Here is a 56,068-nt window from a genome sequence, read left to right on the forward strand (position 1 = left end):
CTGCGGCAGGTCGAGTCCGATCTCCACGGCGCCGTGCAGCTCGCGTCGCACGGCGGTCAGGTGCGCGCGCAGCGCCTCCGCCTCGCCCCCGAAGCCGCCATCGAACCCCGAACCGGCATCCGCACCCGCACCCGCACCCATCAGAACCGCATCCTCTCGCCGAGCACGGGCACCGCGTCGAGCAGGTCCCGCGTGTAAGGGTCGGCCGGGTTCTCGAGAAGTGCCTCGGTGGGGCCGGCCTCCACCAGACTGCCATGGCGCATGACGCACACCTCGTCGCTGATGTACCGCACGACGGCGAGGTTGTGCGAGATGAAGAGCATCGAGAGGCCGAGCTCCTGCTGCACCTCGCGCAGCAGATTGAGGATCGCGCCCTGCACCGACACGTCGAGCGCGCTCGTGACCTCGTCGGCGATGAGCACCGACGGCTCGCCGGCGAGCGCTCGCGCGATGGTGATGCGCTGACGCTGCCCACCCGAGAAGGCGCCGGGGCGATCGCCGGCGCGATCGGGATCGAGGTGCACCTGGGCGAGCAGCTGCCGCACCCGCGCGACGCGTTCGGCGCGGGTCCAGCGGCGACCGGTGGCGCGCAGCGCCTCGGCGATGGAGTCGCCGATGGGCATGAGCGGATCGAGGGCCGAGAACGGATCCTGGAACACGAGTTGCATGCGCCGACGTGCTCGTCGGGCCGCTGCTCCCCCGCCGGTCGCCTCCACCCCGTCGACGCGGATCGACCCCGCTTCGGGCCGCACGAGTCCGACGGCGGCCGCCGCGATCGTGCTCTTGCCCGACCCCGACTCGCCGACGAGTCCGACGGTGCGTCCCTTCGGCACCGACAGGCTCACCCGGTCGACGACGCGGGTGCGGCCGTAGCGGACGGCGAGGTCCGTGATCTCGAGCGCGTTCACACCGGCACCTCTTTCTCGAGTGCGCCCTCGCGGGCATCCTGCGGATCGGCCTGCGGCGTCGCCTCGTCGAGCGCTTCGGGCACGAGCTCGGGCGGGATGACCGGCAGGGGTCGCGTGCGGTCGCTGGTCATGTCGGGCAGGCAGGCGATCAGCGCCTTCGTGTACGGGTGCTGCGCGTCATCGCGGATGCGGTCGGCGGCGAGGCTCTCGACCATGCGGCCGTCCTTCATGACGATGACCCGGTCGCAGAACGCCGAGACGAGCGCGATGTCGTGCGAGATGAACACGATCGCCGCTCCGGTCTCCTCCTGCGCGCGGTGCAGCACTCCCATCACCTGGCGCTGCACGGTCACGTCGAGCGCCGTGGTGGGCTCGTCGGCGACGATGAGCTTCGGTCGCCCGGTCAGCGCCATGCCGATCATGGCCCGCTGACGCATGCCGCCCGAGAACTCGTGCGGGTACTGCTTCAGCCGCGCCGCAGCATCCGCGATCCCGACGGCGCTGAGCGCGTCGGCGGCACGGGCGCGGGCCTGGGCCGGCTTCATGCCCATGTGCACCTCTGGAACCTCGGTCAGTTGGCGCCCGATGGTGAGCGCGGGGTTGAGCGAGGTCAGCGGGTCTTGGAAGATCATGCCGAGCTCGACCCCCAGCCGGGAGCGATCTGCTGCGGTGAGCGGACGCGTCATGTCGATGTCGTCGAAGCGGTGCGCCGAGGTGCTGATGTGGGCGTCATCGCCCAGCAGGCCGGCGAGCGCCATCGCGGTGAGCGACTTGCCCGATCCCGACTCGCCCACGATGCCGACGATCTCGCCCGTGCGCACGCGCAGGTCGACGCCGCGCACCCGTTCGATCGTGCCGCCGTCTGCGGTGGGGAACGCGATGCGGAGGTCGGTGATCTCGGCCACGACGTCTCCGTCGCCCCCGGTCGCCGTCGGCACGGTCTCGCGCCGACGCGACGCGATCGTGACGCCGCCGACCGCGCGGGCCGCGACGGCGCGGAACCCGGCACCGCGGCCTCCGGCCGCCGCTTCGCTGAGCAGGGTGAAGACGAGCCCGGCGAGCACGATGGCGATGCCGGGGCCGACTGCGGCGAGCGGGTTGACGTAGATGCGCAGGATGCCCTCCTGCAGCATGCGCCCCCAGTCGTACGCGGGCGCCTGCACCCCGAGCCCGAGGAACGACAGGCCGGCGAACGACAGCAGCGTGACGCTGGCCGTCGCGGCCGCATTGACGAAGAAGGGGTTGGCGATGTTCGGCAGCACGTGCCGCAGCAGGACACCGACCGGACCCACGCCGACGACGCGGGCGGCGCGCACGTAGTCGCGCCCCGAGATCGACGAGGCCAGGTTGTAGACCAGACGCGCGAACGAGGGGATGCCGGCGAACCCGATCGCGAGCATCGCACCGGTCGCCGTGGCGCCCCAGATGACGGTGAAGAACAGCACCATCAGCAGCCAGGGGAAGGCGAGCAGGATGTCGAGCAGTCCCGTGAACCACCGCCGCGGGTACTTCGGCAGGATGCTGGCGACGAGCCCGAACACGATGCCGCCGACGAGAGCGATCGCCGTGGCACCGAGGGTGAGCAGCAGCGTGAGCCGCGTCGCGACGAGTACCCGCGCGAAGATGTCGCGGCCCAGCTCGTCCGTACCGAACGGATGCGCGGCGCTCGCGCCGAGCAGACGTGACGAGACGTCGGTGGTGTCGGCCGCCGGACCCCACACGATCGGCCCGGCGATGGCCAGGAAGATCAGCAGCGCACTGCCGACGAGGGCCGTGATCGCCGTGGGGGCGAGGAGTTTCCTGCGCACGGACATGGGTCAGCCCTCCGTGATCGACGAGCGGGGATCGATGGTGGCCAGGATGACGTCGACCACGAGGTTCACGCCCAGCACGATGAGCGCGTAGACGATGACGACGCCCTGCACCATCGGGTAGTCCTTGGCGCCGACCGACGAGACCATGATGGTGCCGAGGCCGGGGATGGCGAACACCGTCTCGATGAGCACGGTCGCCGCGGTGAGACCGGCGAGGATGAGTCCGCCGACCGTGAGCGATGCCGTGACGATGTTCGGCAGCGCGTGGCGCAGGTACATCAGGCGTCGCGGCAGCCGCTTCGCCCGTGCCGTGGTCATGTAGGTCGTGTCGAGCACCGCGAGCATCTCGACCTGCACGATGCGCACCAGGTAGGCCATCGGCCCGATCGCGAGCGCGATCACCGGCAGCACCGCATCGGCCGGTTTGCCCCAGCCGGCGGCGGGGAGCCAGCCGAGCTGCACGGCGAACAGCGAGATGAGACCGACCGCCACGAGAAAGCTGGGGACGGCGATCAGGATGCCGAGCACCGCCGAGAGCGTCATCGACAGGCCGCGGCGGCGACCCGAGCGGGCGAGCACCGCCGCGCCGATCCCCGCGGGGAGCGCTCCGACCACGGCGATCACGAAGGCGAGCACCGCGAGCAGCAGCGTCGTCGGGAAGCGTTGCGCGAGAACATCCGCGACCGGCCGCTGCAACCGCACCGAGGTGCCGAGGTCGCCGGTGAAGAGCCCTCCGATGAAGCGCAGGAACTGCTCCCCCATCGGGCGGTCGAGTCCGAGCTGAGCGCGGGTCGCCTCGACGAGTTGCGGGGTGGCGCTCTGGCCGAGCGCCGCGCGCACCGGGTCCCCGGGCACGAGGTACATGAGCAGGAACGAGGCGACGATCACCACGGCCAGCGAGATCACCAGCCGGCCGAGGCGGCGCAGCAGGAAGGCGGTGCGCGGCGAGAGTCCGCGCCGCAGACGGCGCTCCTCCACCCGCGCCGCCAAGGCGGCCGTGGTCGTGTCGACCACCTCGGCGGTCGCGGGAGGAGGAGTCGTCGTCATGTCAGCCGAGCATCCGGATCGAGGTGGGCTGGATGTAGTTCGGCTGCTCGAAGACGGCACCCGACTGGTAGGTCGGCAGGATGTTGTCGGTCACCGGGAACACGTCGAAGCGGTTGATCAGTTCAGCCTCGGCGTCCTGCCAGATGCCGCAGGTCTCCTCGGGGGTCGCGCTCGACGCCTCGGCCGCGAGAGCCGAGTACTCGGGGTTGTCGACCCACATGAAGTTCAGACCACCCTGGTCGGGCGTCGCACCGTCGAAGAACGTCGACAGCACCACGGGACCGCCCGGGGCGACCTGCACCCAGCCGGTGTCCCAGTCGAACGTCGACCACAGCTGCTCCGACCACGCCGCCGCATCGTTCGCGAACAGCTCGGTGGTGACGCCGAGACCGTCCCACGTCTCCTTGACGAGCTCCGCCGCGGCGGCGTGCGTCGAGGTGGGGGCGTTGTAGACGAACTTGATGGTGAGCGGCTGCCCGTCCTTCGTGCGCGTGCCGTCGGAGCCCTCGACCCAGCCGGCCTCGTCGAGCAGTTCGGCCGCACGGTCGAGGTCGGTGTCGGGCAGCTCCCACTTCGGGCCGTCGGCCACGCAGAGCAGGGGGTTCTTGGTGACGAGCGACTCGGAGGGCAGCGCCTCGCCGTCGGCGATCACCGTGCCGACCTCGTCGCGGTCGATCGCGATCGACAGCGCCTCACGAACGAGCGGGTCGGAGAACGGACGCCCCTCCTTCTCGTTGAAGAGGATCATGCCGACCGGGTTGCGCACACCCGTGTGGGTGAGGCCGGCACCGTCGAGGCGCGCGCGGTCGGCGCCCGAGATGGTCGCGGCGTTGATCTCGCCCGAGACCAGCAGGTTCGCCGCGGTGCTCTCGTCGGTGACGACGCGCGCCTGGATCGTGTCGGGGAGACCCGCCGTCTCGCTCGTCACGTCGTCGGGGCCCCACGTGTAGTCGTCGCGCTTGGTGAACGTGTACGTGTCGCCCGGCTTGATGTCGCTCAGCCCGAACAGGCCGGTGCCGTCGGTGGAGTCCGACAGGATGCTCGTGTCGGCGAGGCCTTTGTCGCACACCAGCATGATCGTGCCGACGTTGACCGCGAGGAACGGGTTGTTGGCCGTGCTGGTCACGGTGACGGTGTTGCCGTCGGCCGTCGCCGAGATGGTCTCGTCGATGACGGAGCCGTACGAGAACGTGGCGTTGTCGGGGTTGGCGTTGTAGTTGAGGTTGTCGGCGACGGTCTGCGCCGTGAACTCGGAGCCGTCGGTGCAGGTGATGCCGTCCTTCAGCGTGAAGACGACCTCGGTGCCCGTCTCCTCCCAGCTCTCGGCGAGCCACGGTACGAGGTCGCCCTCGGCGGTCACCGCGATCAACGACTCGTAGGCGAGGCTCACGACGGCGAACGTGTCGGGCGAGACCGCCTTGAGCGGGTTCAGGTCGCCCGGGTCGTCGCCCACGGCGGTCACGAAGGTGCCGCCGGAGACGTAATCTCCCTCGGAGGGGGTGGACGAGTCGGACGAGCCCGCACACGACGTCAGCGTCAGAGCGAGGACGGAGAGAGCGGCGGCCACGGGTACTGCGGTACTGCGTTTCATAGCGATCTCCTGGATTCGGGTGAGGGTGGTGCTGTGTGTCGGGTTCAGCGGACGGGGACTTCGGCGGAGAGCCGGGCGAGAGGACCGGCGGCCTTGACGGTCACGTTGACCGTGGGCTGGGTGGTGTACGGCACGTGCGTCTCGAGCACTTCGACGACCGACACCTGCAGCGGGTCGGCGCCGGCCTGGATTGCCTTCGCGATCGCGGCCTCCGACGCTTCGGCGATCGCACGGTCGCGGTCGCCCATCGGAGCCATCTGATCGGCCCGGCCGCCCGCGAGCGAGATCGCCGCACCGACCGCGTTGGCGACGCCGCCGTGGTCGGGGCGCAGGATGCGACCGGCGCTCGCCAGCGTGTCCGGCACGAGGAACCCCCCACCGCCGACGACGACGAGCGGGATGTCCATGCGGCCGAGCGACAGCCGCTCGACGGCCTCCTCGAGCCGGTCGGCGACGACCGCGAGCGCCCGTTCGAGCGCCTCGGTGGTCGCCGCGGGAAGCGCGGGGAGGGTGCGGCCCGCCACCGGCCGACCGCTCAGCGCCGCGGCATCCGTCAGCGTCGGCGTGGAGCCGCCGAACAGCAGCCCCTCCGGGTCGATGCGGTAGCCGACCGAGTCGGGGCCCACGCGGCCCGATGCGACATCGACGATCGTGCCGCCGCCGATGCCGACGCTGAGGATGTCGGGCATCCGGAAGTTCGTGCGCACCCCGCCGATCTCGCGCGGCAGCGTCGACTCCCGCGGGAAGCCGCCCACCACGACGCCGAGGTCGGAGGTCGTGCCGCCCACGTCGATCACGATCGCGTCGTCGTGACCCGACAGGTAGGCGGCGCCGCGGATCGAGTTCGCCGGGCCGGAGCCGATGGTCAGCACCGGGTACTGCGCGGCGTAGTCGAGCGACATCAGGGTGCCGTCGTTCTGGGCGAAGAAGGTGGTCGCGTCGAGGCCCTCCTCGGCGACGACGGTCACGAGCGCCTCGGTCACCGAGCGGGCCACGCTGTAGAGCGCGGCGTTCAGCACCGTGGCGTTCTCGCGTTCGAGCAGGCCGGTGGGCCCGATGTCCTGGCTGAGGAACACGCGGGCGTCCTGGCCGAGGTGACCGCGCAGCAGGTCGGCGACCTCGAGTTCCTGGTCGGGCGAGGAGGGGCTGAAGATGCCGGCGACGGCGATCGCGTCGAAGCTCTCCAGTTCGTCGACGAAGCGCAGGATGCCGTCGCGGTCGAGCGGCGAGATGGGAGTGCCGTCGACCATGTGGCCGCCGCCGAGCATGGCCGATCCGGCGAGCACCATGCGCACCAGGTCGTCGGGCCACCCGGTGAGCGGCGGGTACTCGGTCGCGGCCGGCGCGCCCAGGCGGATCATCGCGACCCGGTCGAGCTGCCGCCGCTGCACGATGGCGTTCGTGGCGTGGGTCGTGCCGAGCATCACGCGCGAGACGCGGGAACGGTCGTCGCCGATGGTGGCGAGCACGTCGCGGATGCTGGCACGGATGCCGCTCGTGATGTCGCCGGTCGTGGCCCGCTTGGTCCAGGCGAGCACCTGTCCGTCGCCGTCGAGCACGACCGCGTCGGTGTTGGTGCCGCCGACGTCGACGCCGATGGAGAGGTCGCGCGCGGTCATCGTGTCGCTCCTTCGAAGGGGACGTAGGGAAGGTCGTAGCCGAAGGCGGCCGGGCCGGCGAGCTCGAGCCCGCGCGCGGTGCGCCAGATCGGGTCGCACGCCCAGGCGAGCACCGACACCCGCTGACCGAAGCGCAGCATCTCGGTGGTGATCGCATGCCCCGTCTCGGCGTCGATGATCGTGATGAGGTCGGGCACGCTCACCAGCACCTCGCCGTCTTCGAGCACGAGCAGGTTCTCGTTCTGCAGTTCGAGACGCTGCAGGCGGCCCCGGTCGGCGCCGGTGCCGGTGATGGTGACAGACCCGCGCACGAAGCCGCCGACCGTGCGGCGGTCGAGGTCGGAGATCTTGCCCGTCATGAGCACGCGGGCGTCGAGCTCGGCGGCGACCGCGCCCACCGGGTCGGACGACGACAGCAGGGCGTGCCCCACGCGGATGGCGGCGCTCACCGTGCCCTCGATGACCGCGCCCTTCACGGTGTCGGCGGTCATCGGGTAGTGCGCGCCGATGCAGATCGAGCCGCTCGCGACGGTCAGTGCGCGCGCGTGCCGTTCGAGCCAGTGCAGGTCGACGGTCTTCATCACCGAGATGTTGCCGACGACGTCGCTCTGCACCGCCCACGCGCAGGGCACCCCCGCGACGTTCATGGCGACCATCGCCGCGTCGGGGAAAGCACGGCCCATGCCGTCGGCGTCGAGCACCTGGAGTCCGAGGCGGGCCGCCCAGCCGATGGGCTGCACACCGTTGCCGCCGCCGATCTCGGCCGCCATCAACGTCGTGACCTTGCGCCCGAGCAGGCGCTCGGCCTCGGCGAGCAGCGCGTGGATCTGCCCCGTGGCCGAGAGCATCTCGATGCCGACGGTCGGGGCGCCGATGCCCGACATGAGGATGACGACGTCGTCGGGGTCGAGGTCGTCGACCTGGACGAGACGCACCGGACCGTGCTCGCGCAGGGCGTTCTCGACCATGAGCTGCGAGGTGTAGACGGCGCCGCCGCCGCCCGTGCCGAAGATCGCGGTGCCGACGCCGAGGGCGGCGATGTCGTCTGCCGTGATCTCGGTGATCGTCGACGCGGAGCGTGCGACGGAGGAAGTCTGGGCCATGCGTTCACGTTACGGAGGGCGCCGGATGACGACAATGTTCCGTCCTGCCAGTGTTTCCCGCGATACTGTGCTCATGGCACAGTACGCACTACGTGACCTCGTGGCCGACGCCGACCGGCTCGGCCTCCGGCGCCACGCCGGCCCCGTCGACGACCGGATCGTCGACCGCGTCGACCTCGCCGCCGTCGACCGGCTCGACGGGCTCGCGGCCGGCACCCTCGCGATCATCACGGCAGACGAGCAGCCCCCGCCCTTCCGCATCGACGTCGCCATCCGCCAGGCGAGCGCCCGCGGCCTCGCCGGGCTCGTCTTCACGTCGCCGCTCACCCTCGCCGAGACCGCTCGGGTGCTCGCGGAACGCGGCGCCGTGCCCGTGTTCTCGGCGGTCGACATCGGCGCAGCGGAGCTCGCGAAGACCATCGACCGGGCCATCTCGGGCGGAGCATCCGAGGCGATGATGCGGGGCGCGCAGGCCATCGCGCTCGCCACCGAGGCCGCGGCATCCGCCGAGAGCACCACCGAGAGCATCCTGACCGTGGCGAGCGGGGCGCTCGGCATCCCCCTCACCGTCGAACCCGACCCCGCCGTGACGTGGAGCGACACCGACGCCGTCTTCATCGGCGAGGTGCTCATCGGACGCCTCGTCGCCGCGCGCACCGACGGGGCCACCGAGGTCTCGCTGCCCGTCATCGCCTCCTTGCTCTCGCGCGTCGCGCAACGCCAGAGCCGCGACCGCTACGCCCCCACGCAATCGCGCGCCGATCTGCTCGTCGAGCTCGTGCTCGCCGACGCCACCCGGGCCGAGGGGTTCGTCGCGCAGGCCGCGCGCCTCGGCCTGCCCCTGCCGCAATCGCACGTCGTGGCGTGGCTCTCGCCGACGCAGCCGAGCGACCCCGACGCCCGCGCCCCGCGCAGCGTGCAGCCCGCACTCGAGCTGTTCTCGCTGCAGCTCGTCGAGGCGCGAGACGAACTGTGGCACGCCGCCTTCCTGCAGGACGACCTCATGCTGGTGTGCACCGAGGAGCACGGAGCCGGCGACCACCAGCGGCGCGTGCGCGAAGTCGCCGAGCGCATCCAGCAGCGTGCCCGCGAGCTGGCCGGCGGCGACTGGGCCTACACGCTCGGACTCGGCACGCCGCAGGTCGGCGCCCTCGGACTGCGGCAGTCGGCAGCCGAAGCGCGCATCGCCGCCGAGTCGGCCATCGCCGCCGGACGCCTCGGCGGGGTCGAGCTCACCGACGTCACCGGACTGCGGCGCGTGCTGCTCGACGTGTACGCGTCGCCGATCAGCCGGGAGTTGCTGCACGACATCCTGCGACCGCTCGACGAACTCGGCGCGGAGCGGGCGCTGCAATCGGTGCGCACGCTGCTCGTGTACCTCGCGCACGAGGGGTCGCTCGTGCACGCGGGGCGCGAGCTGAACCTGCATCCGAACGGGGTGGGGTACCGCATGCGCCGCATCCGCGAACTGCTCGGCATCGACCTGGCCGACCCCGACGCGCGGTTCGCCGTCGAGCTCGCCTGCCGCGTGCGCCTCCTCGGCGCCGCCTAGCCCGGGGCGCCCGCCCACCATCGCCCACAACTCAGGACCGGAGCCACTCGGCCACGCGCCCGTCCCCGCACAACGTCGGAGTCCTCCCCGCCCGCCCCGACACAAGTTCGGAGTTCTGTCGGGACACGCTGGCCCCGGGCATCCACCTCCGGCGTGTCTGGCCGCCACTCCGAAGTTGTGCGTCAGTGCGGGGGCAGGGGTGGGGTGGGGCGTCGGGACGAGTGTCCTGAGTTAGGGGCGGGGTAGGCGGCGCAGCTCGGCGCGCAGCGCGGGGCCGTCGGCGTCGAGCGCGGGGGCGCGGGCGAGGCGCGTGGTGCCGTTCGTGCCGAGAGCGGAGCGCGCCACCGACACCCCGTCGTCATGCTCGATCAGGCCCAGCGCCTCGGCCTGCGGACCACGCGCCGCCTGCTCGGGGGTGCGCACCCGGGCCACGAGCACGCGCGCCGCCCGCAGGCGTTCGACGACCGCGTCGAGCGGCAGCGACGCGACCCGCGCCGCCAGGATGCTCTCGAGCTCGTCGCGCCCCTCGACGCGGGAACGGTTGCCCGCCCACTGCCCGCCGCCCAGCGTCTCGCCGAGATCGAGCGCCGTCACCAGCCGCGCGAACATCGCATCGTTCGTCGCCCCCAGCACGGCGTGCCCATCGGAGGCGGCGAACGCGCGGTACGGCACGATCGACGGATGCGCGCTCCCCCACGGCCGCGACGGAGGCCCGCCCGCCGAGGTCGCCGCGATGACCGTGCCGAGCGAGCTCAGCGCGGTGGCGAACAACGAGAACTCGAGCCGTCGACCGATGCCCGTGCGCTCCCGTTCGAGCAGCGCCGCGAGCACCCCGTTGATCATCGACATGCCGGTCGCGATGTCGACCATGGCCACGCCCGACCGCACCGGGTCGGCACCCTCGTAGCCGGTGACGTGCATGAGCCCGGACTCCGCCTCGACGGTGACCGCGGTGCCGGGCTCGGCCGCGAGCGGGCCGTGCGGCGAGAAGCCGCTGATCGAGGCGTGAACCAGCCGCGGGAACTGCGCGCGCAGAGCATCCGCCCCGATGCCCAGCCGGTCGGCGACGCCGGGACGGAAGCTCTCGACGACGACATCCGCGGTACTGATCAGCGCCCGCGCGGTCTCGCGTTCGGCGTCGTTCGTCAGGTCGAGCGCGATGCTGCGCTTGCCCCGGTTGATCGCATGGAAGTACGCGCTCGCCCCGTGTACGAACGGCGGACCCCAGTGGCGCGTCTCGTCGCCGATGCCCGGTTGCTCGACCTTGATCACGTCGGCGCCGAGCTCGGCGAGCGTCATGGTCGCGTACGGCCCCGCGAGCAGCCGCGTGAAGTCGACGACCCGCACCCCCTCCAGCGGCCGGAACTCCCCGTCACCCATCGTCGCCCCTTCCGGTCGCAGTTTCTGTCGGAATGACGTGCTTTGACCGACAGAAAGTGCGACGGGAGCGAGATTATCGGCGGGCGGATGCCGTCGACGATGGGTGCTGCGCACACCGAACGGGGCGCGGGGTGGGCCCTTCGACAGACTCAGGCGCGCTTCTTGCGCTTCTGAATCGGGGGGATGATCAGTTGCGGAACGGCACGCAGCATGAACTTGTCGAACTCCGGGACGGTGAACGCCGCGTATCCGTGTTCCGGGGTGTAGAGCAACCCCATGTCGATCAGCTCAGCCCGTGTCGGACCGACCTGAGATGACTCCCTGCCCAGGACCCGGGCAACCGCGTCCGCCTTCTGCGGCTCGGGCCCGAGCTCGGCCATCGCCCTCATGTAGGCGGACTGCAACGGCGTCGCGCGATCCAACCGGACTCGGAAGAAGGAACTGTCGAGTTTCGCCTCGTATGCCTCGCGGGCCTGCTCGACGTCGTCCCTGCTGATCGGGTTCTGCTCGGCGATCTCCCAGACCTGATACCCGAGTTCCTGAATGAAGTACGGATACCCGCGCGTGATCTCGACGGCCAGATCGATCGCGTCGTCGTCGTAGTCGACCGACTCGGCAGCGGCGGGGTCGGTGAGCGCGGTGCGAGCATCCTCCGGGCTGAGCGAGTCAACCGTCGGGAACTGGAACAGTCGTTCGGCATAGGACTTGGCATCACCGGCCAGCTCTGCGATCTGAGGCAGCCCAGCTCCGACGAAGGTGATCGGCAGCTTGCGCTGCACCGTCTTATGGATCGCTTGAATGAGAGCTTCCAACTGTCGAGCACTGAGGAATTGCACCTCATCGATCAGAATCGCGACCCCGCGCTTCCGTTCCTGCGCAGCCTCCCCGAGCGCGACGAGCGCGTCGCTGAGATCCATTCCGAGTTCGCCGTGGTCACCCAGCCCCTCAGACGGCTCCACGTCCCATCCCAGCGACCACGTCCCCTGCTGATCCATCGATACCGAGAAGGCCGTGATGACGGACGCGGCGCGATGACCTCTGTCAGTCCAGCGCGCTCGCGGCGAGAGTCTGAGCAGAGCTCCCCGAAGAAGCGTGGCCATCGTCTGGCGAAAGCGAGAATCGTCGTGCTTACTCGCCTCGTGCTCGATGACCTCCCAGTTCTCTTGGTAGGCGATGTCGCGGAACTCGTTGAGCAACACCGTCTTACCGACCCCGCGCAGACCCACCATGACCATGGACTGGTGCGTCCGTCCGGCACTGAGCCGACCGAGCAGGGTTCGGAATGCTCTCGTCTGCTCGTCACGCCCGACGACGATCTCGGGCGATGCACCAGCGTTGGGCGTGTAGGGATTGCGCGCGCTGTCCATGGAACTCTTTTCTGGCTTTAGATCACTTTAGGAAGATCCAATAAAGCAACCTAAACCATGAAACGCTCAGCGGGCGAAGACGCGCTCGCCGCGGATCCAGGTCTTGGCGACCCGCACCGCGGAGATCTCGTCGGCGGGCACGGTGAACACGTCGCGCTCCAGCACCGCGAAGCTGCCGTCGTACCCGGGCGCCAGGCGTCCGACTCCCGAGAGCGGCGACAGCGCGGCGGCGCGCGAGGTGTACAGCAGCAGCGCCTGGGGCACCGTGATCGCGGCCTCGGCCCCGAACTCGATGCCGTTGTAGGTGCGGCGGCGCACGGCGGCCTCGACCGACAGCATCACGTCGTCGGCGCCGCTCCACGCGGTGGCTGGGCGGTCGGAGGAGAGGGCGAGGGGTTCGAGTCCCGCGTAGAGACGGGCGATGGGATACGCGTCCGGCACCTGCTCCACCCGCAGCGCCTTCTCGTACCCGTCGTACTCGGCGAAGAAGAACACCGTGTGCGTCGCGATACCGAACGACATGCGGGCGGCGCGCAGCCGCGCCAGGTACGCGTCGCTCACGATCGTCGCGTGCTCGATGCGCACCGAGGGGATGCCGTCGAGCCAAGGCTCGTCGTTCTCGAACAGTTCGACGACCCGGTCGAGCGCGCGGTCGCCCATGGCGTGCACGGCGAGCTGCACGCCGTTGCGCCGCGCCCAGTCTCCGGCGGCGCGCACGTCGGCGTCGTCGACCAGGCGCAGACCGTGGTCGCACGACCCGGGGTACGCCTCGTGCACCCACGCGGTGCGGTTCGAGTAGGCGCCGTCGAGCACCACTTTCACACCCCCGACACGGATCGGCCCTGTGCGGTCGTCGTCGCTCAGGTCGGCCAGCGGCGCGGCAGGGTCCCACCCCGGGTACAGTGCGACGCGCGTGCGCAGACCGCGCTCGGCCGCCGCCCGGAACGTGTCGACCGGACGCTCGATGCGCGACGAGAGCAGGTCGCACACCGCCACGATCCCGCGCGAGGCGAGCTCGTCCGCGATCGTGACGAGCGCGTCGATCTGCTCGTCGCGGCTCGGCGGCGGGATGAACGCGGCCACCGCGTCGACGGCGGCGATCTCGGTGAGCACCCCGGTCGGATGCCCGTCGGCATCGCGTTCGAACCGCGCACCGTCGGGGTCCGGCGTGGCCGCGGTGATGCCGGCGAGGTCGAGCGCCCGGGTGTTGCACACCGCCGAGTGCGCGTCGCAGCGCCAGACCAGCACGGGCCGGTCGGTGTCGATGCGGTCGAGGTCGGCGGCCGTCGGCATCCGCCCCTCCGCGAATTTCGTGTCGTCGAAGCCGCGCCCGAGCACCCACGCGTCGGGTCCCGTGACGGTCGAGGCGTGGGCGCCGAGCACGCGCACGAGGTCGTCGACGCCGAGCACCGCCGGCGGGAAGCACTCGACCGCCGCGGCTGTGCCCGCCAGCAGCGCGGGATGCGTGTGACTGTCGATCAGACCGGGCAGAACCGTGCGCCCGTCGAGGTCGACGGCATCCGCATCTGTCACGTCCGCGGCATCGCCGACCCAGTCGACGACCCCGTCGACGATGCGGAACGCCGAGGCGAACGCGGTCTCGCCCTCGCCGGTGAACACCCGTGCGTTCGTGAAGGTGAGCGTGGCCATCACAGCCCCCGGTGGGTGAAGCGGCCGCCGAGCAGGGTGGCCGCGACGGGCATCGTCCGCAGCTCGTCGCGGTCGCTGGCGTACGGGTCTCGGTCGGTGAGCACGAGGTCGGCCGGCTGCCCGACGGCGAGGGCGGTGCGCACGGATGCCGCGAGCGCGACGTCGAGCGGCAGGCGCTGCTCGGGGTGCCAGGCGTCGCGGTCTCCGCGGCTGCGCGTGGTCGCGGCGCTGAGCGAGATCCACGGGTCGAGCGGGGCGACCGGCGCGTCGGAGCCCAGGCGCAGGGCGGCGCCCGAGCGGTGCAGCGAGCCGAAGGCGAAGGCGCGCCCGGTGCGGCCCGCCCAGTGGTGGTCGGCGACATCGCGGTCGTCCATGGCGTGCTCCGGTTGCACGCTGGCGATGAGTCCGAGCTGCGCGAAGCGGGCGAAGTCGTCGTCGCGCACGAGCTGCGCGTGCTCGATGACGCCCTTCATGTCGAGTGCGGCGAACGTGTCGAGCACCGCGGTGTTGGCGCGGTCGCCGATCGCGTGCACTGCGGCTTCGATGCCCGCGCCGCGGGCGCGTTCGAGCAGCCGGCGCAGTTCGGGGATGGGCACGCTCTCCATGCCGCAGGCGTGCGGATGCCCGGGGTTGAGGTCGGGGTAGGGGTCCCAGCACCAGGCGGTGCGGGTGTTGAGCGAGCCGTCGACGACGACCTTGAGACGGCCGAACGTGACGAGCCCGGCGTCGTCGACGACGTCGCCGGTGCGGATGCCCGCGGCGATGACCTGCTCGAGCAGGTCGGGCCACACGGCGATGTCGGTGCGCAGAGTGGTGAGCCCGGCGGCGGTGCGCTCCGACCACTCCGCGACGTTGTCGGTCTTCTCGTACTCGACGATGCCGACGACACCCCGCGCGGCAGCGGCGGCCGCAGCATCGGCGTAGGCGTCCATCGGCAGCTGCGACGCCTCGTCGAGCGAGTGCAGCAGGCCGATCCACGGCCCCTCGCGCAGCAGACCGGTCTCATCGATCTCGACGCCGAGCTTCGCGGCGGCCGCCCGGTTCATCCAGCCGCAGTGCAGGTCGCCGCTGACGAGCACCACGGGGATGTCCGACGCGGTCGCTTCGAGTGCGGCCAGCGAGGCGGGCACCGGCCAGAGCCCGTCGCGGAACCCGTAGCCCATCAGCATCCCGCCGCTGAGCGGAGCACCCTCGGCGCGCGCCCGGCGCACGATGTCGAGCACGTCGGCGGCGCTGTGCGTCTCGGTGAGGTCGAGACGGCGACGGCGGATGACGTGCTGGGTGAAGTGCACATGCGCGTCCCACAGCCCTGGTCCGATGTACCGGCCGTCGGCATCCACGACCTCCCCCACTGGCGAGGCCGTGCCGGTCGGAGCGATCGCCGCGATCCGGCCGTCGCGCACGACCACGTCGACCGGGGCGCCGGCATCGTAGGGGCGCACGCCCCGCAGGGTGAGGGTGTCGGTCATGATGCTCCTCTCGGGCGCCGGTCACGGAGGGGGTGGCGGCGCGGATGCGGGTCGGCGGCGGTCGTCGGGGAGGGTGCGGCTGTGCGGGTGCGGGTCAGGCGACCGGCACGGGCGAGGTGGCGAACCCGAAGAGGTCCTTCGGGTCGTCGGGGGCGGCGACGAGGTCGATCTCGGTGCCGAGGCCGGCGGCGGCGAGGTCGGCGCGCAGGTGGCGGAGCGCCGAGTAGTCCTCGATGGCGAAGCCGACCGAGTCGAAGATCGTCACCTGCTCCGGCGACGTGCGGCCGAAGGCCGAGCCGGTCAGCACCCGCCAGAACTCGGTCACGGGGAAGTCAGGGGCGACGTTCTGAATCTCACCCTCGACGCGCGTCTGCGGCGTGTACTCGACGAACACCGGGCCGCGATCGAGGATGCGCGGGTCGAGCTCGGTCTTGCCCGGGCAGTCGCCGCCGATCGTGTTGATGTGCATGCCGGGCGCGACGTCGGCGTCGGTCAGCACCTGCGCGACGGCCTTGTCGGCCGTGCAGGTCGTCACGATGTCGGCACCGCGCGCGGCGTCGGCGGCCGAGTCGCACACCGTGATGTCGAAGCCCCGCGCGGCGAGATTGCGCACGAACTTGGCGGATGCCGCGGCGTCGACGTCGTAGATGCGCAGGCGTGAGATGCCGAGCACGCCGCGGAAGGCGAGCGCCTGGAACTCGGCCTGACTGCCGGCGCCGATCATCGCCATCGTGGTGGAGTCGGGCCGCGCGAGGCGCCGAGCAACCATCGCCGAGGTGGCGGCGGTGCGGAGCGCCGTGAGCATCGTCATCTCGGCGAGGAACACGGGGTAGCCGTTGTGCACGTCGGCGAGCACGCCGAATGCGGTCACGGTCTGGTAGCCGCGGCCCGGGTTGAAGGGGTGGCCGTTGACGTACTTGAAGGCGTAGGTGTCGGGGTCGCTGATCGGCATGAGCTCGATCACGCCGAAGGGCGTGTGGTTGGCGACGCGCTCGCTCTTGTCGAACGACTCCCACCGGCGGAAGTCGGCCTCGATCGTGTCGGCCATCTCGGTCATGATCGTCTCGGCCCCGCGGCGCGCGATCCAGCGCACCATGTCGGCCACACCCACGAAGGCGGTCATGCGCGGGTGCTCCCCTCGGCGAGTGCGGCGGCGTTCACGGTGGCGATGCGATCGGCGAGCGCCGGATTCTCGTACGGACCGGGGCGCCGCAGCGCCTCGATGACCTTCGCGATCACCTCGGCCGGCTTGTCCTGGCTCATCTTCTCCTTCGCCTCGATGCGCTCCACCCGCAGGCGGAAGCCGACGGTGCCGTGCACGATGCGCTCCGCGTACGCGGTGTTCTCGAGGGTGCGGCGCATGAGGAACGGGTCGGGCAGCGGACTCTCGAACCACGCCACGAGACGGTCGAGCACCGCGAGGTTCTCGTCGTCGGTGAGGACCTCGGGGGTGCCGTACAGGTGCGCGACCGCGAAGTCCCACGTGGGCACGGCGGGCGACACGTCGTACCACCCCGGCGACACGTAGCCCTGGGGGCCGTAGACGATCACCATCGCCTCGTGCTGACCCAGCTCATGCAGGCGTTCATCGGGACGGCCGACGTGGCTGACCAGCACGATGTCGTCGGCGTCGTCCTCGAGCAGCACCGGGTAGTGCGAGGCGACGAGGCCGCGCCCCGGCACATGGCTGACGAGGGTGGCCCACGGGTTCTCGCGCACGAGGTCGCGCACGGTGTCGACGTCGTCGAGGGCGTAGTCGGGGGTGTGCCGCATGGCGTCTTCTCTCGGGTCTGGCGGGTCGGGTCTGGCGGGTCGGGTCTGGCGGTTCGGGTCGGGAAGAGGGCGGATGTTCCGGGGAGCCGGGCCTCAGGCCCAGACGATGTCTGCGGTGGCGAGCACGGCGTCGTCGGGGTCGACGGCGGTCACCCGCACGCCGTCGTCGGTCGCCGATCCGGCGAGCCGGAGCGGGCGGTCGACGAGCACGGGGGCGATGGCGCGCACGTCGAGTCGCGCGGCCACGCGCTCCGGCGCGTGACGGCGGGCGGCGTCCATGAGCAGAATGCGCGTGAGCGGTCCGTGCACGAGCAGGTCGGGCAGCCCTTCGACGTCGCGCGCCCAGGCACGGTCGTAGTGGATGAGGTGCGTGTTGAAGGTGAGCGCCGAGAAACGGAACAGCTGCCGGGCGTCCGGCGTCAGCTCCTCGACCCAGTCGGCATCGGCCACGATCGAAGGCACGGGCCGCGGCGGGCGCACCGGAGCATCCGGATCGGCCGCCTCGAGGAACACGTCGTGCCACACGCTGCGCACCGCGACCTCGCCGTCCACCGCGTACTCGCGTGCGATGTCGACGAACATCAGGCGGCCTCGCGACCCGTTCTTCTCGACGACCGCGCCGAGCGAGGTGGTCTGCTCGACCGCGTCGCCGAGGCGGATCGGCCGCAGGAACTCGGTGGTCTCGCCCGCGTACATGCGCCGCGGCAGGTCGACCTCCGGCACCACGCCGTCGCGCGCCGGCGTGCCGTCGGGGCGCAGGTCGGCGAGTGGCACCGCGAAGGGGAAGAAGACCCCCTCCCACGCCGCCGGCAGCGCGTCGCCCGCGGCGAGCGCCGGGTCGGCGGCCGCGAACGTTCCGCGGTACGCCTCGACTGTGCCGGACGTGATCGGTTCGGTGCGCACGACGCGAGCCGGGGCCGTCGCGTCCACGGCCGCCGTGGCGTCGTCGATGCTCACGGCAGTGCTCCGGCGGCGCGCAGCTCGGCGATGCGGGCGGCGTCGTACCCGGCGAAGCGGGCGAGCACCTCGTCGGCGTGCTCCGCGAAGCGGTTGGCCGTGCGCGCCGGGGTCGCCGGCGTCTCGGAGAGCTTGATCGGCTGGCCGAACATGCGCAGCACGCCCAGGTCGCCGTAGTCGGCCTCGACGATCATGTCGCGCTCGGCGGTGCCGGGGTCTTCGACCACCTCGCCGATGGTCTTCACCGCGGTGAGGGGCACGACGTCGCCGGCGAGGTCTTCGAGCTCCTGCTTGGTGCGGGTGGCGAGCCATCCGGCGACAATCGGCTTCACGCGGCGCTCGTACACGTCGGTCTCGAACCGCTTGCGCATGGTGTCGATCTCGGGGTCGTCCTTGTGCTCCGGCGTGCCGAACAGGTCGCAGCTCGCGTTCCAGAGCTTGTCGGTGTACGCGCCGAAGAACACCTGCCCGTCGGCGCAGTCGAACAGCTCGTACGGCCGCACCCAGGCGTGGGCGTTGCCCTGCGGCGAGGCGACCTTCCCGGTCACCGTGTAGTCGACGACGGCCGTTTCGGTGAGAGCCACGATGCTGTCGACCTGGGCGACGTCGACGACCTGGCCGACACCGGTCGCCTCGGCGTGGCGCAGGGCGGCGAGGGTCCCGATCACCGCGAACAGCGTCGCCGAGAGGTCGCCGATCGTGACGCCGACGCGCACGGGCGGATGCTCGGCATAGCCGTTCATCGACCAGATGCCGCCGGCGGCCTGCGCCGTGTTGTCGAAGGCGGGGCGCTTGCTGCGCGAACCGGTGCGGCCGTACCCCGAGATGGCGGTGTAGACGAGGCGCGGATTGATCTCGCGCAGCACCTCGTAGCCGACGCCGAGCTTCTCCATCGTGCCGGGGCGGAAGTTCTCGACGAGGATGTCGGCGCCGCGCACGAGGTCTTTCAGCACCTCCTTGCCCTCATCGGTGGCGAGGTCGATGCCCACGCCGAGCTTGCCGCGGTTGTACTGGGCGTAGTACGCGCTGAACTCCTCGTCGCCGTCGGTGAGGTACGGCGGGAACCCGCGCGACACGTCGGGGTCGCGCGGGTTCTCGACCTTGATGACCGTCGCGCCGAGGTCGGCGAGCGTCTGCGAGGCGTAGGGCCCGGCGAGCACCCGGGAGAGGTCGACGACGGTGACGCCGGCGAGCGCACCGGGGGCGGGGAGCGTGCTGTCGATCATGCGGGGGTGACCTCCTGGACGGCGTCGGGGGTGTCGATTCCTGCGGCGGCGAACGCCCGGGCCACGTTCGAGGCGGGGCGCACGTTGCGGATGCGCGAGAGCCAGAGCGTGGTGGCGGCGAGGGCTTCGAGATCGAGGCCGGTCTCGATACCGAGGCCGTGGAGCATCCACACCAGGTCCTCTGTCGCGAGATTACCGGTCGCGCCCTTCGCGTACGGGCACCGCCCCAGCCCGCCGACCGACGCGTCGAACTCGGCGACGCCCAGTCGCAGGGCGGCGTGCACGTTGGCGAGCGACTGGCCGTACGTGTCGTGCAGGTGCAGGGCGATCGCGTCGGTCGGGATGCCGACGGCGCGGGTCTCGTCGATGATCGCGGTCGTGTGCCCCGGGGTGGCGACGCCGATCGTGTCGCTGATCGCGACGGTGCGCGCCCCCGCCTCGTGGAGGGCGCGGGCGGCACTCGTGACCGCGTCGGTCTCGACGCGACCCTCCCACGGATCGCCGAACGCCATCGAGACGTAGCCGCGTACGGGGATGCCCTGGGCGGTGGCCGCCTGGATGACCTCGACGGCGCGATCGATGGCTCCGGCGCGGGTGGTGTTGAGGTTCGCCTGGGCGAACGACTCGGTCGCGCTGACCACGACGGACACCTCGCGGATGCCGGCGTCGAGCGCGCGCTGCAGACCGCGCAGGTTCGGCACCAGTCCGACGGCACGGGCCCCCGCCGGCACGTCGAGCGAGGCGACGACCTGCTCGGCGTCGGCGAGCTGCGGGATCCACGTCGGCGGCACGAAGCTCGTCACCTCGACGTCGCGACTGCCCGCGGCGTAGAGGCGCCGCACGAGTTGCGCCTTGACCGCCGCGGGGATGATGTCGGTCTCGGCCTGCAGCCCGTCGCGCGGGCCGACCTCGAACACGGTGACGCGCGACGGCAGCCCCTCCTCGCGGAAGACGCGGGGCGCCGGGGCGGTCATGCGCCCGCTCCCCCGGCGCGGATCTCGGCCAGCACCTCGCGGGCGTACTCCACCCGGATGCGACGGTCGGCGACGATGCGCTGGGCGACCGCCCCGATCTCGTCGACCTCGGCACCGGCCGATGCCGCGATGGTGCGGGCGTGCAGCGTCATGTGCCCGCGCTGGATGCCCTCGGCGGCGAGCGCACGGCAGGCGGCGAGGTTCTGCGCCAGACCGACCGCGGCGATGACGCTCGCGAGCTCGCGGGCCGTCTCGACGCCGAGCAGCGTCACCGAGGCCTGCGCCGTCGGGTGCGCGCGCGTTGCGCCGCCGACGAGCCCGACGGCGAGCGGCACCTCCAGCGTGCCCACGAGGTTGCCGTCGGCATCCTTTTCGAACTGCGACAGGGCCGTGTAGCCGCCGGCGCGGGCCGCATGCGAGTGGCAGCCCGACTCGACGGCCCGGGTGTCGTTGCCCGTGGCGAGCACCACCGCGGTGATGCCGTTCATGATGCCCTTGTTGTGGGTGGCCGCCCGGTAGGGGTCGGCCTCGGCGAAGGCGCTGGCCGCCACGATGTCGTCGACGACCTGCGGGCCGCCCAGCAGCTCGGCGTCGAACACCGCGCGCGCCCGGGTCAGGCGCAGCTCGGCCTTGTTGGTGAGGATGCGCAGCAGCGTGCGCGCTCCGGCGACCTCGGCGATGCGGGGGGCGATCGCTTCGGCCATCGTGTTGACGGCGTTGGCGCCCATCGCGTCTCGTACGTCGACGTGGAGATGCGCGATCACCTGGGTGCCGGCACGGGTGGGCAGCACGCGCACCGAGAGGTCGAACGCGCCGCCGCCGAGCGAGACGAGCATCGGGTCCTGCTCGTTCGCGAGGGCCAGCAGCTCGTCCTTCGCCTCGAGGATCGCGAATCGCGTGCCGTGCGGGTCGCCCGCGTCGAGCACCTGGATCTGCGCGATCATCACGTCGCCCGTGTACGAGGTGGTGAAGCCGCCGTGGCCGCGCGCCATGCGGGCGGCGTTCGACGCCGCGGCGACGACGCTCGGCTCCTCGGTCGCCATCGGCACGAGGCGGTCGGTGCCGTCGATCGTGAAGTTCGTGGCGACACCGACCGGCACGCCGATCACGCCCACGACGTTCTCGACCATGTGGTCGGCCTGGGCGAGCGAGAGTCCGCCGTCCGGGCGCAGTGCCGCGAGGGCATCCGCGTCGAGTCCCGCGCCCTCGACGACGAGCGCCAGGCGCTCCTCGGGGGTGTGATCGCGCAGTCCGGAGATTCGGCTGTTGGTCGGCATCGGCCACCTTCCTTCGGTACAGCGGCCGGGTCCTCGGCGCTGTGGTCACCGACGACACTAGGAGCGCTGCGCGGGGCCGACGATGGATGAAACACTCATCACCTGCGCCCCGCTGTATGCGGTCGACACATCACTTCGGCACGATGGCGCTCCTAGACTCGCAGCACCGCCCGGAGATCGACCCCGAACCGATGTGCGAGGAGACACGATGCCCTTCACCGATTCCGCCGACGTGCGCCTGTACTACGAGGTCTTCGGCGACGAGCAGGCGCCCGTGCTCGTGCTCGTCTCGGGCGGTGGAGCGCAGCTGCTCAGCTGGGACGAGGAGTTCATCCGTCTGCTCACCGACGGCGGGCTGCGGGTCGTGCGCTTCGACAACCGCGACACCGGGCTCTCGCAGCTCTTCGGCGGCGACGACGACGTCGACGGCGGCTACGACCTCGCCCACATGGCCGACGACGTGCTGCGGGTGCTCGACGACCTCGGCGTCGAGCAGGCGCATATCGCCGGACACTCGATGGGCGGCATGATGGCGCAGATGCTCGCGATCCTGCACCCGGAGCGCGTGCTCAGCCTCGGCCTGCTGTCGACGATCCCCGGCCAGTCGCAGCGCTACGTGCTGCACGGCGAGCGCGCCGATCTCTTGCAGCCGCCCGTGCGCATCACCCGCGACGAGGCGGTGGCCTTCGCGGCCGCGGCCGTCGCCGCCGCTCCTGCGGGCCGGTTCGACCCGCAGGTGGAATGGCACCGCCGCGCGGCCGGCGAGGCGTACGACCGCGGCTATCACCCCGCCGGCTTCTCGCGGCAGTGGGCGGCGCTGATGCGCGCACCGGAACGGCTCGACGCCCTGCGCCGCGTGACCGCGCCGACCCTCGTCTTCCACGGCCGCGACGACGACGTGCTGCACTGGGCCGCCGCGGTCGACATCGCCGAGGCCATCCCCGGCGCCGAGCTGCAGGTGCACCCCGACATGGGCCACCTCATCCCGCACGAGCTGTGGACCGACCTCGCCACCGCCCTCCTGCGCACCGCCGCCCGGGCGGACGCGCGGCTCTGAGCATCCGCCCCGGTGAATTTGAGAGCCGGGTCTCGCATGTCCGACACTGAAGTCGTGCGCCGGTCGGCGCCGTCCTCCCCCGAAGGGACGAAGATGCCCGAGTACGACGACGCCATCGCCGCACTGCTCGACGCCGCCTACGACGCCGAGACGGTCGGTCCGACCGGCGTGAGCGAGGCGCTGCGCCGTCTGCAGGCCGGAGAGGCGGATGCTGCGGCCCTGGCCGACCGGGTCGCCCGCATCCAGCGCGAACTGTCGCGCCTGCGGCGTCGGGAGCACGAGCTGACCGCCCTGTTCTCGAGCGCCCGCGAACTCGCCGAACTGCGCGACAGCGACGCCGTGCTCGCCCGCCTCGTGCAGCGCGCCCGCGAGATGATGGGCGTCGATCTCGCGTATCTGTCGGAATTCGATCCCGACACCTCGGAGTTGCGTGTGCGGGAGACCAGCGGGTCGGTCAGTGCCTCGTTCCAGCAGCTGCGCGTGCCGCCGGGTCGCGGTCTCGCGAGCGTCGTGGTCGAGTCGCGCACCGCGCAGTGGGTCGCCGACTACGCCGCCTACGCCGAAGACCGCCACGACACCGGCATCGACGACGCCGTGTCGGCCGAGGGCCTGGTGTCGATGCTCGGCGTGCCGATGCTCAGCAGCGACGACGTGCTCGGCGTGCTCTTCGTCGGCAACCGCGAACCGAAGAGCTTCACCCCCGACGAGGTGGCTCTGCTCTCGGCCCTCGCCGACCACGCCTCGGTGATCCTGCAGACCACGCAGACCCTCCGCGACCTGCGCGAGTCGGAGGATGCGAGCCGCCGCACGCTCGAGAGCCTGACGGCGCACCTCACCGAGCGCGACCGCGCGAACACCGTGCATCAGGAGCTCGTGCAGGCGGTGCTCGCGGGCGGCGGCTTCGGGCCCGTCGCCGAGACGCTCGCCTCGGCGCTCGGCCGCGCGGTCGCGATCATCGACGCGCAGGAGAACGTGATCGCCGCGGCGGGCCTACCGTTGGCCCCCGGCATGCTGGCGCTCGACGAGACCGTGCGGGCCGCCCTCGCCGAGAGCCGCCGGAGCGGGCACTGCGTGTCGGTGCCCGGGTCGGGGGTGCACGCGGTCGCCGCGCTCACCGCGGGCAGCCGCCACTTCGGCGCGATCCTGCTCGGCGACGGCGGGTTCGACCTCGGCTCGGTCGACCTGCGCACCGTCGAGCGCGCCGCCCAGGTCGGCGCGCTCCTCGAGCTGCAGCAGGAGGCGGCATCCGGGGCCGACCACCGTGTTCGCAGCGAGCTCGTCGCCGACCTGCTCGACGACGTGCCCGAGCGGCGGTCCGACGTCGAGCGACGCGCACGGCGCCTCGGCGTCGACCTCGACGCGCTCGACGCACTGCTGCTGCTCGCGGTGCCCGGCGAACTGCAGACGCCCGCGGCCCGCGCCCTGGTGCGGCTGCTCGACGAGCGCTCGCTCGTGGGCGAGTACCGCGGCGTGGTCGTGGCGGCGATCGCCGGGTCGCGCGGCGACCTCGACGTCGAGCGTCTGCGCACGCAGGTCGCCGCGGCGGTGCAGGATGCGGTGACCGTCGTCGTGCCCCCGCCGGGACGTCTTCCCGAGGCGTTCCTCGCCGCTCGCCGCACCGCGCGTCTGCTCGCCGCCCTCGAGGTCGACGACCTCACCGCCAGGGTCGAGGACTTCCTCCCCTACTCCGCGGTGCTCGACACCGACGCGCAGGGGCTGTCGGCGTTCCTGCGCGACACGATCGGCGCGGTGCGCCAGTACGACGCCGACCGCAACGCCGACCTGCTCGGCACGCTGCGGGCCTTCGTGCGCCACAACGCCAGCCCCACCCGCACGGCCCGCGCCCTCAACTTCCACACGAACACGATCCTGCAGCGCCTCGACCGCCTCGACCACGTGCTCGGTGCCGGCTGGCGCGACGACGAGCGCATGTTCCGCATCGGCATCGCCGTGCGCCTCGACGAGCTGCGCGAGCGTCTCCAGCGCCCCGTCGCCTAGCGCCTCCACGCAGCTCCTGGGGCGCGAATAACTTCGGAGTTGCGCGTCGACACCCCGGCGGATGGCGCTTCGTCCCGGCGCGCCGCGTCGAATCTCCGAAGTTGTGCGGGACCGGGGGGGGAACGCACCGACCTACCGCTCCGCCTCCGCGTCGAACTGCTCGACCCCGGTCTGCGGGAAGGGATGGGGGCCGCGCGGCCCGAAGATCAGCACGAGTTCGGCGACGGCATCCGACTCGTTCCGCACCCCGTGCCGCAGGCCCTCCGGGGCGTAGAACGCATCGCCGACCCCGAGCGTGCGGCGGTCGTCGCCCGCCGTGATCACGACCTCGCCGCGCGTGACCACGTACAGCTCGTCGGAGCTGTTCGGCGAGCAGCTCGTGGGATCGCCGTCGAGGTGGTGGTGCTGCCCCTCCTCCGCCCCGGGCTCGAGCCGGTAGAGCATGACCGACGTCGGCAGCGCGGTCGTCTGCCGGAAGTACCACTCGATGCCGATGCGGCCCTCGCCGTGGTACAGCTCCCAGTCGTGGCTGTCGTCGCCCCGCCTCTGCACGCGCACGTTTATCCCCCCTGATCGCCCTCGACGAGAGCTCAACTCCGGTACAGCACCGGCATCGATTCGAGCAGCTTCTGCGTGTACGCGTGCTGCGGTGCGTTCATGACCTGCTCGCCCGTGCCCTCCTCCACCACGCGCCCCTGGTGCATCACGGCCACCCGGTGGGCGATGTGGTGCACGACCGAGAGGTTGTGGGTGATGAAGAGGTACGTCACGCCCGTGTCTTTCTGCAGCTGCACGAGCAGGTTGAGCACCTGCGCCTGCACCGACACGTCGAGCGCCGACGTGGGTTCGTCGAGCACCACGAACTCGGGTTCCGCGGCCATGGCGCGGGCGATCGCGATGCGCTGGCGCTGACCGCCCGAGAACTCGTGGGGGTAGCGGCCGGCGGCGTCCATCGGCAGCCCCACGCGGTCGAGCGAGTCGGCGATGCGGCGCCGTCGCTCTTTCTGAGCGATGCCCGCGGCGACGAGCGGTTCCGCGATCGAGCGGGCGACCGTGAAGCGGGGGTCGAGCGAGTCGTTCGGGTCTTGGAACACCATCTGCACCCGGCGGCGGTGCCGGCGCAGGGCGCTGCCGCGCAGACCGGTCACATCGACGCCGTCGAACTCGATCGAACCGGCGGTCGGCGCGCGCATGAGCAGGATGGCGCGGGCGAGCGTGCTCTTGCCCGACCCCGATTCGCCGACGAGGCCGAGCGTCTCGCCCCGGGGAACGGTCAGGCTCACGTCGTCGAGGGCCGTCATGGCGTTGTCGCCGTGTCCGAACCGCTGGGTGACGTTCTTCACGCGCAGGACATCGTCCGGCAGGGCGGCGGGAGCGATGGTGGTCATGAGGCCTCCTCGAGCTCGGCGGGCACCTCGGCGAAGTCGTTGATCGCGGGGATGACGGCCAGCGGCGAGCGCACCGGCACCGACGGACGCGGGATGCTCTCGAGCAACGCGCGGGTGTACGGATGCCGCGGGTCGTCGAGCACGCGTCTGGCCGACCCCGACTCGACCACGCGTCCGCGGTACATCACGGCGACGCGTTCGCAGAGCTGACCGATCACGCCGAGGTCATGGCTGATGAAGAGCACGCCCATGCCGGTCTCGTCGCGGAGGCTGCGGATGAGGTCGAGGATCTGCGCCTGCACCGTGACGTCGAGGGCCGTGGTGGGTTCGTCGGCGACGAGCAGGTCGGGGCCGGCGGCGACGGCGATCGCGATCACGACGCGCTGCCGCTGACCGCCCGAGAGCTGGTGGGGGTAGTAGTCGAGGCGCTTCTCGGCGTCGGGCATCTGCACGAGCCGCAGGATCTCGAGCGCCCGCGCTCGCGCCCGCTTCTTGTCGGCCGCGCCGTGGATCTGCAGCACCTCGGCGATCTGGGCGCCGATGCGCATGCACGGGTTGAGGGCCGACATCGGCTCCTGGAAGACCATCGAGGCCTTCACGCCGCGCACCCGGGCCCAGTCGCGCTCGGTGGCGTCGTTCATGTCGGCTCCGGCGATCTCGATACGATTCGCGGTCACGCGGGCCGAGTCGGGCAGCAGCCCCATCATGGCGAGCGCGATGCTCGACTTGCCGCTGCCGGATTCGCCGATCACGCCGACGATCTCGCCTTTGCGCACGCGCAGCGAGACGCCGGAGACCGAGGGTGGGGCGGTGCCGTAGGCGATGCTGAGGTCGTCGACGCGCAGGGCGTCGGTGGCGTCGGTCATGCGCTTCTCGCTTCTGTTCGGTGAGGAAGGAGGGAGGGGTGGCCCCGGCGCCTCCGGGTGGAGGCGCCGGGGAGGGGCGTCACTGCGTCAGCCAGGCGTGGTCGAGCGCCGAGCGTGCGTAGAACGCGTCGTTCTCGTAGTCGTGCAGCTTGTTGCTGTCCCAGACCTCGAAGTACACGGGCACCGCGGCCGGCACGAACTCGAGCGCCTTGTCGGCGGCCTCCTCCGCGAGCTGGGCGACCAGGTCGGTGTACTCCTCGGGCGAGGTGGCCGACTTCGCCTGCTTCAGCAGTTCGCGCGCCTTCTCGGCGTCGGGGTTGCCGTCCCAGTGGTTGTAGACGCCGCCCTCGAGCAGCACGGGCTCGAGGTAGAACGCCGCCGACGCGCGCGGGCTGCCGGGGATGGCGACGAGGTCGGTCCACGACTCGCCCGTGGTGAAGATCGGCGAGATCTCGGCGAGGGGCGTGGCCTGGAGGTTGAGCGTGATGCCCGCCTCGGCCAGCTGCTGCTGCATCATCTCGTAGACCGGGTGGTGCGCCGCCGCAACGTCGCCCATGTAGCTGAGGGTGATCTCGGGGTTCGGCTGACCGGCCTCCTTCAGCAGGCGCTTCGCCTCGTCGACGTCGCGCTCGTGGTACGGCAGCTTCGTCGCGTCGGTCGCGCCGGGGTCGCCCGCCGGCGGCACGAACGAGATGCCGGCGTTGCCGAGCATGGCCGTGTCGACGAGCGCCTGGCGGTCGAGGGCGAGGGAGAACGCACGACGCACGTCGACGTCGGCGAGCGGACCCGACTCGGGGTTGATGTACACGGCGAGGTTCTGGCGGAACGCCGCCTCACCGAGCGTGAAGCCCGACGACGCCGCCTGCTGCGCGAGGCTGCCGTCGATGAATGACGCGGCCTGCACGCTGCCCTGCTGCACGGCGGCGAGGAGGGTGTTCTCGTCGGGGTACAGCTCGAAGACGATCGTGTCGATGTAGGGCTCGTCGCCCCAGTAGTTCGGGTTCTTCTCCATCGTCACCGAGACGCCCTGGTTCCACTCGGTCACCTGGTAGGCGCCGGTGCCGACGCTCGTGGTCTGACGCTCCTCCTCGGTGGCGTTGCCGTAGGCCTCCTCGCTGACGATGAGGAAGGTCTGCCGAGCAGAGACGGCGTCGAGGAACGTGCCGTCCGGCGCGCTGAAGTGGAAGGTCACCTCGTGGTCGCCCGTCGCCTCGACGCTCTCCATGAGGCTCAGGTAGGTGGCGTTGGTGCCGCCGTCTTTGCGCGTCTGGAACGAGTACACGACGTCGCCGGCGTCGAAGGGCGTGCCGTCGGCGAAGGTCACGTCGTCGCGCAGCTGGAACACCCAGGTGGTGTCGTCGGTCTGCTCCCACTCGGTGGCGAGGGCGGGCTCGATGGTGCCGTCGTCGTCGCGGGTGAGGAGGGTGTCGTAGGCCATCGAGTAGATGACCTCGGCGGCGATGGCCGAGGCCACCATCGGGTCGACGCCGCCGGCGGAGGGCTCGGCGGGAACGCCCCACGTGAGGGTGCCGCCGGCGACCGGGTCTCCTGCGTCCTCTCCGCCGGTGCCGGTACCGCCGCCGGACGTGCATCCGGCGATGGCGAGCGTCGCGGCGGCGAGTGCCGCGACCCCTGCCCAGTGTCGTCTGTTCATGGCCTACTCCGTTCGGGTGTGCTGCGTGGATGTGATGGTGCGGTCGGGGGATGCCGGTGCGGCGGTCGCGGCGCGCCGGGGGCGTCGGCCGAGCGAGAAAGCGGGCTCGCGGCGCGGGGCGAGGTAGTCCTGCATGCCGTCGGCGAGGAGGTTCCAGGCCGCCGACAGCAGGATGATGACGAGCGACGGGAGGATGATCAGCAGCGGCTGCAGCTGCATGAAGCGGGTGAACTCGCTGATCATGCGGCCCGCGGACGGTTCGGGCGCCTGCACGCCTTGGCCGAGGTAGCTGAGGGCCGCCTCGATGAGCACCACCTGCGAGGCCACCGAGGCGAACTGCACGAACAGCGGGGTGAGCACGTTGGGCAGCAGGTGCTCGACGATCACGCGCGCCGGTCGCACGCCGCTCAGTGTGGCGGCGAGCACGAAGTCCCGCTCGCGGAGGGCGATCACGGGGGCCCGCATCACCCGGGCGAAGCCGGGGGCGAACACGAGGCCGAGGGCGAGGATGAGCGGCCACGGTCCGTTGCCGATGACGACGCCCACGACCAGCGCGACGAGGATCGCCGGCAGGGCGAGGATGGCGTCGACGATGCGCATGATCACCGAGTCGACCCACCCGCCCACGTACCCCGCGATGAGGCCGAAGAAGGTGCCGATCACGGCCCCGAGCAGCGCGGCGGCTCCCGAGATGACGAGGCTGGTGCGGGCCGCGAGGGCCAGGCGGGTGAACGTGTCGCGACCGAGGTTGTCTGTACCGAGCGGGTGGTCGAGGCTGGGTGCCGCGAGGGCGGGTCCCGACGCGACGAACGGGTCGTGCAGCGGCGACAGGGTCATCCATCCCGCGACGGCGAGGAGCACGACGAGGATGCCGGCGCCGCTCCAGAACGCCGGACCGAACCGGCGGCGACGGGGGCGGCTGCCCGCGACCTTCGCGAGGGCGAGTTCTCTGGTGACGGTCATCGTGTGTGCACCCTCACTCGGGGATCGATCAGCGGATAGAGCAGGTCGACGACGAAGTTGATCACGACGTAGACGAGACCGATGAGCAGCACGGTCGCCTGGATGATCGGGTAGTCCGACGAGCGGATGCCCGTGAGCAGCAGCGACCCCATGCCAGGGAGCGAGAACACCGCCTCGATCACGACCGTGCCGCCCACCAGCGCCGCGAGCTCGATGCCGATGACCGTGGTCACGGGGATGAGCGCGTTGCGCAGGGCGTGGCGGCCGACGAGTCGCGCGGGAGATGCGCCCTTCGCCCTGGCCGTGCGCACGAAGTCCTGGCCGAGCGTGTCGAGCAGGGTACCCCGCGTGTACCGGGCCACGATCGCCGCGAGCACGATGCCGATGAGCAGAGCGGGCAGGATGAGCACGCCGATCGCCCGCAGCGGGTCGTTCGCGGCGCCCGAGTAGCCGACGAGCGGCAGGCGCAGCGTGAGCGAGTTGACGAGGATCAGCACCGTGCCGAGCACGAACGGCGGCGTGGCCAGCAGCACGAACGAGAAGCCGCGCACGAGGGGGTCGGGAGCGCGGCGCCACCGGGTGGCGGCGAGCACGCCGGCGGGGATGCCGATGACCGTGCCGAACACCGTCGCCATGATCGCGAGTGTGAGGCTGAGCGGCAGGCGCGTGGCGATGAGCGCCGACACCTCGCCGGGCAGGGTGATGGCTCGGCCGAAGTCGCCCTGCACGACGCCGAGCAGCCAGCTGAGGTACTGGGTGATCCACGGCTGGTCGAGGCCGAGGTCGGCGCGGAGAGCCGCCAGCTTGGCCGGGTCGGGGTTGGCCGGATCGACGAAGGCGGCGAGCGGGTCGCCGGGGATGATCCGCACCATCGAGAACACGAGCACCGAGAGGATGAAGAGCACGAACAGCGACGACAGGATGCGCTGCACGATGTAGCGGGTCACGGTCGCGTCACCCCCCGGAGCGCATCGCGGTCGGCCGCGGGCGTGCGGGGTCCGTGGACGGAGGGTGTCGTCGATGACATGGCGGTCACGCTACTGAGCGCACGACGCGGGTCGTATGGCGCGGCATCCCAGGGGAACGGTCGCATGGTGGGCGGATCCTCCATAGCAGGGTCGGGGAGCGGGCGCGCGGCGGTCGGGTCTCCGCCGCGCGCCGGGGTCAGACGGCCATCGCGTCGGCGGCCGCGAACTCCGTGAGGTCGTCGGTCGAGACGCCGTCGAGCGCGAGCTCGGCGAGCACGCGCCCCAGCGCCGGGGTGAACTTGAAGCCGTGCCCGGCGGCCAGGCCGACGATGATGTCGGGATGCTGCGGCAGCGCGCCGAGCACGAAGCGGCGGTCCTTGGTGAGCGCGTACTGGCAGGTGACCGTGCGCAGCTCGGGGCCCGCCCCCGGGATGACGTCGTGGAGGAAGCCGGCGAGCTGGTCGACGAGCTCGGGCGAGGGCACGAACGACCGCTCCGCGGGCGTCATGCGGTTCTCCGACACGTCGCGCGCGGCCTTGATCGACGGCTCGCCGAACGTGGGGAAGCCGTAGTAGCACTCGTCGTCCTCCCAGATCCACACCGGGAACACGGAGCGGTCGTACTGCTCGGGCTCGGCGGGGCGGAAGTAGGTGACCTGCTCCTGCATGATGTCGAGCGGGATGGTGGCGCCCAGCGGCTCGAGGAGCGTGTTGGTCCAGGCATCCGTCGCGAGGATCACCTTTCCGGCGCGGATGTCGCCGTTCGCCGTGCGCACGATCACGCCGTCGCCGTCGGGGATCACGGCCTCGACGGGGGTGCGGTCGCGGATGTCTGCACCGTGCACCCGCGCCCGCATCTGCAGGGTCGCGACCGTGCGGGAGGCGTGGGCGATGCCGGTGTCGGCGGTGTAGACCGTCTCGACGTTCTCGGGCACGCGCAGCTGCGGCCAGCGGGCCATGACCTCGGCAGGGGTGAGCAGCTCGTGCGCGACGTCGCACTCGGTGAGGGCCTCGGTGAAGTCGGATGCCGAGTACGGACCGTCGACGGGAAGCATGATGACGCCGCCGGTGATGGTGAGCAGCCGCTCGCCCGACTCGGCCTCGAGGTCGGCCCAGTCGCGGTACGCCGACTGCGCGAGGCGCACGTAGGCGCTCGATCCGTACGAGGTCCGCACGATGCGGGAGGTGTCGTGCGAGGCGCCCCGCACGTGGCCGAGCTCGAACTGCTCGAGCGCCACCACCTTCGCTCCGCGACGGGCCAGGTGGTAGGTGGCGGCGCTGCCGAGCGCTCCCATCCCGACGACTGCGACCTCGAACGACTCCATGATGCTCCGTCTCTCACGCGTCCGGCACGGGCGGCCGGGCTGTTGTCGTTCAGTGTGGGGCGCACGCGCGCGACCCCACTATGGGGCGATCGTCCACGTTGTCGCGGGTCGAATGTGCCCCGCATACGCGCGGCCCGTCCCGTGTGACGCCCACCCTCCCCCGCGTGTTTCCCCCGCGTTTCCCCGGGGTCCGCGCACGCTGCCGCCGGGCACGACGAAACCCCCGCAGACCGGGGGTCTGCGGGGGTTCGCCCGGTCTCGGCCCGGGAGGGCGCGTAGCGGGGGACTACTTCGAGACCAGCTCCGATGGCAGATCCTCGGCAGACGCGACGGCGCGGTGCTGCCGCACGGTCATGGTGAGGATCGCCCCGACGATCATGATGCCGCCGGTGATGTAGAGCGCCACGGTCGCGACGCCGGTCGTGTCCTTCACGAAGCCGATGAGGTACGGCGCCGCGAACCCGGCGAGGTTGCCGGTCGAGTTGATCAACGCGATCCCGCCGGCGAGGGCGGTGCCCGCGAGCATCGAGGTCTGGAAGCTCCAGAAGATCGCCGGGATCGACAGGGCGCCCGCGTTCGCGAGGCAGAGGCCGATGATGCCCCACACCGGGTCGGTGCCGGCGATGATGCAGATCGCGAAGCCCGAGGCGCTGAGCAGGAAGGCCGCGGCGATGAACTTCCGCCGCTCCCCCGCCCGGTCCGACAGGTAGCCGAACGTCACCATCGAGACGATCGCGGCGAGGCTCGGCAGCGCACTGAGGAACCCGACCTGCACGGCGTCGGTGATGCCGAGGTCGCCGATGAGCGTCGGCAGCCAGAAGCTGATGCCGTAGAGCGCGAAGTTGTACGAGAAGTACACGGCCGTGAGCAGCCAGATGAGCTTGCTCGTGAACACCTTGCGCAGCGGCGTCTCGGCCTCGTCGACGCGCTCGGCGGCGAGGAGCGTGCCGAGGCGGTCGCGCTCCGGCTCGGTGAGCCAGCCGACCTTGCGGTAGTCCTCCTGCAGGAAGAACAGCACGACGACACCGAGCAGCACGGTGGGGATGGCCTCGATCACGAACAGCCACTGCCAGCCGGTGTGACCCCAGACCCCGTCCATGCCGCTGAGGATGAAGCCCGAAACGGGGCCGCCGATCAGGCCCGACGAGGCGAGCGCGATGTAGAAGATGCCCCAGGCGCGTCCGCGACGGCTGGCCGGGAACCAGTGCGCCATGTAGAAGAGGATGCCCGGGATGAAGCCGGCCTCGGCGACACCCAGCAGGAAGCGCAGCAGGTAGAACATCCACTCGCTGTCGACGATGAACATGAGGCCGGAGATGAGGCCCCAGGTGATCATGATGCGCGCGATCCACTTGCGCGCACCGACCTTCGCGAGGATCAGGTTCGACGGGATCTCGAAGAGGAAGTACCCGATGAAGAACAGGCCGGCGCCGAGCCCGTAGACCACGTTCGAGAAGCCGAGGTCGGCGCTCATGGTGGCCTGCGCGTAGCCGATGTTCACGCGGTCGAGGTACGAGAGGAAGAAGCCGAGCATCGCGAGCGGGAGCACGCGCAGCATCACCTTCCGGAACAGCTTGTCGTCGTTGACGGTGGTCATGGGGGTCCTTCGTCGAATCGGGTCGGGTCGGGTGGGGAGTAGTAGGGCGGGAGAGCGGGGCGGATGCTCAACCGAGCGGCTGCGGCGCGTAGACGCGCTGCGCCGTGTCGTGGAACACGGCGCGCTGGGCGGCGGGGTCGAGGTCGGCGAGGATCTCGCGGTAGCCGTCCACGAGGTCGGGCAGGGTCACGAACATGCCGTCGACCGGGAAGTTGCTGCCGAACATGACCCGGTCGGCACCGAAGACGTCGACGAGGTCGAGGATCGGTCCGCGGTTCGCGTCGACCGTCCAGGGCGTTCCCGCGACGCACAGGCCGGATGCCTTGATCACGACGTTCGGCGCCTCGGCCACGTGCGCGAGCGCCGCGCGCCAGGCCGCCACAGTCTCGGCGTCGCGCGACGCGAGCACGCCCGCATGGTCGATGACGAGGGTCGTGGAGGGGAAGTCGTCGGCGAGCCCGCGGGCCTCGCCGAGGTTCCACCACGGCGTCTGCAGGTCGAAGTGCAGCCCGTGGTCGGCGAGCCGGCCGTAACCCGCGCGCCAGGCCTCATCCGAGAGGAGCGATCGCACTCCGGCCTCTCCCTCGGCCGGCGACGTCGCACCGCCGGGCTTGTGCCGCACGCTCTTCACCGCGGGCACGGCAGCGAGGGCCGCCAGCTGCTCTCCCGCATCCGGAGCATCCAGCCACGCCTGCGCGACCATCGCGCCGGGCACGCCGGTCTGCTCTCGATACCGCTCGACGACCGCGACCTCGGCGAGCCCGTCGCCGGGCGTCCACTCGGCCTCCATGTAGACCGAGGCGACGATGCCGGTGCCGCCGATGTCGCGCCGGTAGTCGGCCGGGAGGTAGTCGTGCTTGATCGGCGCGTAGTCGCCGTAACGGTGGGCGACACGACCCTCAGGGGCGAGCCAGGGGTGGCGACCGAGCGACAGGTCCCACACGTGGTGGTGCGCGTCGACGATGGGTCCGTCGTAGAGGTCAGGCATGCACCGCCGCCTTGCGCACTCCCCGACCCTCGAAGTCGATCGAGAGCGAGCCGATCAGGTAGATCGCGGCGCACACCGCGAGGTAGATCAGCACGGCCGTGTAGCCGCCCGTGAACTGCACGAGCAGACCCGCGACGATCGGCACGACGATGCCGGCGGACGTGCCGGCGAAGTTCATGACGCCGCCGACGACTCCCACGCGCTCGGGCTTCGCGAGGCGACCGGGGATCGTCCAGTACAGGCCGCCGAAGAGGTTGAAGAAGACCCCGATGCACAGCAGCGTCACGGCCGTCCCGGCGTCGCTGACGAAGGGCAGCGCCGCGAGGGCCAGCAGGCTGAGGGCGCCCGATCCACCGAACAGCAGCTTGAAGGCGCGGTTCGGGGTCATGCGCTTCTGCAGCGCGTCGGCGAGGATGCCGCTGAGGATCTCGCCGGCGGCACCGCACAGGAAGATGAGGAAGGTCGCGAAGCCCATGGCCGAGAGGTCGAGCCCGCGCGCCTGCGACAGGTACGTCGGCCCCCAGGTGACCAGGCCCCAGAACACCATCGCCCAGCCGATGCGGCCGACGACCATCCAGAACACCGTCGCGCGGCTCATTCCGGGGGCCTCGGCCTGCGGGCGCTCCTCGGTGCTGCCCGAGGCGATGAGCGTCTCCTCGGCGCGGTTGACGAGCGGATGCTCGGTCGGGTGGTTGCGGATGAACAGCGCGACCCCGATGCCGATCACGACGGTCGCGACGCCGATGATGATGAACGACCAGCGCCAGGAGCCGGTGGCGGTGATGAGACCGGTGACGACGAGGGCGCCCAGCGCCGAGCCCAGAGGCGCACCGGAGTCGATGAGCGTGACGCCGGTCGAGCGGTGCTGGGCGGGGAGCCAACGGGTCACCAGCTTGTTGGCGGAGGGCATGTACGGCGCCTCGAAGGCGCCGAGGCCCAGGCGGCTGAGCACGAGCATCACGGCGTTCACCGCAAGGCCGGCCAGCGCGGTGAACGAGCCCCAGATCACGGCGGCGACGCCGATGACCCGCCGCGGACCGAAGCGGTCGGCGGCCGCGCCGCCCGGGATCTGGAAGAGGCAGTAGGTCCAGAAGAACGCCGACAGGATGATGCCCTGCACGGCGGGCTCCAGAAGGAACTCCGCGCTGATCGTGGGCAGGGCGACCGAGAGCGATGCACGGTCGATGCAGTTGATCGTGTAGAAGACGAAGAGCACCACGATGACCCACCAGCGGATCTTCGTGGGGCGTGCGGTGCGGGCGGCGGTGCCCTGTTCGAGGGTGGTCATCGATGATCCTCGGGGTCGAAGCGGATGCGGGGTGGGCCGGGCGTCAGCGCGGCGGGAGCAGGGAGAGGTCGAGGCCGTACACGCGTGCGGCGGTGCCGTGGAAGAGGGCGTCCAACCCCGTCGCGTCGAGGCCGGCGGCGCCGGTGAGGATCGTGTCCATCACCTCGTCGAAGTCGGGCGCGGTCAGGGTGGCGACCGGGAGGTTGGAGGCGAACAGCGAGCGACCCGCGCCGAAGATGGCGAGGGTCTCGCGCACGACGTGCTCGTTCGAGGCGCGGTCCCACCGGTTCGGGTGGAGTCCCAGCTCCGAGACCTTCACCGACGTGCGGGGAAGGTCGGCGAGGCGTTCCATCCCGGCGCGCCAGACGCGCAGTCCCTCGGGGCTGCGATCCAGCGGCAGACCGCAGTGGTTGATCACCACGGGCAGGTCGGGGAAGTCGGCGAGCACGTCGGCCGCCTCGGCGAGGTGGTGGTACGGCACGCGCAAGTCCCACGAGAGGCCGTGCGTGGCGAGAGCGGCGACGCCCTCGACCCACGCCGGGTCGTGCAGGGTGCCGGGTCCGGTCGCCCGCTCTCCCGCATGTGGGGCGATGACGGGCTTCGACCGGATGCCGCGCACGATCGGTCGCGCCGCGTGGGCGGCGAGCACGGCGTCGCGGTCGGGCTGGAGGAAGCCGACGTGCGCCACGGCGGCGATCGGGAAGCGTCCGGCGGTCGCGTCGCTGAGCTGCTGCAGGAAGTCGTCCTCCGCGACCTGCTCCGCGCGGCTGCGCTCGGCCTCGCAGTGCACGGTGCCCAGGATGTTCCAGCCCGCGGTCTCGGCGAGGTATTCGCGCGGCAGGAACGTGCGGCGCATGGCGTTGTAGTCCCCGAGGAAGAACTGCTCGTTGTACTCGTCCTGGATCCACGGCCAGTGGCCGTGGCCCTCGAGGTCCCAGAAGTGGTGATGCGCGTCGACGATGCGCAGGTCGTAGCCCTCGGGCAGACGTACGTCCTGGATCCGGCGGGCGGTCTCGACGCTCACAGCCGCACGCCCTCGACGAAGGCGGCCCGCACGTCCGCGGGGACGCCTTCGAGGTCGGACACGCGGATGAGCTCACCCTCCGCGACGTCGCGGGCGAGGCGTGCGCCCGAGAGCAGATAGTAAGCCGCGACGAGGGCGTCATCGTCGCCGGAATCGGCCTCGTCGCGATCGACGATGACCGGTGCGACGCCGTCGATCTCGTGGTGATGACCGCGCACCTCGAACGTCGCACCGGCCGTCAGTGCGCGGGCGGCCCGGGCGGCGAGCACCGTGTGGTGGCGCGGTTCGGCGAAGGTCGAGGTGCCGTCGACGAGTGCGTCGACCGTGAGCGGGGTCTCGACGCCCATGAAGTGGTAGGGCCAGTAGATGCAGGCGTAGCGGCCCGAGCGCGAGACGACATGGCCCTTGCCGGCGAGCAGGTCCCACGTCTCGGGGTCACCGGTGGTGACGATCGCGAACACGCCCCCGGCGAAGCTCGTCTCACCCGGCAGGCGCAGGGCCGAGAACACATCGACCGAGCGGTCGGTGCCGATGATCCCGCCGTCGGCGCGTCGGGCGTAGATGTCGGCGAGTTCGCTCGGGCGGGCGACCGGGTAGTGCATCCGCTCGACGTCGGCGGTGGCGCCCGAGTACAGCGACACGACGGCCATCTCGCACGAGTCGGCGGCGGCGGCGCGCTTGAGGGGTGCGACGACGGATGCCCGGGCGGCGAGCGTCGCCGCGATGTCGTCGCCGAGGAAGAGGTGGTCGGCGAGGGCGGACGCATCGATCCGCTCGCCCTGCTGCTCGAGCACGCCGGTGGCGGGGTCGAAGACGAGGTCGTACTCCCCCGACTTGCCGAGTGCGACGACCTCGAGACCCACGCGTTCGACCCAATCGAGCAGGCGCAGGAGGTTGGCCGGCTGATCGCCGTCGCCGGGGAGGTAGCCGACACCCTTCGCACGGGCGGCGCGGGCGAGCGAGACGCCGGCGACGCTCTCGATCTCCTTGCTCACCATGACGACGTGGATGCCGCGCTCGATGGCCTCGGCGGCGTAGCGGTAGCCCGCCTCCACGCGGCCCGATGCCTCGACGAGCACGTCGATCTCGTCCCAGCGCACGTCGTGGTGCCCGGCGATCGGTTCGGCGTCGGGGAGCCCGCCGAGGTCGGCGATCAGCGCGCGCACGCCGTCGACGTCGGGGTCGACGAGCTGCGTCGCCGTCATGCGGTCGATGGAGCGGAGCTGCGAGAGGAACGTGCGGCCGAAACCTCCGCGCGCGCCGGTGAGGGCGATGCGGATGGGAGTGCGGGTCATCGTCGGTGGTCCCCTCTGCACGGGACGTTCCGTGCGTCGTTGCGATGGCCGACGGAGCGGGTCTGCCGCGGGCCTCGCTCACTGTGCCACACCCGTACAGATTTCTCAAATTTGTTCACATCGATTCACACGTGGTCAAATGGGCGGACACTTTCCCGAGGAGGACCCGTGATCGAGATCGGCGCAGTCGCCGACGACTTCACCGGCGCGACGGATCTCGCCATCGCGCTGCGTCAGCGTGGATTCCGCGCGGTCGTCTCCATCGAAGACGCCCCCCTCGACCCGGCGGAGCTCGGCGATGCGGATGCCGTGGTCGTCGCACTCAAGACCCGCACGGCCCCGGTGTCGGACGCGGTGGCGCAGACGGTACGGGCGGTCCAGGCGCTGGAGGCGCTGGATTCCCGCCGGTACTACGTGAAGTACTGCTCGACCTTCGACTCCACACCGCAGGGGAACATCGGACCGGTCCTCGACGCCGTACTCGACGAACTCGGCGAGACCCGGACGATCGTCGTCCCGGCCTTCCCCGACAACGGCCGCACCGTCTACCGCGGGCGCCTGTTCGTCGGCGACGACCTGCTCGAGGAATCCCCGATGCGACAGCATCCGCTCACCCCCATGACGCAGTCCCGCTTGCGCGACCTCCTCGCGCCGCAGACCGCGCGCGAGATCCGCGAGGTCGGGGCCGATGCGGTGTGGGCCGGCCCCTCCGCCCTACGCCGCACCCTCGACGAGAGGCCCGCCGGGTACACGGTCATCGATGCCCTCACCGACGCCGACCTCGAGACCATCGCCACGGCCGTCTCCGACTGGCGCATCGTGTCGGGCGGGGCCGGTCTCGCCCTGGGCATGACCGGACCGCGCCCCGACACCCTCTCCGAGATCGAGGTCACCCCGGGCCGCCGTCTGATCGTCTGCGGTAGCGCCTCGGCGAAGACCCGCACCCAGATCGCGCACGCCGCGCAGAGCCTGCCCACGCGCAAGCTCGACATCGACCGCATCGCGATCGATCCGGCGCAGGTCGCCGACGACGCACTGCGCTGGATCGAGACTCTCGACCCCGGCGAGGTGCCCCTGATCTACACCGTGGGCTCGCTCGACGACGTGCGCCGCGACCCCAGTGGCAACACCGTCTCCGGACGGATCGAAGACGTCCTCTCGGCGATCGTCGACGGGGCCGTCGACCGGCTCGGCGTGCGCCAGGTCATCATCGCCGGCGGCGAGACCTCGGGGGCGGTCGTGCAGCGCCTCGGCATCCGCCGCCTCTGGATCGGCCCCCGCATCGCGCCCGGCGTGTGCTGGAGCGCGGCGGACTCCGCGCACGGCCCCGTCACCATCGCACTCAAGTCGGGCAACTTCGGCGCCGACGACATGTTCACCACCGCCTGGAGGGCGCTCGATGACCACTCCCACTGACGCCCTCATCGCGGCCGGCGCCCGCCTCGCCGCCGCCGGCATCAGCCCCGGCAGCAGCGGAAACGTCAGCATCCGCGTCGACGACGTCGTCTACATGACCGGCACCGGAACCGACCTCGGGCGCCTGACCGCGCACGACGTCGCGGTCGTGACCGCCGACGGCGAGGCGCTCCGCGGGGCGAAGCCGTCGAAGGAGGTGAGCCTGCACCTCGCGTTCTACGCCAAGAACCCGGCGCACACCGCGGTCGTGCATCTGCACTCCCCGTTCGCCGTGGCGGCGAGCTGCCTCGAGCCGTGGTCGGCGCAGAGCGCCATCCCGCCCCTCACCCCCTACTTCGTCATGCGGGTGGGGCAGACGCCTCTCGTCCCCTTCCGCGTGCCCGGCGACCCCGACCTGGCCGTGCAGGTGCTCGCCCTCGATCACCCGTTCCACGCCGCGCTGCTCGCCAACCACGGGCAGATCGTGTCGGCATCCGGACCGGATGCCGCCGTCGAGGCGGCGATCGAACTCGAAGAGGCCTGCCGCATCGCCCTCCTTACCGACGGCCGCCCGCGCCGCCTCCTTCCCCCCGCGGACGTGCGCACCCTCGCCGACCGCTGGGGCACGCCCTGGACCGAGGACTCCGCGCTCGTTCGCTAGGCTGACGACGACATGACCCCCGCCGACGACGCCGCCACCACGCCGCTCATCCCCGAGCAGCGGCGCGAACTGATCGTCAAGCACCTGCGCCGCGAGGGCGTGCTGAGCTACCGCCAGCTCACCGGACTGCTCGGCGTGAGCCACATGACCATCCGTCGCGACATCGCCACGCTCGAAGAAGCGGGCCGCGTGCTCGCCACCCCGGGCGGCGCCAAGATCGCCTCCCGCCTGGTCGCCGAGCCGTCGCGATTCGAGAAGGCGCGGCAGGACGTCGCGGAGAAGGACGGGATGGCACGTCACGCGGCCTCCCTCGTGACCGAGTCGATGACGATCTACCTCGACGCGGGAACCACGATCCAGGCGATGCGGCCGCACCTCGAGCGCGTGCACGACCTCACGGTGGTGACGAACGACCTCGCCATCATCGCGGCGTTCCTCGACCACCCCTCCGCCGACCTCATCGCGATCGGCGGCCGGGTCGAGAAGGCCAACCAGTCGACGACGGGACGGCTCGCGGCGCTCACCCTGCACGAGCTGTCGATCGACATCGCCTTCCTCTCCTCCTCGTCGTGGGACCTGCGCCGCGGTGTCACCACCCCCACCGAGTCGAAGATCGCGCCGAAGATCGCGGCGCTCGAGAGCGCGAGCGAGTCGGTGCTCGTCGCGGGCAGCTCGAAGTACGGCACGTTCGGGCGGTATCGCGTGCTCGACCTGGGCGATCTCGACATGATCATCACGGATGCCGGGCTCAGCGACGCCACGGCGGCGGGCATCGAGGAACGCGGGGTCTCCGTGGTCCGCACCCCCGGGTCCTGACCGCGACGGCGGGTTCGGTCGGCAGGTGACCCGCCGGGCGAGTCGCCTCAGCCGACGAGCTCGCGCTCGTGCACGGCGCGCAGCAGGGCGGCGAGCTGGGTCGGGGCGGTCGACGGATGCTCCGGATGCCACTGCACCCCGAGCAACGGCAGCTGCTCGTGCGCGATCGCCTCGATGACGCCGTCGTCGGCGCGAATCAGAGCGCGCAGGCCGGCGCCCAGTTCGTCGACCGCCTGATGGTGCGTGCACAGCGCCGGGGGCGCGAGACCGGGCGCGACGGCGTCCAGGTCGAGGGGCGTCACGACGTACGGGTCTCCCGCCGCGGCACGGTGCCCCTCGACGTGCTGCCGCAGCGTACCCCCGAGCGCGACGTTCAACAGCTGGTGCCCCCGGCACACCCCGAGCAGAGGGCGGCCGGCGCGCACCGCATCCATGATCACCGCGATCTGCATCCGGTCGGCGCGGCGTTCGTAGCCCGTGCGACGGGGCCGGCGGTCGTCCTGCCCGTACAGCCCCGGCTCGATGTCGTCGCCCCCGAGGATCACCACGACGTCGGCCTCGGCGGAGGCCCGACGCAGGTCGCCCTCCGGGTCCTCGGCCGCGGCGTGCAGCGATGCCGACCACCCGAGCCCCTCGACGGCGGCGACCGCCGAGGCGTTGAGCGTGTCGAGGAGCGCCTGGTACCCCACCGCCGACGGACGACGGGAGCGCACGTGGAAGAGCGCGACGTGGGGGTGGAGCACCATGAGGGCACGATACGCACGGCGTATTTCCACGTCGTTACGGCGGTCCCGGAGCGACCGTGACGGCACTTCCGGGTGCGGCCGAGGGGCCCGCCCGGCGCGGTCGAGGCCGCAACCCCCGTGTAACGGCCGCGAAACACCCGGCTCGTACCGTGGCGGCATGGAGCTTCGTCAACTGCGTTACTTCCTGGCCGTCGCGGACGAGCTCCACTTCGGCCGCGCCGCCCGCCGCCTGCACATGTCGCAGCCGCCGCTGAGCGTGCAGGTCGGACGCCTGGAGCAGGAGATCGGCACGCGCCTCTTCGAGCGCAGCACCCGCCGCGTCTCGCTCACCCCCGCGGGGCGGCACCTGCAGTTGCGCGCCCGCCGCATTCTCGACGAGGTCGAGTCGGTGCGCCTCGACATGCACGACTACGCCCTCGATCGGGCATCCGTCGACTGACGCCTTCTCCCCCGCCGCCGTCCTCGGACGCGAGACACGGCTGTCCTCGTGCGCGAGACTGAGGGGGCGGATGCCTCCGCGACGACAACCGAGGAGACCATGGCCACCGCATCCGCTCCCCTGCTCGCCCCGCTCTCCCGCGCCTCGTTCGGACAGGCGGTCTCCCGCTTCTTCCGCAAGTACGCGACGTTCCGGGGTCGCGCATCGAAGAGCGAGTTCTGGTGGGTCGCCCTGTTCCTCTTCCTCGTCACGCTCGTGCCGAATGCGCTGGCGACGGCGGGTCTCGCGAGCGGGCTGGCGTACTCCTTCGCACACCAGTCCCCTGTCTCGGTGGGCTCGGGCCACGTCGTCGGGTACGCGCAGCCGCCGCTCCTCGACGACCCCACCGCCGCCGCGCTCCTTCCACCCGCTCTGGCGGTCAGCGGCCTCCTCTTCGTGGCGCTGGTCGTGCCGACGCTCGCCCTGATCTGGCGACGGCTGCACGACGCGGGTCTCGCCGGCCCCTGGTTCTTCACGTCGCTGCTTCCGGCCGTCGGTCCGCTGTTCCTCGCGGTGCTCATGCTGCAACCCACCAAGCGCGAAGCGCGGCGCTTCGACATCCCCACCTGACCGGCCCGCCTGAGCAACCCGCCTGACGCCGCGTGCGGCGCGGCATCACCGACGGTCGCGGGTCACTGCGCCGGGGCCCCGCTCGTCTCCCGTCCGGACGGAAGGTCGTCGTCGTGCGGCGGCGGGGCGAAGGCGGTCAGCCCCGGGAAACGGCGGCCACCGGGCGGCGCGAGCTCGCTCTCGTCGCGTCGGCCGAGCATCACCGCGGACGCGAACCCGTGCACCGACGCCGCGAGCATCAGCACCGCCACGACCACGCCGGTCACCCCTCCGCGTTCGGTCGACGCCGCGACGCCCGCGCCCACCAGCAGGAAGACCACACCCTGCAACGCCGACACGCCCCGCTCACCCTTCATCACCGCGCACCTCCCCGACTCGCGAACCCCGCGCTGAGGCGCCGCACGCCTCCTCTTCTCTGACGACCGGAGGGCGCGGATCCGTCGGCCCGACGGCCAATCTCACCCCCGCGCGCGAGATTCCGCCCTCGAGCACGTCTCCTCTGCGGGGGCGCAGCGATCGACGCGGCGCGGGAGGGGCCGACCATGGACGAGACGAGACGGATGCGTGCACGCGAGGCACTGCTCAGGCCGACATCGGTCGCCTTCACGCGCTTCACGCTCCCAGTCGGGGCCGACGTCGCCGCCGCGACCGTCGAACGTCTCGCCGACGAGGGGGGCGGCACCGACCTGCAGGCCGACGAGGAGCGTCGGCGGCTGCTCTTCCGCATGCCGCAAACCATCTGGCACTGGGAGCGGGAGGTCGGCGTGACGATCGTGCCGATGCGTCGCGGATGCGAGGTGGAGATCTCCCTGGACGTCGTTCCCGGCACCCCGGTCGACACCGCGGACGCCGAGAAGAACGCCGCCGCGCTCGCACAGCTGCAGCGGCAGATCGAACTCGCGGTCGCCTGAGGAACCGAGGGGCGTCAGATTCTCGCCCCCTCCGCGTCAATAGATATGGATGCCGAGTCTCGGTCTCGAGCATCCGCGCCCCGATCCGGGAATATCGGGGCCACATGGTGGGCGGCATGGGGGTGTCGCCCACCTCCGGTGGTCGGCATCGTCGTCTGCAGATGTCGACCACCGTTCCCCGATCGGGCGGCCGGTCATGCCTCCGGCGCGGGCTCTCGGCGTGCCATTATGCTCGGGCGCATGACGACAACCGCCACCGTGCAACAGCAACTGTCCACCCCGGAGGGCTTCGCGCAGGCCGTCAACGCCCGCGGCAAGGCCTTCAGCATCGGCATCACCAGCCTGGTGCTCGGTGTGGCGGGCCTGGTCATCAACCTGCTGCAGATCGGCTCGGCCACCGAGTGGCGCTGGTGGCTCATCTTCCGACTGTTCTTCCAGGCCGACGCGCTCGAGTTCTCGAGCGGTCGCGGCCAGGCGTGGCACTACGTCTACGTCTATGCGCCGATCGTGCTCGTGCCCCTCGGCATCATCCTGCTCATCGTGCACCTGACCACGCGCAAGAAGGCGGGGGCCGCCCTCTACGACGACTTCCGCTCGCGCGGATGGGTGGGCAAGCAGCGCTACACCGGGTTGAAGGTCAAGAACGGCAACGCCGAGGTCGACACCGTGCTCATCTCGCACCCGAGCATGCCCGATGAGACGTTCGACGCGATCGCGCTGCAGTTCCAGACCTCGATCTCGGGGCTCGACAAGAAGGCGGCGAAGGCGTTCGCCGCGGCCGCCGTGAAGGCGGGGGTGCTCACGGGTGCGAGCGGCGCCGCGGTGTCGCAGGGTCTCCCGCCCGAGATCACGGTCGCCCCGGCGCAGGGCAAGAACGAGCACGCCATCGTCATCCCGCCGGTTCCCGGCACGACCGGCAAGTACCGCGTGCTCGCCATCAAGAACTGATTTCTCACCCGCGTCGAGAAATTCCGCGGACGGGCGACAGAAATCGGATGCTCGCTCGTCATCTCTCGTGAGGGGGAGTCGGTTCCCTCATCAGCGCGTCGGTTCCAGGAGGAACTCGTCGCGTGAAGGGGGCGGAGTGTGGTGCGCCGCCCCCTTCTCCCTTGCGAGTGGATTGGTGAGCCATGACGTTGATGTTCGATGAAGTCCGAGTCCGCCCGCGCGGAGGGCGCCGTCCGGGAGATCGCGACCAGGACGACCTGGCCCCCGCCGACCCGCGACCCGGAGTGGCATCGGTCCCCCGGCAGGAGATCTTCGACGGCTCCGAGTTCCGCCGCGTGCGACGGTTCCTCGGCGACGATGCGTTCACCGAGCTCGGCACCGCCATCGCCTCGGGTGCGATCGCCGACGGCGAGCTGCTGCGCGACCGCGAGCTGGCCGAGCAGATGGGCATCTCCCGCACCCCGGTGCGCGAGGCCATTCTGCAGCTGCAGCAGATCGGTCTCGTCGAGGTGCTCCCCTCCCGGCGCACGCGCGTGACGCCGCTGACCCGCCAGAACGCCGAGGACTGCCGCCGATGGGCAGGCTACTGCGGCGGCATCGCCGCGCGGCAGGCCGTGCCGCGCCTGTCGTCGGCCGACGCCGACACCGCGATCGAGCGCATCGACGCGCTGCTCGAAGCCCTCGGCGACCCGGCCGCCGCCGCCACCCGTGCGCTCGATCTGCTGCTGTTCTTCTCCGCCCGTGCAGGCAGCCCCATCCTCTTCGCCGAGATCACCGAACGGCAGTACTCCCTGCTGCGCGCACTGCGGCGACTCACCTACTCGACGACCGAGATCGAGGCGGCCCGCTCGGGCAGTCGCGCCGTCGCCGAAGCACTCGCCGTCCGTGACGGGGCGGCCGCCGAAGCGGCCGTTCGTTCGATCTTCGGCATCCGCTGACCACGCCGCCCGCTTCGGGGCGGAATGCCTCCGGCTTCGCGGCGCAACGCGTCCCCGATTCCGGAGAGTTCGTCACGCCGACCCGCCCACCGAACCCGGTCCACCGACCGCGGTGCGGTGCTCGTTCGAGCGCACTACTGCACGGCGCCGCGTGAGCGCGACCACGGCCACGAGCCCGGCGGCGAGCGCGACGGCCAGCCCGGCGACCATCGGCAACGGGATCAGCTCGGGTGCGGCCGCCACGGCCTGCCGGTCGTCGACGCCCGCGATCGCGTCGGCCGACGCCGATCGCACCACGGGCGCCGGGGCGCCATCGACGTACAGGCTGATCAGCGCTGTGGCCCGCCGCTCGCCATCGGGGATCTCGCCGACGGTTGCGGGCACCTCGATGGTCGTCGATTCGCCCGCCGCGAGCGGGAGCGTCCATACCGCCGCCCCCTGGTCGAGCACGCCCCCGCGATCGAGGGTGCCCAGCGTGATGTACGACGGCGGGGTCAGCACGACCTTCGCCTGCAACGCGGCTCCCCGGTTGGTCACGACCGCCGTATAGACGAGGTCGTCGCCGTCGGCCAGAGCATCCGAATCGCTGACGAGGGCGACCTCGACATCGGGGGTCTCCGTGGCGGTGGCGCCCGACGCACTCGCGCCCAGGGCACCCATCAGCAGCACGACCAGCGTTCCTGCGATCACGCCCAGACCGGCGACCATCCACCCGCCTGCGGTCCACCAGCCGCTCGTTCCCCTCGGTGGGCGGCTCATCCCGCGGCCGCCCACCGCATCCGTCGTCCTCCCGTGCATGATCCTCACTCCTTCGTGCGGTGGCGTCGGCCGAGCAGCAGCACCAGTCCGGCGATCGAGGCGAGCGCCGCGACGCCGAGCAGGGCCGCCAACGGCGCGCCGTCCAGTCCCGTGACGGCGAGCCACGATCGACTCGGCACCTCGACGACGGTGGTCACCGCGCAGACCGGCCGGCAGTCGCCGCCCGCTCCCGGGAGCACGGCGTTCTCGAGTTGACGGTCGCCGGTCACCCGATCGTCGATGGTGACGCTGTAGGTGACGGTCGTCGTCTCGCCGACGTCGAGCGGTCCGGCCCAGACGAGAACCGGGTCGTCGTAGGTCGCACCGTTGGTTGCGTCGGCGTTGTACGCGCCGTCGTCGAGAACGTCCGACAGGTCGTCGGCGAACACCGCGGGGTTCTCGTCGGTGAAGGCCACGGCCCCGTCGTTGACGACTGGGGAGGGTCGAGTGGGAGATTTCCCACATATAGAAGACGGGTGCGGTGCAGGAATCAGTCGGGCGATGCGGAGATTGCCCTCGGCGTCATCTCGAGACCCCGGGTGCGCTACCCGGAGCGGTGCGGGTGGCGGCCGTCAGCCGCCGATCACGCCCACGGAACGCCCGTTCAACGTCGCCCCGCTCTCGGCTCGCCCGTCGACGGTGAACTCGTACGCGACCCCCTGCCCTTCGACATGCGTGACGTCGAACGACCCCCCTCGTGGAGAGTCCAGTGAAGTGGTGCAGACGGCATCACCCGCTTGCACCAGGCATGTCCACCCGTCGGGTGGATCGACGTTCTCGACGTCGGCCGTCAGGTCGATGCGCAGCGTGCCGACGGTCCACGAGCCCTCCTCGACGGAGAGTGCCATGTCGAACTCGGCGGTGCGCGTGTCGACCGCGACCGCCGATACGTCGAGTGTGCCCGGAGGCGCCGCGGCGAAGAACCAGGTCTTCGTGGTGAACGTCACCGTGAGGATCGTCACCAGCACGAGCGCGGTGCCCGCCGCTGTCAGCATCGCCGCGGTGCGGGCCCAGTCGTGCCACGAACGACCGGCCCCGCCATGCGTCGGCGCCCCGACGCCCGCGGCCGCCGCGGGGTCGACCCCCGCCCCGCCCCCGGGGTCCGCTCCTGCACCACCCCCGGCGTCGGCACCGCCGCCGACGGAGGCCGAGGCCTGATCGGCGGGACCGGCCAGGGCGATCCCCGCGGCGACCGGCAGCATGCCGAGCGTCGCGAGCCCCGCGAACCGCTTCCACGAACGGCGGCAATAGGGGCATCCGCGATAGTGATCGGTCGCACGACTGCTGCGGGTCTGCTCGAGGGTGTCGCCGACCGTCTCGGGCAGCAGTTGAGCGGCCTCGACGCACGCCGGGCGTGCGCCGTCTTCGAGCAGGAGTCGCAGCGTCGTGCGGCGGAGATTGCCCTTCGCCCGGCGGGTGAGCGAGTAGATGGCCGACGCCGGTCGCGCCATGTGCTCCTCGAGGTCGCGGGGCTTGCGCCCCTCGAGCACCGTCGCGACCAGCACGCGCTGCTGATCGGTCGGCAGCTCCGCGAGGGCGCGGCGCACGATCGCCAACTCCGATCCGATCTCGAGCTCACGGATGCGGGGGTCGGCGGTCGAGGCCGGTTCGTCGACGTTCTCGAGCGCCGCCACGCGGGAGCGCGGGGAGCGGAAGTCGTCGCGGATGCGGTTGCGCATGATCTGCGCGATGTACGCCGGCACGTTCTCGGTGGGGCCGGTGCCGTCGAGCCACTTAGCGAGGACGACGAGCACGGCGTCGCCGAGCAGGTCGTCTGCGTCGTGCGAGATGCCGGCGATACGGCGTGCCGTCAGGGTGAGCGAGGGGAGCATGCGGGCGAAGTACTCCCCCGCGGCGTCGCGGTCGCCGGCCGCGGCTCGGGCGACGAGCGCCGCCAGGACGTCGGGGGCGAGGTCGTCGGTGGCGAGGCCCTCGGCGCTGAGGTCGTCAGAGGAGCCGTCGATCACCGTGTCGGGCGGAGCGGCGTCGCCGTCGCCGGGCACACGTCGGAGGCTGCGGGCGTCAGCCGCATCCGGAGAGAGTGCATCGGTCATCACGGTCCTCGTCGGGTCGCCGGGTGGCGGGCAGCACGACGGGTCGTGCTGACTCTTGAGCCGACACGATACACCCGTGAGACGACGGGTGGAGCGGGTACGCCGCAGTTCAGGGCGGAACTGTGGATAAGTGAGGACGAATTGCTTCGGCGGGTATGTGGTGACCGGAACACGGTCGCCATCTGCAAGACGGATGACGACCGCGAATCGGTCGGAGACGCCGCCGGGCGGGACGGCGGGCCGAGCCGGTTGCGTGCGGCGCCCGGCGGTGTCAACCCCGTCGAGGGGCGAGGCCTCGCGCCCTAAGGTGCGGAAAATGACCACCGAAGCTCCCGCGGCGGAGAATCCCACCCGCTTGCGCAAGGCCGTGACCGGCCCGCTCCTGTTCGCGTTCATCCTCGGCGACGTGCTCGGCGCCGGCATCTACGCGCTCATGGGCGTGCTGTCCGAAGAGGTCGGCGGGATGCTCTGGGCACCGCTCGTCGTCGCCCTGCTGCTCGCGCTCCTCACCGCCGGCTCGTACGCCGAACTCGTCACGAAGTACCCCCGCGCGGGCGGGGCGGCCGTCTTCGCCGAGCGCGCGTTCCGCAGTCCGCTCGTCTCGTTCCTCGTCGGGTTCTGCATGCTCGCCGCCGGAGTCGTCAGCGCCGCCGGCCTGTCGATCGCGTTCGCCGGCGACTACCTCTCGACGTTCATCGACCTGCCGACGACCCCGGTCGCCATCGCCTTCCTCGCGATCGTGGCACTGCTGAACGCGCGGGGCATCCGAGAGTCGCTCGGCGCCAACCTCGTCATGACCGCGATCGAGCTGAGCGGTCTCGTGATCGTGATCGTGGTCGTCGCCTTCTTCGTGGGCGGCGGAGGCGGCGACTTCTCGCGCGTCGTCGAGACCCCGGAGGGCACGCCGGTCGCCCTCGCCGTGCTCGCCGGCGCCGTCATCGCCTACTACTCGTTCGTCGGCTTCGAGACCTCGGCGAACATGATCGAAGAGGTCAAGGATCCCCGCCGCACCTACCCCCGCGCCCTGTTCGCCTCGCTCCTGACCGCCGGCGTCGTGTACGTGCTGGTCGGCGTCGCGAGCTCCGTGGCGCTCCCGGCGTCGGAGCTGCAGGAATCGTCCGGCCCGCTGCTCGCCGTCGTCGAGGCGACCGGCGCGAGCATCCCGTCGTGGCTCTTCAGCCTCATCGCGCTCATCGCCGTCGCCAACGGCGCGCTGCTGACGATGATCATGGTCAGCCGCCTCACCTACGGCATGGCCGAGCAGAAGCTGCTCCCCGGTGTGCTGTCGCGGGTGCTGCCGAAGCGAAAGACGCCCTGGGTCGCGATCCTCGTGACGACCCTGGTGGCGATGGGTCTCACCCTCGTGGGCGACCTCGCTCTGCTCGCCAGCACCGTCGTGCTGCTGCTGCTCGTCGTCTTCCTGAGCGCCAACGTGTCGGTGCTCGTTCTGCGACGCGACAAGGTCGAGCACGATCACTTCCGCGTGTGGACATTCGTGCCCGTGCTCGGCATCCTTTCGTGCATCCTGCTCTTCACGCAGCAGCCCGCCGAGGTGTGGCTGTTCGGCGCGATCCTGCTCGCGGTCGGCGCCGTGCTGTTCCTGATCACGCGTCTCGCACGTCGCCGTTCGACCGGCTCGTCCGAGACCGCCACGTCCGCGACCACCCCCACGACCACCCCCCGTTCCGACACCGAGGAGGACCCCCATGAGACCCGATGAGACCCGCGACGCCGAGTCGTTCGACGAGGACCCGTCATTCGAAGAGAACCGTCACGACCAGCTCACCTCGGCGCCGGACGCGACCGAGGAGGATGCCGCACCGCGCATCGACGTGAGCGAGCACGACGGCAACACCCGCGTCGACATCCGCGACGACGCCGAGGTGCGTCCGGGGCCCGGACCGGGGATGCCCGACGCCGACGGCGAGTGACCGCGACAGCGTGACAGACGAGGAGGGCCCCTGCCGATCGGCAGGGGCCCTCCTCGTTCATGCGGTGGTCATTCCGCGGGCGGTGCGACGCACGCGAGACCCGAGTCGATGACGGCCTGGTGGTACTGCTCGGCGGTGAAGGGCAGGCCGAACTCGGGGGCGGTCTGCCCCTCGGCCGCGGGGGCCTTCGAGGCGATCGCCGCGAGCTCCCAGGCGAGCGACTGCACGACGCCCGCGCCGGCGGTGGAGTTGTTGAGCACCACGGCGACGGTGAACCCGGACTGCGGGTCGGAGTACGCGGCCGTCGCGTAGCCGGGGGTCCAGCCGTGCTGCCCGATCATCGATCCGACGAGGTAGCCGCCGCCGGTGGCCTGGTACCAGGAGGGCGCCTCGGCCGAGACCGGGAGCGGGGTGCCGAAGCGCGCCGGCTCCTCCTCGGTGCGCAGCGCCTGCGAGGCCTCGGCCTGCACGTACCGGCCGAGGTTCTCGATCGTCGAGACCGCGCCGGAGTCGGTGAAACCCGAGCTCGACGACATGGTGGTGATGTCGACGGGGGCCGCGCAGTTGTAGCCGCCCTCGACGGGGGTGAGGTAGTGGCCGTCGAGCACCGCGCCGCTCGAGGGCGCCGCCGCCTCCGGGCCCGGGAGCGAGGTCGAGGCCAGACCGAGCGGCTGGGTGACGTAGGTCGAGATCAGCTCGGATGCCGAGAGGCCGGAGGCGCGCTCGAGCGCGAGGCCGAGCAGCAGGTAGCCGGCGTCGGACTCGCGGTACGCGCCGACGGGCGTGCGGGCGGCAGCGAGGCCGTAGCCCGCCAGTTCGAGCGGCACCCACTTGCGCTCGGGGGTGTTGAGCCACTCGGCCGACACCCGCGGCTCGGACGACCCGATGCCGGCCGTGCCGTTGCACAGGTCGAGCAGCGTGACGCCCTCGAGGTCGGCGACACCGGAGACGTAGTCGGGAACGGGCGCGTCGAGCTCGACGGTGCCCTCGTCGGCGAGGGCGTAGAGCACGTCGCACGTCATGAGTCGCGTGACGTCGCCGATGCGGAATGCCATGTCGGTGTCGACCGCCGCACCCTCGCCGTTCGGCTTCTGGGTTCCCACACCGGTCACCCACTGACCGCTCCACGGGGCCCAGACGCCCACGACGGCACCGGTCGAGCCTGATACGGCGATCGCGTTGTTCACCGCATCCGTCATCTGGGTGACCATGTCGTCGGGGAGCGCCCCGTCGACCTGGGCGGGCGCCTCGTAGGAGAAGGACTCCTCGGCGGCGCATCCGGTGAGCGCGAGACCGAGCACGACGGCTCCGGCCGTGACGGCGCGCCAGCGGCGCGACGAGAGAAGCTGCATGAAGGGGACCCCCGGGGACTGTGTCTCCCGAGTCTAGAACGCCCCGGCTGAAAGTCCGCACCGACGCCGTCGCCGATGCGCCGTTCTAGGGTGAGGGGGTGCCCCATACCTTCGATGCCACCGTGACCGCCGCCGTTCTCCACCACATGAACGACGACCACACCGACGACAACCTCCTCATCGCCCGCGCGTTCTCGGCGCCTGCCGATGCGGAGGTGACGGATGCCGTCATGACCGGGTTCGACGGCGACGGCGGGACCTGGCGCGTCACGCGCGGCGGGACGGATGCCGACCTCGTGGTGCCGTGGCCGGGCGGACCGATCACCGAGCGCCCCGAGGTGCGTCGCGAGATCGTCGCGCTGTACGACGCCGCGTGCGCGCGACTCGGCGTGGAGCCGCGCCCGCACGCGTGATCGGTCGCGCCGGATGCGCAGATTGCGGGTTCCGTCATAGGTAAGGCTGCCCTTACACTGGGGGCATGCCCGAGATCCTCTCCTTCTCCGCCGCCCTGCGCGAGCGCTCGTCCGGATCGCACTCCCGCAGCGAGCACGCCGGCTTCATGTCCGACCTCCTCAAGGGAGAGGGTTCGCGCGAGGACTACATCGCCCTCGTCGCCCAGCACTACTTCATCTACGAGGCTCTCGAGGGTGCGGGCGACCGCATGCGTCACGACCCGGTCGCGGCCGTCTTCCTCAGCGACAAGCTCACCCGCCTCCCCGCGCTCGAGGCCGACCTCGAGTTCCTCCTGGGCGCCGACTGGCGAGAGCGCATCTCTCCGCTTCCGACCACGCGCCGCTACGTCGAGCGCATCCGCGAGGTCGGCGCGACCTGGGTGGGCGGGTTCGTCGCCCACCACTACACGCGCTACCTCGGCGACCTCTCCGGCGGCATCTTCATCGGCCGCGTCATGGCCCGCCGCTTCGGCTTCGAGACCAACGGCATCGGGTTCTATCTCTTCGACGACATCGCCGACCCCTCGGCCTTCAAGAACGTGTACCGCGAGCAGCTCGACGCCGCCCCGTGGGACGACGCCGAGCGCGAGCGCGTGATCGACGAGGTGCTGCTCGCCTACCGCTTCAACACCGAGCTCTTCGAAGACCTCGACCGGGCGCGCCTCGCGGCCTGACCGGGCGCGCGGCTCAGGCCGTGGGCAGCTCGGGGGTCGTGCGGGCGAGCCACGCCTCGCGCATGAAGCGGCGGACATCCTCGTCGACGCGGATGTCGCTCGGCCGCAACGGCCGCGACAGGTAGAGACCGTCGAGGGTCGTCAGACGGCTCAGCGCGACGTACGTCTGCCCGGGCGCGAACGCACCGGAGCCGAGATCGATGATGGCCTGGTCGTAGGTCTTGCCCTGCGACTTGTGGATCGTGACGGCCCACGCCAGCCGCAGCGGGAACTGCGTGAACTCGGCGACCACGTCGCGACTCAGCTTCTTGGTGTGCGGGTCGTAGGCGTAGCGGAACCGTTCCCAGACGGCCGGCTCGACGTCGACCTCCTCGCCATCGATGTCGACGCGGACCGACCCGCCCAGGATGCGCGTGACCGTGCCGATCGTGCCGTTCACCCACCGCGGCGGCTCGCCCGACATCGAGGTGTCGTTGCGCAGGAACATCACCTGCGCCCCGACCTTGAGGCGCAGCTCGGTCTCGGCCGGCAGCGATGCCTCGCCGCGCCCGAACTCGCCGTTGATCTCGGCGTGGGCGATCTGCTCCTTGCCCGCGAGGGCGGCCAGATGCCGGCTGTTGATGCCGTTCACGATGTCGTTGCGGGTGGCGAGGGTGATCATCGGCACCTCGCCCGGCTCGGGGTCGGGGGGCGTGCGGGCGCCCTGCGCGTTCAGCACTCCGGCGATCTCGGCCGTCACCCGGCCGTACCGCACCGCGTTGAGCATCGCCTTGAACCCGTCGTCGGACTGCCGATGGATGTGCACGAGCTCGCGCACGTGCAGCTCGGCACGGGCATCCACCTCGAACAGCGCACCGTCACCCGGCGCCGCGTCGTCCGCGCCCTCCGGCCCGCCCGTCCACGGCCCCGACCACACCTTCGCGTCGAAGAACCAGAACGACCGGTAGTGGTCCTTCACGTAGCGCGCCTCGTCGCCCCGCGGCGGCACCGGCGCGAGCTGGTACGGGTCGCCGAACATCACGACCTGCACGCCGCCGAACGGTTCGCCCCGGCGCCCGCGGGCCTGACGAAGCGCGCGGTCCATCGCATCCATGAGGTCGGCGTTGACCATCGAGACCTCGTCGATGACGAGCGTCTCGATGGCGTTCAGGATGCGGCGGGTGGCGTCGTTCTGGTCGATGTCGGCGTCGCCGATCAGACCGATCGGCAGCCGGAAGAGCGAGTGGATCGTCTGACCCTCGACGTTCAGCGCGGCGACGCCCGTCGGGGCGCAGATCGCGATCTGCTTCTCGGTGTTCCACGCGAAGTGCTGCAGCAGGGTCGACTTGCCGGTGCCCGCACGGCCGGTGATGAAGACATGCTCGTCGGTGTGCTCGATCAGGTCGAACAGCTCCTGCTGTTCTTCGGACAGAGCGGGAAGGGACACGGGTCTCACAGAGGGAACGAGGGATGCGGGGCGCCCCACCATGCTACGTGTCCGTGGAGCACCGCGACGGGCGCGCTGTCGCTCGGCCCTCCTCCAGGCGTCGCTTCTAGACTTGCCTCATGAACGGGGTGGACACGAGGGTGCCGCGGCGCTCGAGTCTCGCCGCCGATCTGTCGCTGCTCGCACTCGTCGGCGTGCTGCTCCTGGCCGCGCTCGGCGCCGGGGGCGCGATCGTCTACAAGGACTTCTATGGTCCGTCCGCGTTCGTCACGCGCTACCTCGACCTGCTGTCCTCCGGCCGCGCCGCCGACGCGCTGCGCGTTCCGGGCGTGGCCGTCGACCGCGAGATCCTCGCCGACGCCGGCATCACCCCGACCGCATCCGAGGCCCTGCTTCGTCAGGCGGCGCTCGCTCCGCTGACGCGCGTGAAGGTCGAGTCCGAGAAGGAGCACGACGGCGTCACCGAGGTCACCGTCTCGTACGAGGCGGCCGGCCACCCGGGACGCACCACCTTCACCGTGGAACAGGACGGCTGGGAGGGCGTCGCCCCGCGCTGGCGTTTCCAGCGCAGCCCGCTCGCGGTCGTCGACCTCACGCTGCGCGGTGCCGACCGGTTCGCCGTGAACGGCTTCGAGATGCAGCGCGCCCAGGTGTCTGTCGCCGGCACCGCCGCGGCCGACCTCGATCCGCTCCCCCTGCTCGTATTCACCCCGGGGGTCTATTCCGTCACCGTCGACACCCCGATCTCGACGGCCGAGGGCACGGGCGTGCTCGCCGACACCCCGCTCGCCACCACGCCCCTCGAGGTGCAGACCGAACCCACCGAGGAGTTCGTCGACGTCGTGCAGGAGCAGGTCGAGGACTTCCTCACCGCCTGCACGACCCAGGAGGTGCTGCAGCCCACCGCCTGCCCCTTCGGCATGAAGGTGCAGAACCGCATCGCCACCCTGCCGACCTGGTCGATCACGACCCAGCCCACGGTCACCGTGGTGCCCGACGGCGGCGACTGGGCGATCCCCCCGGCCGACGGCGTCGCCCACGTCGAGGTCGAGATCCGCTCCCTGTTCGACGGCTCCATCCAGAAGGTGTCCGAGGACGTGCCGTTCCGCGTCGACGGCAGCATCGTCATCCTCGCCGACGGCACGGCGTCGATCCGGGTGAGCTCCCCCGACCTCGCAGCCGACTGAGCGGTCGCTCGGGAGGCGCGGTGCGTCGCCTGCGGCGCGGCGGGAGGGCGCGGCGAGCGGATGCGGCGAGCGGATGCGGCGAGCGGATGCGGCGCCGGTTCTCAGGACCGCCCGGCGGCCTCGTGGCGCCGATCGCGGTCGGCGAGTGCCGCGAGCTTCGCGTTGTAGTCCTCGAGCTCGGCGTCTCCGGTGCGGTCGGCGTGCCGATCGCGGCGCTTCTGGAGCTTGGTGTCGCTGCGGCTCCACTGGATCGCCACGGTGATCGCGAGGATCAGCGTGGGGATCTCGCCGATCGACCACGCCACACCGCCGCCGATGTACTGATCCGCCATCGGGTCGACGCCCCACGTGCGGCCCATGGAGCCGAACCAGTCGGCGACCATCAGCCCCTCCTGCATCATGATCGCGACGCCGAAGAACGCGTGCATCGCCATGACCGCGATGAGGGTGATGAGGCGCCCGGCATACGGCAGGCGATACGGCACCGGGTCGGCCCCGATCAGGCTCAGCACGAAGAGGTACCCCGAGATGAGGAAGTGGATGACCATCCACTCGTGCCCGAGGTGCTCGAACATCGACCACCGCACGAGGTCGGTGAAGTAGAACGCCCACAG

Annotated in this window: 53 protein-coding genes (2 of these 53 running past the window's edge); 16 read left to right on the forward strand and 37 right to left on the reverse strand. The window is 71.3% G+C overall.

Annotated elements, in window-relative coordinates:
• The 7 genes in view from RWS82_RS11785 to RWS82_RS11815 are tightly spaced (at most 44 nt apart) and all read right to left on the reverse strand, a layout consistent with a single transcriptional unit that may run on beyond the window.
• Positions 1-141, reverse strand: partial view of a M20 family metallopeptidase gene (locus RWS82_RS11785; RefSeq protein ID WP_314650365.1) — the 5' portion only. The gene continues 1,080 nt to the left of window position 1, outside the view; the window shows 141 of its 1,221 coding nt (coding positions 1-141); it begins with the start codon at positions 139-141; the stop codon falls past the left edge of the window.
• On the reverse strand, positions 141-908 hold the full coding sequence (locus RWS82_RS11790; protein ID WP_314650367.1) for an ATP-binding cassette domain-containing protein: 768 nt from the start codon (positions 906-908) through the stop codon (positions 141-143). Before RWS82_RS11790 ends, RWS82_RS11785 begins: the two co-directional genes overlap by 1 nt.
• On the reverse strand, positions 905-2,722 hold the full coding sequence (locus tag RWS82_RS11795; RefSeq protein ID WP_314650369.1) for a dipeptide/oligopeptide/nickel ABC transporter permease/ATP-binding protein: 1,818 nt from the start codon (positions 2,720-2,722) through the stop codon (positions 905-907). The genes RWS82_RS11790 and RWS82_RS11795 overlap by 4 nt, the downstream gene beginning before the upstream one ends.
• A gap of 3 nt (positions 2,723-2,725) precedes the next feature.
• Positions 2,726-3,769, reverse strand: coding sequence for an ABC transporter permease (locus tag RWS82_RS11800; RefSeq protein WP_314650371.1), 1,044 nt, complete (start codon positions 3,767-3,769; stop codon positions 2,726-2,728).
• 1 nt (position 3,770) lies between these two features.
• Positions 3,771-5,360, reverse strand: coding sequence for an ABC transporter substrate-binding protein (locus tag RWS82_RS11805; protein WP_314650373.1), 1,590 nt, complete (start codon positions 5,358-5,360; stop codon positions 3,771-3,773).
• 44 nt (positions 5,361-5,404) lie between these two features.
• The gene (locus RWS82_RS11810) at positions 5,405-6,979 is read right to left on the reverse strand and encodes a hydantoinase/oxoprolinase family protein (RefSeq protein WP_314650375.1); all 1,575 of its coding nucleotides are present in this window, start codon (positions 6,977-6,979) and stop codon (positions 5,405-5,407) included.
• Positions 6,976-8,082, reverse strand: coding sequence for a DUF917 domain-containing protein (locus tag RWS82_RS11815; RefSeq protein WP_314650376.1), 1,107 nt, complete (start codon positions 8,080-8,082; stop codon positions 6,976-6,978). Before RWS82_RS11815 ends, RWS82_RS11810 begins: the two co-directional genes overlap by 4 nt.
• A gap of 73 nt (positions 8,083-8,155) precedes the next feature.
• Between RWS82_RS11815 and RWS82_RS11820 the strand changes: the two genes are divergently transcribed.
• The gene (locus RWS82_RS11820; protein WP_314650378.1) at positions 8,156-9,634 is read left to right on the forward strand and encodes a helix-turn-helix domain-containing protein; all 1,479 of its coding nucleotides are present in this window, start codon (positions 8,156-8,158) and stop codon (positions 9,632-9,634) included.
• Between the two features lie 231 nt (positions 9,635-9,865).
• Here RWS82_RS11820 and RWS82_RS11825 read toward each other — a convergent pair whose 3' ends face one another.
• From RWS82_RS11825 to RWS82_RS11870, 10 genes are all read right to left on the reverse strand, one after another.
• Positions 9,866-11,014: a CoA transferase gene (locus RWS82_RS11825; RefSeq protein ID WP_314650380.1), complete on the reverse strand. Its 1,149-nt coding sequence runs from the start codon at positions 11,012-11,014 to the stop codon at positions 9,866-9,868.
• Positions 11,015-11,163: 149 nt separating this feature from the next.
• Positions 11,164-12,381 carry an ATP-binding protein gene (locus RWS82_RS11830; protein ID WP_314650382.1) on the reverse strand — a complete coding sequence of 406 codons (1,218 nt, stop codon included), beginning with the start codon at positions 12,379-12,381 and terminating at the stop codon, positions 11,164-11,166.
• A 66-nt stretch (positions 12,382-12,447) separates the two neighbouring features.
• On the reverse strand, positions 12,448-14,031 hold the full coding sequence (locus tag RWS82_RS11835) for an amidohydrolase family protein (RefSeq protein WP_314650384.1): 1,584 nt from the start codon (positions 14,029-14,031) through the stop codon (positions 12,448-12,450).
• On the reverse strand, positions 14,031-15,500 hold the full coding sequence (locus tag RWS82_RS11840; RefSeq protein ID WP_314650386.1) for an amidohydrolase family protein: 1,470 nt from the start codon (positions 15,498-15,500) through the stop codon (positions 14,031-14,033). The genes RWS82_RS11835 and RWS82_RS11840 overlap by 1 nt, the downstream gene beginning before the upstream one ends.
• A gap of 94 nt (positions 15,501-15,594) precedes the next feature.
• Complete coding sequence (locus tag RWS82_RS11845; protein ID WP_314650388.1) at positions 15,595-16,623, reverse strand: ornithine cyclodeaminase; 1,029 nt, start codon at positions 16,621-16,623, stop codon at positions 15,595-15,597.
• The gene (locus RWS82_RS11850) at positions 16,620-17,273 is read right to left on the reverse strand and encodes an FMN-binding negative transcriptional regulator (protein ID WP_314650390.1); all 654 of its coding nucleotides are present in this window, start codon (positions 17,271-17,273) and stop codon (positions 16,620-16,622) included. Before RWS82_RS11850 ends, RWS82_RS11845 begins: the two co-directional genes overlap by 4 nt.
• Before the next feature lie 93 nt (positions 17,274-17,366).
• Positions 17,367-18,230, reverse strand: coding sequence for a MaoC family dehydratase N-terminal domain-containing protein (locus RWS82_RS11855; protein WP_314650392.1), 864 nt, complete (start codon positions 18,228-18,230; stop codon positions 17,367-17,369).
• Positions 18,227-19,456, reverse strand: a complete 1,230-nt coding sequence (locus RWS82_RS11860; RefSeq protein ID WP_314650393.1) for a CoA transferase — start codon at positions 19,454-19,456, stop codon at positions 18,227-18,229. Before RWS82_RS11860 ends, RWS82_RS11855 begins: the two co-directional genes overlap by 4 nt.
• The gene (locus RWS82_RS11865) at positions 19,453-20,430 is read right to left on the reverse strand and encodes a hydroxymethylglutaryl-CoA lyase (RefSeq protein ID WP_314650395.1); all 978 of its coding nucleotides are present in this window, start codon (positions 20,428-20,430) and stop codon (positions 19,453-19,455) included. The genes RWS82_RS11860 and RWS82_RS11865 overlap by 4 nt, the downstream gene beginning before the upstream one ends.
• Positions 20,427-21,707, reverse strand: coding sequence for a hydroxymethylglutaryl-CoA reductase, degradative (locus RWS82_RS11870; protein WP_314650397.1), 1,281 nt, complete (start codon positions 21,705-21,707; stop codon positions 20,427-20,429). The genes RWS82_RS11865 and RWS82_RS11870 overlap by 4 nt, the downstream gene beginning before the upstream one ends.
• Positions 21,708-21,915: 208 nt before the next feature.
• On the opposite strand from RWS82_RS11870, the gene RWS82_RS11875 reads away from it, so the two are divergent.
• Entirely contained in the window at positions 21,916-22,764 is an 849-nt protein-coding gene (locus tag RWS82_RS11875) for an alpha/beta hydrolase (protein ID WP_314650399.1), read from the forward strand.
• 36 nt (positions 22,765-22,800) lie between these two features.
• Positions 22,801-24,762, forward strand: a complete 1,962-nt coding sequence (locus tag RWS82_RS11880) for a GAF domain-containing protein (protein ID WP_314650401.1) — start codon at positions 22,801-22,803, stop codon at positions 24,760-24,762.
• Between the two features lie 132 nt (positions 24,763-24,894).
• On the opposite strand, the gene RWS82_RS11885 is transcribed toward RWS82_RS11880, so the two are convergent.
• The 12 genes from RWS82_RS11885 to RWS82_RS11940 form a co-directional block, all read right to left on the reverse strand.
• Entirely contained in the window at positions 24,895-25,320 is a 426-nt protein-coding gene (locus RWS82_RS11885) for a cupin domain-containing protein (RefSeq protein ID WP_314650403.1), read from the reverse strand.
• A 32-nt stretch (positions 25,321-25,352) separates the two neighbouring features.
• Positions 25,353-26,150, reverse strand: coding sequence for an ATP-binding cassette domain-containing protein (locus RWS82_RS11890; RefSeq protein WP_314650405.1), 798 nt, complete (start codon positions 26,148-26,150; stop codon positions 25,353-25,355).
• The gene (locus tag RWS82_RS11895; protein WP_314650407.1) at positions 26,147-27,016 is read right to left on the reverse strand and encodes an ABC transporter ATP-binding protein; all 870 of its coding nucleotides are present in this window, start codon (positions 27,014-27,016) and stop codon (positions 26,147-26,149) included. The genes RWS82_RS11890 and RWS82_RS11895 overlap by 4 nt, the downstream gene beginning before the upstream one ends.
• A 79-nt stretch (positions 27,017-27,095) precedes the next feature.
• Complete coding sequence (locus RWS82_RS11900; RefSeq protein ID WP_314650409.1) at positions 27,096-28,670, reverse strand: ABC transporter substrate-binding protein; 1,575 nt, start codon at positions 28,668-28,670, stop codon at positions 27,096-27,098.
• Positions 28,671-28,673: 3 nt separating this feature from the next.
• Positions 28,674-29,633, reverse strand: a complete 960-nt coding sequence (locus RWS82_RS11905; protein WP_314650411.1) for an ABC transporter permease — start codon at positions 29,631-29,633, stop codon at positions 28,674-28,676.
• Positions 29,630-30,580 carry an ABC transporter permease gene (locus RWS82_RS11910; RefSeq protein ID WP_314650413.1) on the reverse strand — a complete coding sequence of 317 codons (951 nt, stop codon included), beginning with the start codon at positions 30,578-30,580 and terminating at the stop codon, positions 29,630-29,632. Before RWS82_RS11910 ends, RWS82_RS11905 begins: the two co-directional genes overlap by 4 nt.
• Before the next feature lie 217 nt (positions 30,581-30,797).
• Positions 30,798-31,925: an N-methyl-L-tryptophan oxidase gene (gene solA / locus RWS82_RS11915; protein ID WP_314650415.1), complete on the reverse strand. Its 1,128-nt coding sequence runs from the start codon at positions 31,923-31,925 to the stop codon at positions 30,798-30,800.
• A 286-nt stretch (positions 31,926-32,211) separates the two neighbouring features.
• A complete protein-coding gene (locus tag RWS82_RS11920) occupies positions 32,212-33,522 on the reverse strand; it encodes an MFS transporter (protein ID WP_314650417.1) in 1,311 nt (436 codons plus the stop codon).
• Positions 33,523-33,589: 67 nt separating this feature from the next.
• Positions 33,590-34,510, reverse strand: coding sequence for an amidohydrolase family protein (locus tag RWS82_RS11925; protein ID WP_314650418.1), 921 nt, complete (start codon positions 34,508-34,510; stop codon positions 33,590-33,592).
• Positions 34,503-35,798, reverse strand: a complete 1,296-nt coding sequence (locus RWS82_RS11930) for an MFS transporter (RefSeq protein WP_314650420.1) — start codon at positions 35,796-35,798, stop codon at positions 34,503-34,505. The genes RWS82_RS11925 and RWS82_RS11930 overlap by 8 nt, the downstream gene beginning before the upstream one ends.
• Before the next feature lie 43 nt (positions 35,799-35,841).
• Complete coding sequence (locus tag RWS82_RS11935) at positions 35,842-36,822, reverse strand: amidohydrolase family protein (RefSeq protein ID WP_314650421.1); 981 nt, start codon at positions 36,820-36,822, stop codon at positions 35,842-35,844.
• Entirely contained in the window at positions 36,819-38,117 is a 1,299-nt protein-coding gene (locus tag RWS82_RS11940) for a homoserine dehydrogenase (RefSeq protein WP_314650422.1), read from the reverse strand. The genes RWS82_RS11935 and RWS82_RS11940 overlap by 4 nt, the downstream gene beginning before the upstream one ends.
• A 168-nt stretch (positions 38,118-38,285) precedes the next feature.
• On the opposite strand from RWS82_RS11940, the gene otnK reads away from it, so the two are divergent.
• From otnK to RWS82_RS11955, 3 genes are read left to right on the forward strand one after another with little or no spacing between them, the layout of a single operon-like run.
• A complete protein-coding gene (otnK, locus tag RWS82_RS11945) occupies positions 38,286-39,533 on the forward strand; it encodes a 3-oxo-tetronate kinase (protein ID WP_314650424.1) in 1,248 nt (415 codons plus the stop codon).
• Positions 39,517-40,173 (forward strand): class II aldolase/adducin family protein, encoded by a 657-nt coding sequence (locus tag RWS82_RS11950; protein ID WP_314650426.1) that lies wholly within the window; start codon positions 39,517-39,519, stop codon positions 40,171-40,173. Before otnK ends, RWS82_RS11950 begins: the two co-directional genes overlap by 17 nt.
• Positions 40,174-40,185: 12 nt before the next feature.
• Positions 40,186-40,989 (forward strand): DeoR/GlpR family DNA-binding transcription regulator, encoded by an 804-nt coding sequence (locus RWS82_RS11955; protein ID WP_314650428.1) that lies wholly within the window; start codon positions 40,186-40,188, stop codon positions 40,987-40,989.
• A 47-nt stretch (positions 40,990-41,036) separates the two neighbouring features.
• Here RWS82_RS11955 and RWS82_RS11960 read toward each other — a convergent pair whose 3' ends face one another.
• The gene (locus tag RWS82_RS11960; RefSeq protein WP_314650430.1) at positions 41,037-41,735 is read right to left on the reverse strand and encodes a gamma-glutamyl-gamma-aminobutyrate hydrolase family protein; all 699 of its coding nucleotides are present in this window, start codon (positions 41,733-41,735) and stop codon (positions 41,037-41,039) included.
• A gap of 157 nt (positions 41,736-41,892) precedes the next feature.
• Between RWS82_RS11960 and RWS82_RS11965 the strand changes: the two genes are divergently transcribed.
• Both RWS82_RS11965 and RWS82_RS11970 read left to right on the forward strand, forming a co-directional pair.
• Positions 41,893-42,174, forward strand: coding sequence for a LysR family transcriptional regulator (locus tag RWS82_RS11965; RefSeq protein ID WP_314650432.1), 282 nt, complete (start codon positions 41,893-41,895; stop codon positions 42,172-42,174).
• Between the two features lie 48 nt (positions 42,175-42,222).
• The gene (locus RWS82_RS11970; protein ID WP_314650434.1) at positions 42,223-42,783 is read left to right on the forward strand and encodes a DUF805 domain-containing protein; all 561 of its coding nucleotides are present in this window, start codon (positions 42,223-42,225) and stop codon (positions 42,781-42,783) included.
• Positions 42,784-42,845: 62 nt separating this feature from the next.
• On the opposite strand, the gene RWS82_RS11975 is transcribed toward RWS82_RS11970, so the two are convergent.
• Positions 42,846-43,139, reverse strand: a complete 294-nt coding sequence (locus RWS82_RS11975) for a hypothetical protein (RefSeq protein ID WP_314650436.1) — start codon at positions 43,137-43,139, stop codon at positions 42,846-42,848.
• A gap of 186 nt (positions 43,140-43,325) precedes the next feature.
• Between RWS82_RS11975 and RWS82_RS11980 the strand changes: the two genes are divergently transcribed.
• The 3 genes from RWS82_RS11980 (at position 43,326) to RWS82_RS11990 (ending at position 45,580) form a co-directional block, all read left to right on the forward strand.
• A complete protein-coding gene (locus RWS82_RS11980) occupies positions 43,326-43,694 on the forward strand; it encodes a hypothetical protein (RefSeq protein ID WP_314650438.1) in 369 nt (122 codons plus the stop codon).
• Between the two features lie 240 nt (positions 43,695-43,934).
• Positions 43,935-44,642 (forward strand): hypothetical protein, encoded by a 708-nt coding sequence (locus tag RWS82_RS11985; RefSeq protein WP_314650439.1) that lies wholly within the window; start codon positions 43,935-43,937, stop codon positions 44,640-44,642.
• 284 nt (positions 44,643-44,926) lie between these two features.
• Positions 44,927-45,580 (forward strand): GntR family transcriptional regulator, encoded by a 654-nt coding sequence (locus RWS82_RS11990; RefSeq protein ID WP_314650440.1) that lies wholly within the window; start codon positions 44,927-44,929, stop codon positions 45,578-45,580.
• 72 nt (positions 45,581-45,652) lie between these two features.
• On the opposite strand, the gene RWS82_RS11995 is transcribed toward RWS82_RS11990, so the two are convergent.
• From RWS82_RS11995 to RWS82_RS12005, 3 genes are all read right to left on the reverse strand, one after another.
• Positions 45,653-46,378 (reverse strand): hypothetical protein, encoded by a 726-nt coding sequence (locus tag RWS82_RS11995; protein ID WP_314650442.1) that lies wholly within the window; start codon positions 46,376-46,378, stop codon positions 45,653-45,655.
• A 5-nt stretch (positions 46,379-46,383) separates the two neighbouring features.
• On the reverse strand, positions 46,384-46,794 hold the full coding sequence (locus RWS82_RS12000) for a hypothetical protein (protein ID WP_314650444.1): 411 nt from the start codon (positions 46,792-46,794) through the stop codon (positions 46,384-46,386).
• A gap of 156 nt (positions 46,795-46,950) precedes the next feature.
• Positions 46,951-48,432, reverse strand: coding sequence for a sigma-70 family RNA polymerase sigma factor (locus RWS82_RS12005; protein ID WP_314650445.1), 1,482 nt, complete (start codon positions 48,430-48,432; stop codon positions 46,951-46,953).
• 316 nt (positions 48,433-48,748) lie between these two features.
• Between RWS82_RS12005 and RWS82_RS12010 the strand changes: the two genes are divergently transcribed.
• Positions 48,749-50,152: an APC family permease gene (locus RWS82_RS12010; protein ID WP_314650446.1), complete on the forward strand. Its 1,404-nt coding sequence runs from the start codon at positions 48,749-48,751 to the stop codon at positions 50,150-50,152.
• Positions 50,139-50,363 (forward strand): multidrug transporter, encoded by a 225-nt coding sequence (locus RWS82_RS12015; protein ID WP_314650448.1) that lies wholly within the window; start codon positions 50,139-50,141, stop codon positions 50,361-50,363. The genes RWS82_RS12010 and RWS82_RS12015 overlap by 14 nt, the downstream gene beginning before the upstream one ends.
• A gap of 68 nt (positions 50,364-50,431) precedes the next feature.
• On the opposite strand, the gene RWS82_RS12020 is transcribed toward RWS82_RS12015, so the two are convergent.
• The gene (locus RWS82_RS12020) at positions 50,432-51,715 is read right to left on the reverse strand and encodes a serine hydrolase domain-containing protein (protein ID WP_314650450.1); all 1,284 of its coding nucleotides are present in this window, start codon (positions 51,713-51,715) and stop codon (positions 50,432-50,434) included.
• A gap of 98 nt (positions 51,716-51,813) precedes the next feature.
• On the opposite strand from RWS82_RS12020, the gene RWS82_RS12025 reads away from it, so the two are divergent.
• The gene (locus RWS82_RS12025; RefSeq protein ID WP_314650452.1) at positions 51,814-52,128 is read left to right on the forward strand and encodes a DUF2470 domain-containing protein; all 315 of its coding nucleotides are present in this window, start codon (positions 51,814-51,816) and stop codon (positions 52,126-52,128) included.
• A 65-nt stretch (positions 52,129-52,193) separates the two neighbouring features.
• On the forward strand, positions 52,194-52,841 hold the full coding sequence (locus RWS82_RS12030) for a biliverdin-producing heme oxygenase (RefSeq protein ID WP_314650455.1): 648 nt from the start codon (positions 52,194-52,196) through the stop codon (positions 52,839-52,841).
• Positions 52,842-52,854: 13 nt separating this feature from the next.
• Here the strand turns inward: RWS82_RS12030 and RWS82_RS12035 are convergent, their stop codons facing one another.
• Complete coding sequence (locus tag RWS82_RS12035; protein WP_314650457.1) at positions 52,855-54,267, reverse strand: AAA family ATPase; 1,413 nt, start codon at positions 54,265-54,267, stop codon at positions 52,855-52,857.
• A gap of 119 nt (positions 54,268-54,386) precedes the next feature.
• On the opposite strand from RWS82_RS12035, the gene RWS82_RS12040 reads away from it, so the two are divergent.
• Complete coding sequence (locus tag RWS82_RS12040) at positions 54,387-55,454, forward strand: hypothetical protein (protein WP_314650459.1); 1,068 nt, start codon at positions 54,387-54,389, stop codon at positions 55,452-55,454.
• Between the two features lie 101 nt (positions 55,455-55,555).
• Here RWS82_RS12040 and RWS82_RS12045 read toward each other — a convergent pair whose 3' ends face one another.
• A protein-coding gene (locus RWS82_RS12045; protein ID WP_314650643.1) for a cytochrome c oxidase assembly protein crosses the window boundary here: on the reverse strand, positions 55,556-56,068 show its end. 1,452 nt of this gene lie beyond the right edge of the window; 513 of the gene's 1,965 nt are visible here — the last part of the coding sequence; its start codon lies beyond the right edge, outside the window — the gene reads right to left on this strand; the stop codon is at positions 55,556-55,558.

Origin of the sequence: uncultured Microbacterium sp., from assembly GCF_963528945.1 — a bacterium.
Classification (GTDB): domain Bacteria; phylum Actinomycetota; class Actinomycetes; order Actinomycetales; family Microbacteriaceae; genus Microbacterium.

Bases quoted from the DNA above. Each gene is read 5' to 3' on its own strand.
- RWS82_RS11795 (WP_314650369.1), bottom strand. From the start codon at position 2,722: ATGTCCGTGCGCAGGAAACTCCTCGCCCCCACGGCGATCACGGCCCTC.
- RWS82_RS11800 (WP_314650371.1), bottom strand. From the start codon at position 3,769: ATGACGACGACTCCTCCTCCCGCGACCGCCGAGGTGGTCGACACGACC.
- RWS82_RS11805 (WP_314650373.1), bottom strand. From the start codon at position 5,360: ATGAAACGCAGTACCGCAGTACCCGTGGCCGCCGCTCTCTCCGTCCTC.
- RWS82_RS11810 (WP_314650375.1), bottom strand. From the start codon at position 6,979: ATGACCGCGCGCGACCTCTCCATCGGCGTCGACGTCGGCGGCACCAAC.
- RWS82_RS11815 (WP_314650376.1), bottom strand. From the start codon at position 8,082: ATGGCCCAGACTTCCTCCGTCGCACGCTCCGCGTCGACGATCACCGAG.
- RWS82_RS11820 (WP_314650378.1), top strand. From the start codon at position 8,156: ATGGCACAGTACGCACTACGTGACCTCGTGGCCGACGCCGACCGGCTC.
- RWS82_RS11825 (WP_314650380.1), bottom strand. From the start codon at position 11,014: ATGGGTGACGGGGAGTTCCGGCCGCTGGAGGGGGTGCGGGTCGTCGAC.
- RWS82_RS11830 (WP_314650382.1), bottom strand. From the start codon at position 12,381: ATGGACAGCGCGCGCAATCCCTACACGCCCAACGCTGGTGCATCGCCC.
- RWS82_RS11835 (WP_314650384.1), bottom strand. From the start codon at position 14,031: ATGGCCACGCTCACCTTCACGAACGCACGGGTGTTCACCGGCGAGGGC.
- RWS82_RS11840 (WP_314650386.1), bottom strand. From the start codon at position 15,500: ATGACCGACACCCTCACCCTGCGGGGCGTGCGCCCCTACGATGCCGGC.
- RWS82_RS11845 (WP_314650388.1), bottom strand. From the start codon at position 16,623: ATGACCGCCTTCGTGGGTGTGGCCGACATGGTGCGCTGGATCGCGCGC.
- RWS82_RS11850 (WP_314650390.1), bottom strand. From the start codon at position 17,273: ATGCGGCACACCCCCGACTACGCCCTCGACGACGTCGACACCGTGCGC.
- RWS82_RS11860 (WP_314650393.1), bottom strand. From the start codon at position 19,456: ATGATCGACAGCACGCTCCCCGCCCCCGGTGCGCTCGCCGGCGTCACC.
- RWS82_RS11865 (WP_314650395.1), bottom strand. From the start codon at position 20,430: ATGACCGCCCCGGCGCCCCGCGTCTTCCGCGAGGAGGGGCTGCCGTCG.
- RWS82_RS11870 (WP_314650397.1), bottom strand. From the start codon at position 21,707: ATGCCGACCAACAGCCGAATCTCCGGACTGCGCGATCACACCCCCGAG.
- RWS82_RS11875 (WP_314650399.1), top strand. From the start codon at position 21,916: ATGCCCTTCACCGATTCCGCCGACGTGCGCCTGTACTACGAGGTCTTC.
- RWS82_RS11880 (WP_314650401.1), top strand. From the start codon at position 22,801: ATGTCCGACACTGAAGTCGTGCGCCGGTCGGCGCCGTCCTCCCCCGAA.
- RWS82_RS11890 (WP_314650405.1), bottom strand. From the start codon at position 26,150: ATGACCACCATCGCTCCCGCCGCCCTGCCGGACGATGTCCTGCGCGTG.
- RWS82_RS11895 (WP_314650407.1), bottom strand. From the start codon at position 27,016: ATGACCGACGCCACCGACGCCCTGCGCGTCGACGACCTCAGCATCGCC.
- RWS82_RS11900 (WP_314650409.1), bottom strand. From the start codon at position 28,670: ATGAACAGACGACACTGGGCAGGGGTCGCGGCACTCGCCGCCGCGACG.
- RWS82_RS11905 (WP_314650411.1), bottom strand. From the start codon at position 29,633: ATGACCGTCACCAGAGAACTCGCCCTCGCGAAGGTCGCGGGCAGCCGC.
- solA (WP_314650415.1), bottom strand. From the start codon at position 31,925: ATGGAGTCGTTCGAGGTCGCAGTCGTCGGGATGGGAGCGCTCGGCAGC.
- RWS82_RS11920 (WP_314650417.1), bottom strand. From the start codon at position 33,522: ATGACCACCGTCAACGACGACAAGCTGTTCCGGAAGGTGATGCTGCGC.
- RWS82_RS11925 (WP_314650418.1), bottom strand. From the start codon at position 34,510: ATGCCTGACCTCTACGACGGACCCATCGTCGACGCGCACCACCACGTG.
- RWS82_RS11930 (WP_314650420.1), bottom strand. From the start codon at position 35,798: ATGACCACCCTCGAACAGGGCACCGCCGCCCGCACCGCACGCCCCACG.
- RWS82_RS11940 (WP_314650422.1), bottom strand. From the start codon at position 38,117: ATGACCCGCACTCCCATCCGCATCGCCCTCACCGGCGCGCGCGGAGGT.
- RWS82_RS11950 (WP_314650426.1), top strand. From the start codon at position 39,517: ATGACCACTCCCACTGACGCCCTCATCGCGGCCGGCGCCCGCCTCGCC.
- RWS82_RS11955 (WP_314650428.1), top strand. From the start codon at position 40,186: ATGACCCCCGCCGACGACGCCGCCACCACGCCGCTCATCCCCGAGCAG.
- RWS82_RS11960 (WP_314650430.1), bottom strand. From the start codon at position 41,735: ATGGTGCTCCACCCCCACGTCGCGCTCTTCCACGTGCGCTCCCGTCGT.
- RWS82_RS11965 (WP_314650432.1), top strand. From the start codon at position 41,893: ATGGAGCTTCGTCAACTGCGTTACTTCCTGGCCGTCGCGGACGAGCTC.
- RWS82_RS11975 (WP_314650436.1), bottom strand. From the start codon at position 43,139: ATGAAGGGTGAGCGGGGCGTGTCGGCGTTGCAGGGTGTGGTCTTCCTG.
- RWS82_RS11980 (WP_314650438.1), top strand. From the start codon at position 43,326: ATGGACGAGACGAGACGGATGCGTGCACGCGAGGCACTGCTCAGGCCG.
- RWS82_RS11985 (WP_314650439.1), top strand. From the start codon at position 43,935: ATGACGACAACCGCCACCGTGCAACAGCAACTGTCCACCCCGGAGGGC.
- RWS82_RS11995 (WP_314650442.1), bottom strand. From the start codon at position 46,378: ATGCACGGGAGGACGACGGATGCGGTGGGCGGCCGCGGGATGAGCCGC.
- RWS82_RS12005 (WP_314650445.1), bottom strand. From the start codon at position 48,432: ATGACCGATGCACTCTCTCCGGATGCGGCTGACGCCCGCAGCCTCCGA.
- RWS82_RS12010 (WP_314650446.1), top strand. From the start codon at position 48,749: ATGACCACCGAAGCTCCCGCGGCGGAGAATCCCACCCGCTTGCGCAAG.
- RWS82_RS12015 (WP_314650448.1), top strand. From the start codon at position 50,139: ATGAGACCCGATGAGACCCGCGACGCCGAGTCGTTCGACGAGGACCCG.
- RWS82_RS12020 (WP_314650450.1), bottom strand. From the start codon at position 51,715: ATGCAGCTTCTCTCGTCGCGCCGCTGGCGCGCCGTCACGGCCGGAGCC.
- RWS82_RS12030 (WP_314650455.1), top strand. From the start codon at position 52,194: ATGCCCGAGATCCTCTCCTTCTCCGCCGCCCTGCGCGAGCGCTCGTCC.
- RWS82_RS12040 (WP_314650459.1), top strand. From the start codon at position 54,387: ATGAACGGGGTGGACACGAGGGTGCCGCGGCGCTCGAGTCTCGCCGCC.